Raw genomic sequence first — 57456 nt, forward strand, 5'->3', positions numbered from 1 at the left:
CGCAGGCCAGGACCACCCGGCAGAAGAGCCGTGAGCGGGCGTACGCGGGGGCGCGCAGCTGGAGGGAGCGCTCGGCGTGCTGCGCGGCCGCCCGGTACTGCTGGAGGTCGCGGTGGCAGTGGCCGAACTCGTCCGCAAGCTGCGCGTCGTCGAAGAACCGCGCCCAGTGCGGCACGTCGTCGCCCGGCCGGGCCGCCTCCATCGCCCGTTCCGCCCGCACCAGCGAGGCCGTGCACGCCCGGATCTCGCCGAGCACCCCGTGCCCGCGCGCCTCCACGGAGTGCAGCAGCGCCTGCACCACCGGCGGCGCCGAGGAGCCGACGCCCTGCTGGGCGACCCGCGCCAGCTGCACCGCCTCCCGGCCGTGGCCGAGGTAGACGGCCTGGCGGCTCATCGTGACCAGCACATACGACCCGTACGCCCGGTCGCCCGCCGCCTGCGCGAGCCGCAGCGCCTGGACGAAGTACCGCTGCGCCAGACCGTGCGCCGCGATGTCGTACGAGGTCCAGCCCGCGAGGCGGGTGAGGTCGGCAGCCGCCGCGAAGAGCCTGCGGCCGATGTTCTCGCCGTAGCTGCCACGCAGCATCGGCTCGGCCTCGTGCTCCAGATAGCGCACCAGGGCCTGGCGCGCGTGGCCGCCGCCGTAGGCGTGGTCCAGGGTGCGGAAGAGCTCCCCGACCGAGCGAAGGGCCGCGATGTCGCCGCTGGTCACCCGCTGTCCGGGGCCCCGGTCCGAGGTGCGCTGCCGGGGCACGCCCGGGCGGCCCTGGCTGGGGATGCGCGGCCCGGCGGCGGCCGCCTCGCCCGAGAAGCGCGGGGACGGGTCGCCGTGGCCGACACGTTCGTCGGCCCGCCCGATCAACCAGTCCCTGCTGGGCACCACCAGCCCGGCCGGGGTGAACGCGATCTTGCGAAGTTCGATGTGGCTCCCTGAGTCCTTGCGCCACAGACCGCTGACGATGTCGACGGCCTCCTCCGGGGTCGCCGCGAACTCCAGACCGGCGTACACCGGCGCGCAAGCGTCGAGCCCCAGGTCCTGTGCCGAGAGTCTGCGCCCCAGGCGCCGGGTGAACACCTCGGCGATCAGCGCGGGCGTGGTGCCGCGTGGCTGCTGCCCGCGCAGCCACCTGGTCACCGACGTCTTGTCGTACCGCAGATCCAGTCCGTGCTCCAGGCCGAGCTGGTCCACACGGCGCGCGAGGCCCGCGTTGGAGAACCCGGCCTCCGCGATGAGCGCGGCGAGCTGGCGGTTGGGCGTGCGCTGCGCGGGTCGTTCCGTCATCAGCTGTGCGATCTCCTGCCTTCCGGGCCAAGCGGGCAGCCCTCATGGAACGGGGGGAATTTAGCGGTCAATACCGCCCTGACCGCCGCCTTCGCCCCGCATTCATCCGATCGTGTGAGGAGGTGCCGTTTCTGCCCGCCGCACGCTGCCGTCGAACGCGGTCGTACAGTGGCTGAGGCGCATGTATGCACTGGGTGAGGAGCCGGGCGTGAACGAGCTGCGATTTGTCCGACTGGGTTTCGGCGACGACGCGGTCGAGTACCAGGAGGCCTGGGACGAGCAGCGGCGGGTGCACGCGGCCCGGTTCGCCGACGAGATCCCGGACACCTGCCTGCTCCTGGAGCACCCGCCGGTCTACACGGCGGGCCGGCGCACGGACCCCAGCGAGCGCCCCCTGGACGGCACTCCGGTCGTGGACGTGGACCGGGGCGGCAAGATCACCTGGCACGGCCCGGGCCAGCTGGTCGGCTACCCGATCCAGAAGCTGCCGCGCCCGGTGGACGTGGTCGCGCACGTGCGCCGCCTGGAGGAGGCGCTGATCCGCACCGCCGCCGACTTCGGCCTGGAGACCACCCGGGTCGAGGGCCGCAGCGGGGTGTGGGTGCTCGGCGACCCGGTGGAGCAGCGCCCCAAGCCCGCCGGGCTCTCCCTCGACTTCGACCCCCGGCTCACCGACGACGAGTTCGACCCGCGTCTGAACGGCCCGGAGTACGCGCCCTCCAACGCGGGCCAGCGCCGCGAGGACCGCAAGCTCGCCGCGATCGGCATCCGCGTCGCCAAGGGCGTGACCATGCACGGCTTCGCGCTGAACGTGAACCCGGACAACACCTGGTTCGACAGGATCGTGCCGTGCGGCATCCGCGACGCGGGTGTGACCTCGCTCTCGTACGAACTGGGCCGCGAGATCACGATCGCCGACGTCCTGCCGGTCGTCGAGAAGCACCTCAAGGACATCCTGGAACACGCGGAACTGGCGCCCAGGGAGATCGAGCGCGCTACCGCCTAGTACGCCCCGGGCGCCCCCGGTACGGGAATGCGCCCCCTTGGCCGTGGGTTGGCCAGACGTAATGCCACGCAAATAACGGGCGTACCCTGGTGTCCGCCGAAGAATCGAAGTCATAGGGAGCACGTCGTGTCCGCAGTCGCACCCGACGGACGCAAGATGCTGCGCCTGGAGGTCCGGAACAGCCAGACCCCCATCGAGCGCAAGCCCGAGTGGATCAAGACCCGGGCGAAGATGGGCCCCGAGTACACCAAGATGCAGGCCCTGGTGAAGAGCGAGGGGCTGCACACGGTCTGCCAGGAGGCGGGCTGTCCCAACATCTTCGAGTGCTGGGAGGACCGCGAGGCGACCTTCCTCATCGGCGGCGACCAGTGCACCCGGCGCTGCGACTTCTGCCAGATCGACACGGGCAAGCCCGAGGCGCTCGACCGTGACGAGCCCCGCCGTGTGGGCGAGTCCGTGGTCACCATGGACCTGAACTACGCCACGATCACCGGCGTCGCCCGCGACGACCTGGCGGACGGCGGAGCCTGGCTGTACGCGGAGACCGTGCGCCAGATCCACGCGCAGACGGCGGACCGCGCCGACGGCCGCACCAAGGTCGAACTGCTCGCCCCCGACTTCAACGCGGTGCCCGAGCAGCTGGCCGAGGTCTTCTCGTCCCGCCCCGAGGTCTTCGCGCACAACGTCGAGACGGTGCCCCGGATCTTCAAGCGGATCCGCCCCGGCTTCCGCTACGAGCGCTCGCTCGACGTCATCACCCAGGCCCGCGACTTCGGCCTGGTGACCAAGTCGAACCTGATCCTCGGCATGGGCGAGACCCGCGAGGAGGTCAGCGAGGCGCTCCAGCACCTGCACGACGCGGGCTGCGAGCTGATCACCATCACGCAGTACCTGCGGCCGTCGCTGCGCCACCACCCGGTGGAGCGCTGGGTGAAGCCGCAGGAGTTCGTGGAGCTCAAGGAGGAGGCCGACGAGATCGGCTTCTCCGGTGTGATGTCGGGCCCGCTGGTCCGCTCCTCGTACCGCGCGGGCCGGCTCTTCCAGCAGGCCATGGAGCGCCGGGGCGCGACGGCTTCGACGATCTCGACGGCTTCGACGGAGGGCACCGCCGTCGGCGTGTGACCGTCCGCGACCGATTCGCCCGCGCGCACCGCGTGTGAATTCACGCACAAGACACTACCGGCCAGTAGCGGCCGATTCGACGCGGCTCGTACACCCTTCGCAGGTAGGAGGTGTGTACGGGCCGCGTCAGCGTTTCACCGGGGCGCGTCAAGGTTTCATTGGTGTTTGACCGTTCGGACACGCCCTGGTAACACCAGTCAGTGACGCTGGATTCACGCACCGCGCACGCCCCCGAGCGTGAGCCCGCGCGCACGCCCCGTTCCGTTCCGTATCGGTTCCCGTCCTGGGGAGGACCTCATGATGCAGTCCGCGACGACCGTACGCGCCACCGCGCTCCCGTCCGTCACCGACGCACTGCGCGCCATGGAGACCTTCCTGATGGGCGCCGGCCAGCGCACGGCCCGCCGTAACGCCTGGACCGCGGTCCTGGAGGACCGCCGTCGGGCCAAGGACCGGACCGAGGCGCAGCATGTACTGGAGGCCGTGGCTAGCCGTCGGTCCTAGGCCACGTAAACTTCAGTTCATGGCGAGGAAGGAAAACGCAGACACTACTGCGAACCCCGGGCGACTGAAGCAGATCGCCCTGACCTACAAGATGACCCGCAAGGCCGACTCGAAGGTCGGTCTCGTCGTCGCGGCAGTGGGAATCGTCACCTTCGGTGTCTTCCTCGCGTTCGGGTTCTGGATCGGTCACCCCATCTACCTGGGCATTCTCGGCTTCCTGCTGGCCTTCCTCGCCATGGCGATCGTCTTCGGACGCCGTGCCGAGCGCGCTGCCTTCGGGCAGATGGAAGGACAGCCGGGGGCCGCGGCCGCGGTGCTCCAGAACATCGGCCGCGGCTGGACGACGACCCCGGCGGTGGCGATGAACCGCAGCCAGGACGTCGTGCACCGGGCGGTCGGCAAGGCCGGCATCGTGCTGGTGGCCGAGGGCAACCCGAACCGGGTGAAGTCGCTGCTGGCGGCCGAGAAGAAGAAGATGGCGCGGATCGTGGTGGACGTACCCGTCCACGACGTGATGGTCGGCGACGGAGAGGGCCAGGTGCCCTTGAAGAAGCTCCGCACCACGCTGCTGAAGCTCCCGCGCGTCCTGGCGGGGCCGCAGGTCACCGCGGCCAACGACCGGCTGCGCGCGATGGGCGACCTGATGAGCAACATGCCGCTTCCCAAGGGGCCGATGCCCAAGGGGATGCGGATGCCGCGCGGCGGGAAGGCGCGCTAAGCACTTACGTGCATGTACGGGAAAGGGCGGCCCGGACCGAGAGGTCCGGGCCGCCCTTTCCCGTGCGTACGCGTTCGGGCGCGGGCCGTGCGTGGCTGGTCGCGCCCACGCGGCGGAGCCGCACAATGTGACAGCCCCGCGCCCCTCTGGGGCGCCCCTTCCCGTACGTACGGGAACTAGATCCGGACCTGGATCGCGCGCGCCAGGCGGTCGTGGAGGCCTCGGCCGTCGCGGTCCCAGACCAGGGCCGGGATGGCGAGGCACAGCAGCACGCTGCGGAGCAGGGACCGGAAGAAGCCGAGGCGGCCGCCGCCCTCGGCGATCAGGCGCAGGCCCAGGATGCGCTTGCCGGGGGTGAAGCCGACCGTGCCGACGGTCAGGATGCTCATCACCAGGAAGACGACGAGCGCCCAGTTGTTGGTGAGGTGGAGGGTGCGGTGCGCGAGGAGCCCGTATGCGATCAGGGCGCTCACCGACCAGTCGATGAAGATGGCGCCGAAGCGCCGACCCAGGGGGGCGATGGCGCCCGGCCCCTCCTCCGGCAGACCGAGCTGCTCGCCCCGGTAACCGAAGTCGACGCCCATCTCCTCGGCCGCCGCGCGGGGCCCGGAGAGCCACGATCCGATTGCTTGCCTGTTGTCCACGCTTCCACGGTACCGGCCGGTGTTCGGGGCCCCGCCCCCGGGATGGCCGGGAGGGCCGCATTTATCCTATTTATACGGGTCTTGATGTGCCGCCTACCCCGGCCCCGGTTAACTTGGGCGAAACAAACGGGTCACGCTTGAGAAATCCCGCCTGCCTATGGTCAGGTCCAGCGTGTGCCACCGCACTGGCCGCACCACGAGCTACAACCCCGTCTCCCCCGGACGGGAGTAGGAGGAGTTGGATGTTCCAGAACGCCGACGACGCCAAGAAGTACATCGCGGACAACGACGTCAAGATGGTCGACGTCCGGTTCTGCGATCTTCCCGGCGTGATGCAGCACTTCACGATTCCGGCGACGGCGTTCGACCCGTCCGAGGAGCTCGCCTTCGACGGCTCGTCGATCCGTGGCTTCCAGGCCATCCACGAGTCCGACATGGCGCTGCGCGCCGACCTGTCGACCGCGCGCCTGGACCCCTTCCGCCGCGACAAGACGCTGAACATCAACTTCTTCATCCACGACCCGATCACGGGTGAGCAGTACAGCCGCGACCCGCGCAACATCGCCAAGAAGGCCGAGGCCTACCTCGCGTCGACCGGCATCGCGGACACCGCGTACTTCGGCCCCGAGGCCGAGTTCTACGTCTTCGACAGCGTGCGCTTCAGCACCGCCGCGAACGAGGGCTTCTACCACATCGACTCCGAGGCCGGCGCCTGGAACACCGGTGCGGTCGAGGACAACCGCGGCTACAAGGTCCGCTACAAGGGCGGCTACTTCCCGGCCCCGCCGGTCGACCACTTCGCCGACCTGCGTGCCGAGATCTCCCTGGAGCTGGAGAAGTCCGGCCTCCAGGTCGAGCGCCAGCACCACGAGGTGGGCACGGCCGGCCAGGCGGAGATCAACTACAAGTTCAACACGCTGCTGGCCGCGGCCGACGACCTGATGCTCTTCAAGTACATCGTGAAGAACGTCGCGTGGCGCAACGGCAAGACCGCGACCTTCATGCCGAAGCCGATCTTCGGCGACAACGGCTCGGGCATGCACGTGCACCAGTCCCTGTGGACCGCCGGCGAGCCGCTCTTCTACGACGAGCAGGGCTACGCGGGCCTGTCGGACACCGCCCGCTACTACATCGGCGGCATCCTCAAGCACGCCCCGTCGCTGCTCGCCTTCACCAACCCGACGGTGAACTCCTACCACCGCCTGGTCCCCGGCTTCGAGGCCCCGGTCAACCTGGTGTACTCGCAGCGCAACCGCTCCGCCGCGATGCGCATCCCGATCACGGGCTCGAACCCGAAGGCGAAGCGCGTCGAGTTCCGCGCCCCGGACCCGTCCTCGAACCCGTACCTGGCGTTCTCGGCCCTCCTCCTCGCGGGCCTCGACGGCATCAAGAACAAGATCGAGCCGGCCGAGCCGATCGACAAGGACCTCTACGAGCTCGCCCCCGAGGAGCACGCGGGCGTCCCCCAGGTCCCGACCTCCCTCCCGGCGGTACTGGAGGCCCTGGAGGCCGACAACGAGTACCTCCAGGCGGGCGGCGTCTTCACGTCCGACCTGATCGAGACGTGGATCGACTACAAGCGCACGGCGGAAATCGCCCCGATCCAGCTGCGCCCGCACCCGCACGAGTTCGAGCTTTACTTCGACATCTAAGCCGCGGATTCCGTACGAAGGCCGCCACCCCGCTCCGGGGTGGCGGCCTTCGCCGTGACGCCCCGGACGGGAAGCGAGCAGGCTACGCCGCAGGCGACTCGGGAATGCGCCAGATGATCCGGAACCGTTCGGCGTCGGGAAGTCCGAGCGGGCCCACCGGACTGATCTGTTTGATCAGGTAGCCGAAGACCATGTGATGCGCCTCCTCCGACACCTCGTCCCAGGTGTCGGGAGTCACGATCATCACCTCGCGCATCAGGCTCAGATCCGACTCGTTCTCCAGCATCTCCGCCCGGTCTTCCCGGTCCATCGCCTCGTCGGCACGCATGGCACGGATCGACTCCGCGAGGAGATTCGGCTCGCGGTCAAGGCGCCGCAGAATCTCCTGGCAGCCGTACTGGAAGGCCGCGTACGCCTCCATGGCCTCCCGGCCGGGATGGTGGTAGCCGTACGGCGCGCCCTCCTCCGCCCCGACGTAGTCACCCTTCAGCACGTGCAGCAGGACTCGCAGCGTGTGTTCGGCTCCCTGCTCCTCCATCTGCTTCACCATCAGCCGGACCCAGTCGTCCTCCGACACCAGCGGCTCGTGCGGAACGGCCAGCGACGGGTGGATCTCGATGGCGTTGAACGGGTTGAGTATCGCCCCCATGACCAGTTCCGGCGTCCACTTGCCGTCCTCACCTCCCCAGCCGCCGTTGACGAGCTCCTGGAACGACTTCAGCGCGCCGGACTCCCCTTCACCGATCGCGCGCCACAGCGGCAGGAACCTGGCTGCCTCGGACTCCTCGTCCCGGGGCGGGCTGCACTGCCCGGCCAGGACCAAAACGATGTCGTGGACGGTTTCCCAGCGCGGCACCCGTATCCCGTTGACGGCGGAGCGAACACTCTCATGGCTGGCCGCCGACAGCCGGTCCTCGCGGCTGCGGATGAGCGTGCTCACCTTCCGGAAGCTCAACCGGCCTGCCGCGCGGTGCAGTTCCTGCATCGCTTCGACCAACTCCCCGTGCGGGCCAACGGGTTTGGGCGGGACGCCGGAAGTGGACAACAGGATTCCTCCATCCTCGGGGTGTCAAGTTCCGCCAACACGGTAGAAGCCGCAGGCCACGGGCGAGTCAGTATTCGTCAAGTTCGCCGGTCCGCCCGCCAAACCGTGACTCGCGGCCGACCGGCGAGGTGAGCATGGAGAAGGCGCCGACAGAGCGCCCTCGTCCAAGGAGTTGCCGCGCATGCACATCCCCGCCTACGCCCACGACACGATCCGCGCCGCCGCGCTGCCCAGCATGCCCACGTCTCGGCAAGTGGGCGGCTTGGATTGCTGTCTGTGCGACAAGCCGTTCGGTGAGGAGCTCGCTGCCATACCGCTCGGTCCGACACCGACGTCCGGGCTGTTCGGCTGCCGCCCCTGTCTGACCCGCTTGATCACCCGGGCACGGCGGGCCCGCGATACCGCGCTGGCCCACGACGCCGAGCGGGCCCGAGCGGAGTCCGCGGCCTGGATGCCGCTACGTGAACGGCATCTCGCCCGGCTCGACAGCGTGCGGCAGGCCGCCGAGGCCGTGGCCGGGCTGGCCCGGGGCGGCGATGCGGAGGCACTGCGCGTCGCCTGGCTGCTGGTCTCGCTGGAGTCCGCGTACGCCTGGGTCCCCGACACGCCGGACCCACCCGCTTCTTTGGATCGTGAGGACTCGGAGCTGAAGGACGAGGCCTTCCGGCTCGACCTGGCCATGATCACGGCGCGGGAGGCGGTGGCGGAGCGGCTCGCCTACCACCTGATCAACGAGGCGCAGCCCGAGGAACCGGAGATGTGCGAGGAGTTCGAGTGCCCGGAAGGCTGCTCGGGCCGCCACGACTCCTCGGACATCGACTGCGGGCCGGACGCCGTCTTCGAGGATCTGGCACAGCACGGAATCACCGTGGAGAAGCCGGAGCCCGAACCTCCTTCCCCGCGACTCGCGTCCCTCTTGGGGAGGACCGAGGCGGAGGAGAAGCGTCCCCCACTGCCGGACATCGAGGAGCACGCCCTTGCTGTCCTGGCCCACTTCGGCGTCGACGCGGACGACACGGACGTGCTGGTGAGCGCGGCGGCGGTCGGCCTGGTAGCCGACGCCTGGCGCGAGGGGCCACTGGACGTGATCCACGCGGCCGACGATGGGCCGACCGACGGGGAGATCTTCGCGCAGAGCGTCGATCTGTACCGAAGGGCCCGCGCGGCGCTGATGGCCGCGCGGGACGACGGGCCCGGGGTGTTGCTCGCGTTCGTCACCGTAGCCTCGGACGTGGACCTTCCGTGGGCCGGTGGCTCGCGCTTCGCGCTGCGGACGGTGCCCGAATCCGTGGCCGAGTTCGTACAGCAGGTCAACGACCGGGTCTGGTTCACCGCGGAAGTGATGCGTGAACAGGGATGGCATGCGGGGCTGCTGCATAGAGCGGCTTCGGCCGCGATGAAGGCTCCCGACCACTTCGGTATGCCGGGCTGGCCCGGCGCCATCGCCTCGGTCATGGAGCGTCTCGCCGCCCTGGACCGGTCGGGCGCACCCGAGGCGCTGACAGACCTCGCGGCGGTGGAGGCCGCGCTGCTCGAAGCGCCCGACCGGCTGGGGGCAGACGCCCTCGACTGGATTTGCCGCCAGGCATGAGCGGCAGACCTTTGTCAGAGACCGGGCACTCGCAATGGGGTCGCGCCCCGGCCAAGCAGTGGGCGGAGGCCGCGCTGTGAAGTGGGACGAAGTAACCCTCGTCATCCTCGCCGCGTTCGGTTGCGTCACACTACTGCTGACGCAGATCAGCGAGGTGCTGTCGCGGCTGCCACAGATCATCCGGGCGTGGCGGCAACTGCGGCACGAACTGAGCGGTGGCACCGAACCCGGCTTTCGGGATCACCCGGCAGGAGTGACAAACCCGGACACACCTTCGGTCGACCCCAGCAGCAGGGCCCGCACGACCGGAGAGCCCGAAGCAGGGCGGGACGAGGCCTGATCCGGTCAACAGCCTGCCGTGGTCTGCCGCCTTCACCCGACCCGTTTCCGCGCCAGTAGCTGAATCCCCGTCGACGTGTGCCCGTTCATCGTCGTCACCGTGATGTGGCGGGTCAGAGGGGGGTCGAAGGCAGGAGCGAGGAGAGTTGTGAACCAGGGTTCCGGGTGGTGGCGGCATGTGGCGCCGTCGGTCGTCTCGAAGACTCCGTACGGGGACGAGGGGCCGTGGGTCGCCGCGTACTCGTCGTAGCGGGCGCGGTTGCGGGGGTCCGACTGGAGGACGTAGTCGCTGATGTAGAGCGTGCCACCGGGCTTCAGTACGCGGGCCAGTTCGGCGATCAGGGCGTGCTGCGCAGCGTCGTCGGGGACACAGGTCAGGACCGCGAAGAGGAGGACCATGTCGGCGCTCTCGGCGGGGAGCGGCAGCGTCGGTGGGGCGTCGAGGGTGACGAAGCGCAGGGCCGGGTGGCGGGTGCGCGCTTCCGCGATCATGCCGGGAGATGTGTCCGCGCCCGTCAGGTTCGTGAAGCCCCGCTGAGTGAGGTCGGCCATCGTACGGCCGTATCCGCAGCCGTAGTCGAGGACCGCCGTCTGCCGGTCCACGTCCGCCAGCCAGGGCGCGTACAAGGGGTGCGTGAAGACCTTCTGGCCCGCCGCCGCGTCCCAGTACCCCGTCTGGGTGTCCCGGTCCGCGGGCGGAGGAGTGGAAGAGGGGGAGGAGGTCGTCGGCATGTGCTTCTCCTTGGGCGTTGTCCTTGCGAACTCGACCTTCCCCACCCCTTCTTGGCAAGATCGGGCGCTCTCCGGTCAGATTACGTCCTGATCGAATCCGATCGTGTCCCATCACGCCCGAGAGGAACCCCCTTGCGCCCCCGCCCCGCGCTCCGCACCGCCGCCCTGGCCGCCGTCGTCCTCGCGTCCGCCCTCACCGCCCAAGCCGGCACAGCCGCCGCCGACGCCCCCGCCCCCCTCAAGACCGAGGCCGTCTTCAACAACCCCACCGGGACCGCCGCCGAGCAGCAGGCCGTAGTCGCGCGGCAGGTGGAGCTCGTCGCGGGGGCGCCGGCCGGGGCGCGGATACGGCTGGCCATGTTCTATGCCGACGACCCGGCCCTGCCCGACGCGCTGATCGCCGCCCATCAGCGGGGCGTCGACGTGCAGGCGGTCTTCGACGAGAAGGCCGTGGGCATGGCCCCGTACAAGAGCCTGCTGGCCGAGCTCGGTGGGGACACGGCCAAGGGGTCGTGGGTGATGAGCTGCGGGGCCGGGCGCGGGTGTGTCGGTACGCGGGCGCTCGGGACCGTCGACGCCATCAACCACAACAAGTTCCTGCTGCTCTCGCAGACCGGCTCCACCCCGAACGTCGTCGTCCAGTCCTCCGCCAATCTGCACGTCGGACGGGACGGGACCAAGGGGTGGAACAACGCCTTGGTCCTCACCGGCAACGACGGGATCTACCACGCCTATGACGGGTATTTCGACGATCTGCGAGCCCGGCGCGCCAACAACGACTACTACAGCAGCGGTCGGCCCCCCGTCGCCTCCGGCAACGCCAAGGCACACTTCTATCCGCGTGCCGAGAGCAACGGCTCGCCCTACAACGACCCGTCCGAGGACACCGTCGCCACGGTGCTCGACAACGTGCAGTGCTTCGGCAACTCCAAGTACGGCACGACCGACAACCACCGCACCCGCATCCGGGTCGGCATGACCATCTTCAGCCGCCCCTACCTCGCCGACCGGCTCGCCGAGCTCGACGCGCAGGGGTGCTACGTCGAGGTGTCCGAGACGTACAACCCGGACAGCGCGCTGGAGAAGCAGTCCCTTGAGACGCTGCTCAAGAAGACCTCCAGTGTGTACGGCGGGGTCATCACCAAGTACTACTGTCAGGCCGACTCCACCTGGATCCACGACAAGTACCTGTTGGTGGAGGGCAATTACTACGGCTCCCCCGACCGCAAGGTCCTGTGGACCGGCAGTCACAACTGGAGTGGGAACTCGCTGCGGCAGAGCGACGAGACCATGCTCCAGCTGGAGGACAGTGCCGTGTTCGACGCGTACGTGGCCAACTTCAACCAGCTGCGCGCCGCGACCACGCACCAGCCCGCCAACGGGGCCCCGGCGACCTGCTGAGCTCATGGACGGGGTGCCGCGCCCCCGGTCTGTGAAGGGGCGCGGCACTCGCTCGTCAGCGGCCGGAGCGGATCAGCGCCCGGACCATCCGGCACGTCGTGTCGGACGGCGGGTGCACTCCGATCAGCTCCGCCGTGCTCCGTATCTTGCGGTCGGGCGCGTGCTCCGGCTGGTACACACCCGTGTCGAGCAGCGCGATGGCCAGGCGCATCGCCTTGAGGCGCCTGTTGTGCGTCTCGTACCACGCACGCGGACGCCCGGCGGGAAGCGGCACCTTTTTCAGGGACGTCAGGGACATCAGGGACAGCTGTTGCGGGACACGCGAAGTCAGTACGGCAGCGGCCATGGGCATCCTCCTGGGCAGTCGGGAACCCTCACGAACTGCCTCAATTTTACTGCCCACCACTGACAATCGCCGCTGACAACCGTCGCTGGCCGTACGGTCTTTGAGCAGGTCACAGCCGTATCGGCGGTACCTTGTCCCCCATGGAGATCTGGATCAACCCCGCCTGTTCCAAGTGCCGCAGCGCCGTCGAACTGCTCGATGCGGAGGGCGCTTCGTATACCGTCCGCCGCTACCTCGAAGACGTACCGTCCGAGGACGAGATCCGGGCCGTGCTGGAGCGGCTCGGCCTCGAACCGTGGGACATCACGCGCACCCAGGAGGCCGACGCGAAGGAGCTCGGGCTCAAGGAGTGGCCGCGCGAGGCCGGCTCGCGCGACCGCTGGATCGCGGCGCTCGCCGCGCACCCCAAGCTGATCCAGCGGCCGATCATCACGGCGGAGGACGGTACGGCCGTGGTGGGCCGCACCGAGGAGGCGGTACGGGACGCGCTCTCCCGGTGAGGCCCGGGAGCCCGCCCCCTTAGCGAACCCGCTAGCGAACCCGCTCGTCCGTCCCCGCCACCTTCCGCGCGGTGACGTTCAGACGGTTCCACGTGTTGATCGTGAAGATCAGCGCGAGCAGCCCGCCGAGCTCCTGCTCGCTGAACTCCTCGGCCGCCTCCTCGAACACCTCGTCGCTCACCTCGCCGTCCGCGATCAGCGTCACCGCCTCGGTGAGGGCGAGCGCCGCGCGCTCCTGCGAGGTGAAGAAGTGCGCCGCCTCGCGCCACACGCCCACCATGTGCAGACGCTCCGGGTTCTCGCCCGCCTTGTGCGCGTCGCTGACGTGCATGTGGAGGCAGTACGCGCAGTTGTTGATCTGCGAGGCCCGTATCTGCACCAGCTCCACGAGGGCGGGGTCGAGGTGCTCGGTGGCCGCGATGTTCATGGCGATGATCGCCTTGAACGCCTTCGGGTTGGCCTTGGCGAAGTCGATCCGTACGGGGCTCTGGGCGGCGGCCAGGGCGATGGTCTCGTTGATGTCGGTCGTCTTCGGGGCGATCTGCGTCGTCGTCATGATCATTAATCTACGGGGCCGGGCGACCGGCCCACAGGTGCATTTCCGGGGCGGAAGGGTGGGTCAATTTCCGGGCCTCCGAGCACGACCCCGAGCCGACCCGAGCACGCCCCCGAGCCCGCCCCGCCCCGTTCCGTTGTCATACTTTCGGGCGAAACAATTGGTACTCAACGGGGAGGATCCCCCCGGAAACCCTCGCCTACCGTGGAGGCTTCCCCCACGCACCCCGCAGGGAGTCCCCATGCAGCAGAACTGGCTGTTCGGCGGCGTGTACGGGACCGTGCTGAGCAGCGCGCTGCTCGCGGCGCTGCACAGCGAGGGCACGCCGTACACCCCGTACTACAACGCCGCCTGGATCCTGGTGACCGCAGGCACCGCCGCGCTCGCCCACGCCTACGCGCACCACATGTCGTCCCACCGGCAGAACGGCGGCAGCCAACGCTGGCGACGCCTCGCCGTCACCCTCGCCGACGAGTGGCCGGTGATCATCGCCTGTATGCCCACCGTGCTGCTGCTCGTCGTCTCCGGGCTCGCGGGCTGGGCGGAGAGCGACGTCACCACCGCCGGGCTGCTCCTCAACACGGCGCTGCTGTTCGGCTGGGGCACGTTCGCCGCGCTGCGGGAGGGCTACCGGCGCCGGTCCGCCGCGTTCATCGGGGGCGCGGACGCGGCGATCGGGCTGCTCATCGCGGGGGCCAACGCCGTCATCAAATGACCCGGCCGGGCACCGGCTACCGCTCCCCTTTCCCCAGCTCCCCCTTCCCCAGCTGCCGCTCCGCCTCCGCCAGCACCTCCGTCACCCGCGCCCCGAACGCCGCGTCGCACGGATGCGGCGCCCCGCCGCGTACGGCACGCACCAGCGCGTCCAGGGCCGCCGCGAACGCCCCGGCCGCCCCGCCCGGGTCCGGCATCGCCACCACGCCGGGCTCGCCCAGGAACTCCACGCCCACGCCCGCCGCGGCCTCGGGCGCCGTGAAGCCGAGCGTCACCGTGGCGGAGGCGCCCGAGGCATGGCGCAGGATCAGATGGACCGTGTCGCCGGGGCCGGGCGCGGCCGTCACCGCCGTCACCTCGCCGAGCACCGGCACCAGGACCGACAGGGCGTGCGGGCCGACGTCCCAGAGCGCGCCCTTCTCCCGGCGCCAGGGCGAGGCGGCGTACGGGCTGGGGGCGGCGCCGGGGGTGAACAGCGTTCCGAGCCAGTGTGCGCGGCCGGTGAACCAGCCGTCGAGCGCGGCCCGGCTCTCGATCCAGCCGGCCGGGCCCGGGTCGAAGCGCAGGGTGAAGAAGACCACCGAGGCGACTCCCGCCCGCTCCGCCGCGTCCGCGACCTCGCGCGCGTGGCCGGTGTCCGTGGCGACCGGCTTGTCGAGCAGCAGATGGCACCCGGCCGCCGCCGCCCGTACCGCGAGCGGCGCCTGGACGTCCGGGGGAAGGGCGAAGGCGACCGCGTCGCAGGCCGCGAAGAGCTCGTCCACGTCCCCGTACACGGGGACGGAGTGCTCGGTGGCGAGCGCGGCCGCCGCCTCGGGGCGGCGCCCCCACACCCCGGCGAACTCGACGTCCGGGTGTGCGGCGAGCGCGGGCGCGTGCGCGGCGACGGCCCACGGGCCGGTGCCGAGGAGTCCGATCCGGAGGGGTGCGGGGCGGGCTGCGGTGCCGGATGCGTTGGTCATACGGACAAGTGTGCTCAGCACGGCGAACAAAATCGGCGCGATGAAAGAAACCTGAGTAACACCGGGTTCACAAATGGGCAACGGACGGGAAATCCCGGGATGTGAGGCTGCCCGCAACAGCCGCGGCGCCCCGCACGGCGCCCCACCGGCTTCCGCACCACCAGCAGCTCCCGCAAAGGATGGCTTCCGTGACGTTCAAGGCTGAGTACATCTGGATCGACGGCACCGAGCCGACGGCCAAGCTCCGCTCGAAGACCAAGATCATCGCGGGTGTGCCCGACAGCGCCGAGCTGCCGGTGTGGGGCTTCGACGGCTCCTCCACCAACCAGGCCGAGGGCCACGCCTCCGACCGGGTGCTGAAGCCGGTCTTCTCCTGTCCGGACCCGATCCGCGGCGGTGACAACGTCCTCGTCCTGTGCGAGGTCTTCGACATCGACGGCACCCCGCACGAGTCCAACACCCGCGCGCTGCTGCGTCCCCTCGCCGAGCGGTTCGCCGCGCAGGAGCCGATCTTCGGCATCGAGCAGGAGTACACGTTCTTCGACGGCGCCCGTCCGCTGGGCTTCCCGGTCGGCGGCTTCCCGGCCGCGCAGGGCGGCTACTACTGCGGTGTCGGCGCCGACGAGATCTTCGGCCGCGAGATCGTCGAGAAGCACCTCGACCACTGCCTCGCCGCGGGTCTGAGCATCTCCGGCATCAACGCCGAGGTCATGCCCGGCCAGTGGGAGTTCCAGGTCGGCCCGGTCGGCCCCCTGGAGGTCTCCGACCAGCTGTGGATCGCGCGCTGGCTGCTCTACCGCACGGCCGAGGACTTCAACGTCTCGGCCACGCTCGACCCGAAGCCGGTGAAGGGCGACTGGAACGGCGCGGGCGCGCACACCAACTTCTCCACCAAGGCGATGCGCGAGGGTTACGACGCGATCATCACCGCGTGCGAGTCGCTCGGCGAGGGCTCCAAGCCGATGGACCACGTCAAGCACTACGGCGCGGGCATCGACGACCGTCTCACCGGCCTGCACGAGACCGCCCCGTGGAACGAGTACTCGTACGGTGTCTCCAACCGCGGCGCCTCGGTCCGCATCCCGTGGCAGGTCGAGGTGGACAAGAAGGGCTACATCGAGGACCGCCGCCCGAACGCGAACGTCGACCCGTACGTCGTGACCCGGCTGATCGTCGAGACCTGCTGCACCGGTCTGGAGAAGGCCGGCCAGGTCTGAGCCGTCAGGTCCGGAGCCGGACCCGGCTCGCAGGAACCGTCCCCGAGGGCGCCCACCGCACACGCGGGTGGGCGCCCTCCGGGCATTGTGGCAGGGCGAGTTCCGGTCACCGTGTGCCAAGGTTCCGTATCAGCCTGTGGGAGGGCGCTGCTCAGCGGCGGGAGGATCTGGTTGAATGGGCACATGGCCAGCTACCCGAACCCCGCGACAGGTCGCAGCGACCTGGAGCCGTTCTGGCCGTCTCGTCAGGATCACGACTTCGACCGGGTGTGTTGCCGCGCGATGAACGCGCCGGCCCTCTAAAGCCTCCCTGACCCGAAGGCCTTCGGCCCGCGCGCAACGACGTACGTCCCCTGCCGACGACTCCGCGCGAAAGAGCTGACCTCTCATGGCGAACGCCCATACCTTCTCCGCCTCCGCTGCGACCGCCGCCCACCCCGGTCCCGTGCCCCTGGGACGCCATCGACTCCGTGCCGTCGACCGCGACGAGGTGGCCGTCACCGGCACCGTCGCCGACTTCCTTCCGCCGGGCGCCACTTGGCTGCCCGCGCCCCAGCACACCCTGCCCGCGCTGCCCGGCCGCCCGCCGATGGTCGGCTATCTGGTGCTCGTCCCGGCCGACCAGCAGCCGCTGCTCGCCGCCGCGCCCGAGCCGGTGGCCCAGGAGCCCGGCGCGGACGCGGCGACCGGCGGCGACGCGCTCGTGCGCATCGACACGGTCCGCCGCACCGCCGAGGTCGACGGGCGTGTGCTCGACCTCACGTACCTCGAATTCGAGCTGCTCGCCCATCTGGTGGCGCACCCTCAGCGGGTGCACACCCGCGACCAGTTGGTGACCACGGTGTGGGGGTACGGCCACGTCGGCGACGGCCGCACCGTGGACGTCCACGTCGCCCGGCTGCGCCGCAAGCTGGGCACCCAGCACCGCCACGCGATCCAGACGGTGCGGCGGGTCGGGTACAAGTACACGCCCTGATCCGCCCGTACGCGCTCACCGGGCTGCCCCCGGCACGGACCTCCGTGCCGGGGGCGCCCCCTTTTCCGGGCAAACTAGGAGGTCAGGGGGTGGTGGTAGGTACACCCCCGGCTGGGGGGACCGGCCCCGTGACCGCGCCCGGCGGTGCGGCGAGACTGGGGACCCGGAAGAGCGATGCGAGGAAGAGGACGACGATGATCGTGACAAAGGCACGGGACGCCCTGGTGGCGGCCCGGCGCGGGTCGGTGCTCTCGGCGTCCGGCGTCGTCGTCTCCATCACACTGTTCACCTGGACCGTGGTGTCCATCGCGCTGATACCCGTCGGCATCGGCGTACTGACCACCCCGCACGTCCTGACGCTGGTGCGCGCCCACGCCAACCGGCGCCGGGTGTGGGCGAAGGAGTGGGCGGGCGTGACCATCCCCGTGCCCTACCGCCCGCTCCCCCGCGATGTGCGGTCCGGGGTGACCGGGATGGTCGAGCGGTGCGGGCTGCTGCTGAAGGACCCGGCGACCTGGCGCGACCTCCAGTGGATGTTCACCGACATGACGGCGGGCTTCCTCATCGCGATCCTGGCGCCCGTGCTGCCGCTCTACTTCGTGTACGGGATCGTGCTCGCCGCGGGCGTCTGGGAGCCGATCGACCGGGCGGGCGGCGGCGAGTGGTTCACCTTCCTCCACATCACCTCGCAGTCCACCGCCAACATGGCCGTCGCCCTCGGCGCCGCCTACGCCCTCCTCGGCGTCTTCGTGAACCCGGCCCTGATCCGCGCCCACTTCCGGCTCGCCGCGCTCTCCCTGGCGCCGACCCGGGAGCAGGAGCTCGCGCTGCGGGTGGAGCGCCTCACCGAGACCCGGCACGACGCCGTGGACACCTCGGCCGCCGAACTGCGCCGCATCGAGCGCGACCTGCACGACGGGGCGCAGGCCCGGCTCGTCGCCATGGGCATGAGCCTGGGCACCGTGGAGGCGCTGATCGAGAAGGACCCCGCGCAGGCCAAGGCGCTGCTCGCCAAGGCGCGCGAGTCGTCCGCCGAGGCGCTCACCGAACTGCGCGACCTGGTCCGGGGCATCCACCCGCCGGTCCTCGCCGAGCGGGGCCTCGGCGACGCGGTGCGCGCCCTGGCGCTGCGCCTGCCGGTGCCGGTCGAGGTCGACGTGGAGCTGCCGGCCGGGCGCGCCGAGGCACCGGTCGAGTCGGCCGCGTACTTCGCGGTCAGCGAGGTCCTCACCAACGCGGTCAAGCACGCCGAGGCCGACCGGATCTGGCTCGACCTCTCGTACGCGAGCGGGGCACTGCGCATCTCGGTCACCGACAACGGGCGCGGCGGGGCACGGGTGGGCGGCGGCTCGGGGCTGAGCGGCCTGGAGCGGCGACTGGGTACATTCGACGGCGTCCTGGCCGTCAGCAGTCCCGTGGGCGGCCCCACCATGGTGACCATGGAGATTCCTTGCGCGTTGTCCTAGCCGAAGATCTCTTCCTGCTCCGCGACGGGCTCGTACGGCTCCTTGAGGCGTACGACTTCGAGATAGTCGCGGCGGTCGAGAGCGGGCCCGAACTGACCAGGGCGCTGGCCGAGTCGGACCCCGAGGTGGCGATCGTCGACGTACGGCTGCCGCCCACGCACACCGACGAGGGCCTCCAGTGCGCGCTGGCCGCCCGGCGGGCCCGGCCGGGGCTGCCGGTGCTCGTCCTGTCCCAGCACGTGGAGCAGCTGTACGCGCGCGAGCTGCTCGCCGACGGGAACGGCGGGGTCGGCTACCTCCTCAAGGACCGGGTCTTCGACGCCGAGCAGTTCGTGGACGCGGTGCGCCGGGTGGCGGGCGGGGGCACCGCGATGGATCCTCAGGTGATCTCGCAGCTCCTGACGCGCAAGTCCCGGGACGAGCCGCTGGGCGGCCTCACCCCGCGCGAGCGGGAGGTCATGGAGCTGATGGCGCAGGGCCGCTCCAACGCGGCGATCGCCAAGGAGCTCACCGTCACCGAGCGCGCCATCGCCAAGCACACCTCCAACATCTTCGCGAAGCTGAGCCTGCCGGTCTCGGACGACGACAACCGGCGGGTGCTGGCCGTGCTGGCTTATCTGGAGCGAGGGTGACCGCTTCGGGGGTGGGGATTCTGCTCGGCTGCGGATCGTGGTGGGCTGGTCGCGCAGTTCCCCGCGCCCCTCAGGGGGTGGCGGTGGGCCGGGGCTGGGAGGGACTGCCACTGACGGGCCCACCCCCCTCCACGCGCGGGTGGCGCGGGAACGGGTCCCCGGCGGGTTAGCCTGGCCGGAATGAACCGCATGAGCACGCCCTGGGGCGCGTACGACCTGACCCGCTTTCCCGAGGACCCGCGCGATCAGCTGCGGGCCTGGGACGCCGCCGACGAGTATCTGCTGCGGCACCTGGAGGACACGGACCTCTCGGGGGCCGTGGTGGCTCTCGGTGACCGGTGGGGCGCCCTGACGACCGCCCTCGCGGCCCGGGGGGCGGGCTCGCTCACGCAGATCAGCGAGTCCTTCCTCGGCCAGGAGGCGACCCGGGCGAACCTGGCGCGGGCGGGGGTGTCCGAGGACTCCGTCACGCTGCTCTCCACCCACGACGAGCCGCCCGCCCGGGTGGACGTGCTGATCGTCCGCGTACCGAAGAGCCTGGCTCTCCTGGAGGACCAGCTGCACCGGCTCGCGCCGGGCGTGCACGCGGACACCGTGGTCGTCGGCACCGGCATGGTGAAGGACATCCACACCTCCACGCTGAACCTGTTCGAGCGGCTCCTCGGCCCGACGAAGACCTCGCTGGCCGAGAAGAAGGCCCGGCTGATCTTCTGCGAGCCGGACCCGAGGCTGGCCCGGCCGGTGAACCCGTGGCCGCTGACGTACTCCCTGGAGATGGGCATCGGCCCGGCCTCCGGGCTCGCCGTCACCAACTACGCGGGCGTGTTCTGCGCCGACCGCCTCGACATGGGCACCCGTTTCCTGCTCCAGCACCTGCCCGCCCGCTCCGGCCCGGACCGGGTCGTCGACCTCGGCTGCGGCAACGGCATCGTGGGCACGGCGGCGGCGCTCGCCAACCCCGGGGCGACGGTGGTGTTCACGGACGAGTCGCACCAGGCGATCGCCTCGGCGCGGGCGACGTTCCGGCTGTGCACGGGCGCGGCCCGGGAGGCCGACGCCGAGTTCCGGCTCGGCGACGGGCTGAGCGGGTTCCCGCCGGGCACGGCCGACCTGGTGCTCAACAACCCGCCGTTCCACACCCATCAGGCCACCACGGACCGCACCTCCACGCGGATGTTCACGGACGCGCGCGAAGCGCTGCGGCCGGGCGGCGAGTTGTGGGTTGTGGGCAACCGCCACCTGGGCTACCACCTCAAGCTCCAGCGGCTCTTCGGCAACAGCGAACTCGTCGCCAGCGACCCGAAGTTCGTGGTGCTGCGCGCGGTCAAGCGCTGAACGTCCGATCGGGGCGACCGGTGTTTCTGGAGATACCTACGAAATAGCCGGGGCGTTGAACGCCCCGTGTGCCCCATGCGTATGGAACGACGCGCTGCTTCAAGCGAAGGAGTTCCATGGGACGCTCAATACGAAAACGGCCGACCTTCCCCCGGCGGATGACGATGGCCGCCGCGGCACTGTTCATCGGCGGGGGCGGCCTTGTCGCGGTGAATGTGTACGCCTCGGCCAGCGACGACCCGGGGAAGGCCCAAGTACGGGCCGCCCCGGTGCGGAATGTGTCGACGATCGACTGCCCGGACGTGTCCAACAGCCTGCCGGACGTGCCGGATTCGGCCCGCCCCGAGGTGGACCGCGAGCTGGCCGCCATTGATACGCAGATCACCGACGCATACGAGAAGTTCGCCTCCGACAAAGACCGCGTCGACCGAGATCCCGGATACGGCCAGCAGGTCGTACTGGATCCGCTGAAGGAAAAGCGGACGGCCTCGCTCGACCGGATCGCCGGCGCCGTCGGCCGTGGCGGCGGACAGCAGCCGCAGGGAATGCAGGGGCTCGCCCCGTGCACCCTGCGCGCGGACGACAGCGGCGGAGGCGGCCAAGGAGCCGCCCAGGCGGCCGGGCAGGCCCAGGGCCAGGATCAGTGGCAGAACCAGAGCGGCCAGGGCCAGAACCAAGGCCAAGGCCAAGGGCAGCAAGGTCAGGGACAAGGCCAGGGCCAGGGCGCCGGTGGGCAGGCTCAGGGCGTCGGGAACGGGCCCGCGAAGAGCGACTTCGTCGACATCCGGTCCGTACAGCCGAACGTGCGGACCCCCCGCACCCAGCGCAACGGCTCGACCGGTCTCTTCACCAGTAGTTGCGGCGTCAACCAGAATGCGAAGCGGAATCCGGACAACGTCATCGTCGCGCCCGGTGTGAGCAATGGTGCCCACCATATGCACGACTATGTCGGAAACCAGGCGAACGACGCCTTCGCCAGCGACGCCGATCTGGCCAATGGCGGTACGAGCTGCCGAAATCAGGGCGACAAGTCCACGTATTACTGGCCCGTCATCCGTCTGCAGAACGGCCAGAACGAGAACGACGCCAACGCGGACGGCGGCGGCAAGGACAAGAACGTCGGAAAGATCCAGACGCCCGCCCAGGTCACCATCAAGTTCGCCGGAAATCCGGTCAGCAAGGTCACCGCGATGCCGCGCTTTCTGCGGATCATCACCGGCGACGCGAAGGCGTTCACCAACGGCAACGCGAATGCGAACGCGTCCTGGAGCTGCACCGGATTCGAGAACCGCCAGCTCAAGGACAAATACCCGATCTGCCCCCAGGGCAGCAAAGTAGTCCGCACCTTCAATTTCCAGAGCTGCTGGGACGGGAAGAACACGGACAGCGCGAACCACCGGACGCACGTCGCCTTCGCGGGCAAGAGCGGTGCGTGCCCGCGCGGCTTCAAGGCGATCCCGCAGCTCCAGCAGCGGATCGTGTACGCCGTGCCGCCGGGCCCCGGGTTCGCCGTCGACTCGTTCCCCGAGCAGCTCCACAAGCCCGTCACCGATCACGGTGACTTCATCAACGTCTTCAGCGATCAGCTGATGAGGAAGGCGGTGACCTGCATCAACACGGGGCGCAGCTGCGCCTGACCGACAGGGCGCGCACGCGCCTGGAAACCCGCTCCCCCTGATTGGCTCCCCCGGGTCACCCCACCCGGGGGAGCATCCCCTGCGCGGTCAGCTCATGTGGTGGTGTCCGGAATGGTTGGTCCCGGTCTCGACACTGCCACCGAGCCGGCCGCGCAGCGCGTTGACCACGTTCTCGTCGCCGACGGCGACCCACTTGCGGCCCACCAGATAGGCGCCGCCGTAGTCCTTGGCGCCGTTGATCCACTCCCGCTGGCCGCGGTCGGTGGCGAAGGTCGCCAGGACGTAGCGGCCGTCCTTGGTGTCGCAGTTGGCCTGTCGCAGCTCGGCCGCGTTGGTGGAGATCTTCGGCTTGCAGGCGGCCTGGGCCGCGATCTGTTCGAGGGTTCCGCCGGCCGTCTTCGGCGCGTCGTGGCCGTGCCCTCCGCAGCCCGCGGCTAGGGTCACGACCGCGGCCGCCAGGGCCGCTCGTACAAGAGTGCGCATGCCTCCATCGTGCCCTCAATCACCCCCTCCCCGTGGGCATTTGGCCATTTCAGTGGCCCCATTGCCCGGCACCCGCCGCGCCGTTAACGTGCGCTCCGCACGCGCCTGTTGTCACCCCAACAACACGAGGAGCGCCGAGCCCATGACCGAGCTGTCGAGTCCCCCGACCCCCTCCAGACGTACGGTGCTGGGCACCGCGGGAGCCATCGGCGCCGGGGCCGCGGTCGGGGCGGCGCCCCCCGCGCACGCGGCTCCGGCGACCTCCGCAGTTGCACAGTCGCTTGACGCCGGGCCCGCCAGGGACGCCCTCGTCCGGCTCCTGCCCGAGCACGCCGACCGGATCCGGCTGAGCCCGCTGCCCGACGGCGGCCCCGACCGCTTCCGGGTCACTGGTTCGGGCGGGCGCGTCGAGATCGCCGCCACCGGCCCGGCCACCGCCCTGACCGGTCTGCACTGGTATCTCAAGTACACCTGCAAGGCCCATCTGACCTGGGCGGGAAGCCAACTGGACCTGCCGCGCCGGCTGCCCGCGCCCGCCCGGCCGGTGGAGCGCGCCGCCACCGTCCCGCACCGGTTCGTCTTCAACGACACCCACGACGGCTACACCGGCCCGTACGCCGACTGGCCGCGCTGGGAGCGGCTGATCGACGTCCTGGCGCTGCACGGCTGCAACGAAGTGCTGGTGACGCCAGGTCAGGAAGCCGTCTACCACCGGCTGTTGCTGGATTTCGGGTACACCGACGAGGAGGCCCGGGCCTGGCTGCCCGCGCCCTCGCACCAGCCGTGGTGGCTGCTCCAGAACATGAGCGGGTACGGCGGCCCCCTCTCCCCCGCGCTGATCGACCGGCGCGCGGAGCTGGGCGCGCGGATCACTGCCCGGCTGCGCGAGCTGGGGATGCGGCCGGTGCTCCCGGGCTATTTCGGGACCGTCCCGGACGGGTTCCCCGTGCGCAATCCGGGCGCCCGGGTCGTCCCCCAGGGCAGCTGGAACGGGCTGCGGCGCCCCGACTGGCTCGACCCGCGCACCGAGGTGTTCCCGCAGGTCGCGGCCGCCTTCTACCGCCACCAGGAGGAGCTGTTCGGCGAGGCGCGGCACTTCAAGATGGACCTGCTGCACGAGGGTGGCACCCCGGGCGACGTGCCGGTGGCCGAGGCCGCCCGCGCCGTCGAGAAGGCCCTGCACACCGCCCGGCCCGGGGCCACCTGGGTGATACTCGGCTGGCAGACCAACCCCCGCCCGGACGTCCTGGACGCCGTCGACAAGTCGCGGATCCTGATCGTCGACGGCCTCTCCGACCTCGCCACGGTCACCGACCGCGAGAAGGACTGGGGCGGCGCGCCGTACGCGTTCGGCACCATCCCCAACTTCGGCGGCCGCACCACCCTCGGCGCCAACACCCACCGCTGGACCGGGAAGTTCGCCCAGTGGCGCGACAGGCCGGGCAGCACCCTGGCCGGCACCGCGTACATGCCGGAGTCCGCCGAGCGCGACCCCGCCGCCTTCGAGCTGTTCAGCGAGCTCGCCTGGCGGACGGAGCCGGTGGAGCGGGAGGACTGGTTCCGTACGTACGCGGACGTGCGCTACGGGCACGAGGACGGCCACGCGCGCGAGGCGTTCGCCGCGCTCGCCGCCACCGCCTACCGGCTGACCACCGCCGACGGGCGGCCCGTCGACTCGCTCTTCACCCGGCGGCCCTCGATCACCGCCTCCGTCACCACCGCCTTCGAGTCGGCCCGCTTCGACCGCGCCTTCGCCGAACTCCTCGCCGTACGGCCCTCGCTGCGCGGCTCGGAAGCCTACGCGTACGACCTCACCGATGTCGCCCGCCAAGCGCTCGCCGACCGCTCGCGGCTGCTGCTTCCGCAACTGCGGACCGCCTACCAGGGCGAGGACCGGGCCGCCTTCGGGGTGCTGAGCGCGCTGTGGCTGAAGCTGATGCGGCTGGCCGACGAGATGTCCGGCTGCCACCGGGCGTTCCTGCTCGGCCCGTGGCTTCAGGACGCCAAGCGGTTCGCGACGAGCCCGCAGGAGGCGGTCCGGCTGGAGTGGACGGCGCGGACGCTGATCACCACCTGGGCGGGCCGGTCGGCGGCCGACAACCTCAGCAACTACGCGGACCGCGACTGGCAGGGTCTGCTGACGGACCTTCACTTCCCCCAGTGGCAGGCCTACTTGGACGAGCTGGCCGACGCCCTGGCGGCCGGGCGGGCGCCCAGGGCCTTCGACTGGTACGTGGGCGAGGAGGCGTGGACGCGGGAGTCGGGCACGTATCCGGTACGGGCGACCGGCGACCCGTACGGGACGGCGCGGCGTGTCCACGACGCGCTCGCGAGCGCCCCGTACCAGGGGGCCGTGAGCGTCGCCGCCGACCCCGTGAGCTTCACGCCCGGCTCCACCGGCACGGTCACGGCGGCGCTGCGCAACCTCAACGGGCTGCGGGCGACCGGCCGCGTCGACTTCGCGCTCACCGGGCTCGACGCCGAGCCGGAGGGCGCCACGCAGCTGCGCCGGATCCCGGCGGCGGGCGAGGGGGCGGTGCGCTGGCGGGTCACCGCGCCCGCCGAGCCGCTGACCGCGCCGCTGCGGGCCATGCCGTACGAGCTGACCACCCGGTACGGGCCGGACGGCGAGGACCGGGTGGCCGTCGTCCAGCGGTCCGCCGTCTATCTGGCGGCGCCGCTGAGCTCCGAGTGGCGGACGTTCACCAGCAACGACGCGGTCTTCGGTGAGCTGGACGGGCGGCTCGCGGTCAACGGCGGCGGCCTGGACCTGTGGAAGGGCATCGCACAGTTCGGCACGGCGTACCGGGAAGGGGCCCTGCGGGAGGGCGCGGTGGTGACTCTGAGCGTCGACTCCCTGGAAAACACCGGCAGTTGGGCACGCGGCGGGATCGTCGCGCGCAACGGCCTCGCGGTGCCGGGGTCGGCCGGCTTCCTGAATCTGGCGGCGACTCCGGGCCAGGGCGTGGTGCTCTCCTACGACGCGGACGGCGACGGGCTCCTCGACACCTACCGGCGGATCACGGGGGTGGCGGCGCCGGTGCTGCTGCGGCTGAGCCGCGGCCCGGCCGGGTCGTTCACCGGCGCCTGCTCGACGGACGCCGGGGCGAGCTGGCGGACGGTCGCCACGGTGACGGTGCCGGGCACGGCGGCCGTCCAGGACGCCGGTCTGTTCATGAGCGCGGCCAATGGGGGCAGTGGGGCGCGGGGGACGGCGGAGTTCGGGGGGTGGGTGGTGGCGTAGGGGGCGTTGTTACGTTTCGGGGCGGATGGGGGCACACATGGACGCGTCCAGGCCGTGTTCCCCGCCCCCTCTCCCCCCGTAGGAGTGCGTCCGCCCATGACCGCGATCCCCGCCACCAGCGTCGCCAACCTCCGCGATCTCGGCGGTACGCCGCTCGCCGGGGGCCGTACGGTCCGGCCCGGCCTGGTCTTCCGGGCCGGGGCGCTCGACCGGTTCGATCCGGACCGGGACCCGGCGGTGGCCGGGCTCGGGCTGCGTACGGTCGTCGACCTCCGTACGGACGCCGAGCGGGCCGAGCGGCCCGACCGGCTGCCGGACGGGGCGCGGCTCGTCGTCGCGGACGCGCTGGCGGACACGGTGAGCGAGTCCGGGGCGCCGGCGGCCGCGCAGCTGCGGCACGTGCTGGCCGACCCCGCCGCGGCCGAGCAGCACCTCGGCGGGGGCCGGGCGCAGGTGGTGTTCGGGGACCTGTACCGGGGCCTGGTGTCGTCGCCGTCGGCCCGTGCCGCGTACCGGACGCTGCTGCTCGAACTGGCGGCCGAGGACGCGGGTCCTGTGCTCTTCCACTGCACGGCGGGCAAGGACCGTACGGGGTGGGGGGCGACGGTGCTGCTGTCCCTGCTGGGGGCGTCGCCGGAGGTGGTGGAGCGGGAGTACCTGTCGGTCAACGGGGCGGTGCGGCAGGCGTTCGCGCCGCTGATCGAGGGGTTCACGGCGCAGGGGGGCGATCCGGAGATCGCGCTCGCGGTGATCGGGGTGGTGCCGGAGTATCTGGCGGCGGGGCTGGGGGAGGTTTCGGCCCGTTACGGGTCGATGGAGGTGTATGTGCGGGAGGGGTTGGGGGTGGGGGAGGGGGTGGTACGGCAGCTGCGCACCCGCTTGGTGGATCCCCCCACCCCGCCCGTTCCCTAAACCCTCCGGGGGTGGGTGGGGGTGGAGGCGGGTTTCCCGGGGGCTACGCCCCCAGACCCCCGGGCGGGGCCTGCGGCCCCTGCACCCCGGACCCTGTTCGTCTGCGGGTTGTCTGTGGCTGGTCGCGCAGTTCCCCGCGCCCCTAACCCCTCAGGGGCGCGGGGAACTGCGCGAGCAACCCAGCACGGTCCGCGGACAAACACCGACCCCAAAAAGGGCACGGGGGAACTGCGCCGCCGGCCACAGACGGGCCGCGGACGAACCCCGGGCCGACGCCACGGTGACCATCCCACCATTCGCTCGTTTTGCTGAACGTGGCCCCGCCCCAGGACATCCTCAGCCGTCCCACCCCCATCGGCATCGAGCAGGCCGAAGCCGCTCTCGTCGAGCACTATCCCCGGCTGACCCGGCTCGCCTATCTCGTGTTGCCGCCCTCGCTCGGGCGCAACCGGCGGGTGCTGACCGCGCACGCGCTGGTGCAGCGGTCGCTGCCCAGGAAGCACGGGGGTGCGGAGGCCGCGATTCCGGCGCCGCGGCGCGGGGATCCGGGGTACGGGTTCGTGCGGCGGCAGGTCGTGCGGCAGGCGCTGGAGGCCGGGTTGCCGTTGCGGCGGCGGGCCTGGCCCAAGCGGGCACAGCTGCCGCCGGTGCTGCCGCAGGTGTGGGGGCTGCGAGTGTTCCCCCGCTCCGGCGGCGCCGATGAACTCGCCCTGGACCAGCGGCTCTCCGCGCTCAGCGGGCCCGCGAGAGCCGCCTTCGTACTGCGCGGCCTGGACCGGCTCAGCGACGCCGAGGTGCGCAGAGAGCTCGCTGCCCTGGGGGTCGAGGACCCCGACGGCGCCGTCGCGGAGGCGGGGGACCCGGGGGACGGCGCCGCGCTGCTCGAAGCCGCCGAGTTCGACCCCTGCTCCCTCCAGGCCCGGCCCACCGATCTGATGCGCCGCCGCCAGCACCTGCGCGCCGCCCTCGTCGCCGCCGCCGCGCTCGCGGTCTGCGGCACGCTCCTGGGGCTCCCGGGCGACGGCTGGGGTCCGGACGGGGCGGCCGCACCCCCGTACGCCCGCAATCCCGCGGCCGAGGCCGCCCTCGACCCGGCGCGGGTCGTCCGGGTGGAGGGTGCCGTGTGGCGCACCTCGGCCCGTACCGACTTCTCCGTCTGGCCCGCCCGGGGCTCCCTGACCGGCGACTCCGCGCTGCTGCGGCGCGCGCTCGCCGTCTGGGCGCGGCCGGGCCGTTCCGTGCACGTCTCGGCCACGCCGGGGACGCCGTCGGGGCCGCCGATGGGCGCGCCCCAACTGCTGTACGCGGGCCAGGTCGACCGGGTGTCGGTCGTGCTGTTCTACGACGGCCTGCGGGTCGCCCGGTACGCGGAGCCGGTGGACAGCACCTCCGGCGCCGCGCTCGACTTCGCGCGTGTGGACGGCGCCGACGCCGCCTCCGCCGGGGCGCTCGTGCTCGGCCGCACCGACGGCAACGTCCGGTATCTGACCGCTCCCTGGGTGCGCGAGGCGGCCGTGCGGGACCTGCTCGACCCGTCCGTCGCGCCCCGCCCGCTCCCCCGCGACCGGGACGGCGTGACCGCCCCGTTGGTCTCGCCCGCCCAGGCCCGCGACTGCACCTCCTGGGACGTGCTCCAGCTGCGCGAGGACCGCGAAGGCTCGGCCGGGCGGCTGCTGACCGACCTCGGGGAGCTCGCGCCCGCCCGGCTCACCTGGGGGCCGCCGGACGCGCCCAGGGACGTCACCGGCACCGCCGCCCGCGAGGCCTGGGCCCGTACCGCGTGTCTGCTGCCGACCGTGCGCTCGCGCGGCGTGCGGGCCGTGAACGCGTGGCAGTTCGCCAGGCAGCAGCTGCCCGAGGCCAATGGCACGGCCGCCTGGCTGTGCACCCGGGCCGACACCTGGTCCGGCACGGACAGCCGGGTGCTCGCCCAGTTCCAGGCGCCGGGCGCCGGGAAGGCCACGGCGGGCGCGGTGGCCGCGCGCGCCGAGAACAGCGCCGTCTGCGGCACGCACGAGCCGCACGTGCTGGCCGGGGTGCTGTGGAAGTCCCGGGGCGGGCACTGGTACGTGCTGGCGGCCGGCAGCGAGGACCTGGCCCGGGTGGCCGTCTCCGGCGGCGTCGACGCCTCCGAGCGCGGCCATCTGCTCGCCGTGCGCACCCAGGAGGGCGCCCGGGCGCAGCTCGACGGCCGCCTCGCGGACGGGACCCGGGTCGCCGCCCTGCGCTGAACCCGTGGACCCCGGTGACCGGTTCCGTACGAACAACTCCTCGCACAACCCTGTTGCCAGACGCCTACCCGTCAGTACATTGACGCCATGTCTAATACGCCGCAGCCCGCTCCGGTGGTCTCGGAGCACATAGAGCTCAAGGCCCGGAACGTCTCGTTCGAGTGGGAGAAGACGCCGCTCCACTGGATCCCGGGCGACCCGTTCACCGGCCACACGATCAATGTGCTGCACCTGCTGCTCCCGGCGGGCGAGCGCTGGTTCGTGCACGTGTACAAGCAGGTGCTGCCGTACATCCGCGACGAGCGGCTGCGCGAGGACGTCATCGGGTTCATCGGGCAGGAGGCCATGCACTCGGCCGCCCACGACGACGTGCTCCCCCACCTCAAGACGCTCGGCCTGGACCCCACCCCGTACACCGCGCAGGTCGACTGGCTCTTCGAGAAGCTGCTCGGCGACCGGACGCTGCCGCCGGGGCGGGCGCGCGAGTGGTGGCTGATGGAGCGGGTCGCCACGATCGCGGCGATCGAGCACTACACCGCGTTCCTGGGCGACTGGATCCTCAACGCCGACTCCCTGGACAAGCGCGGCGCCGACGCGGTGATGCTGGACCTGCTGCGCTGGCACGGCGCCGAGGAGGTCGAGCACCGGTCGGTCGCCTTCGACCTGTTCATGCACGTGGACGGCAGTTACCGGCGGCGGGCCCGGACCTGGGCGACCGCGTTCACCGCGCTCGTCTTCCTCTGGCAGCGCGGCGCCCGGTTCTTCATGGAGAACGACCCCTCGCTCCTTGACGGCAAGGCGACCTTCCGGGACTTCCTGCGCGCCGGACGGCAGGGCACACTGCCCACCGCCGGCGCGATGGCGCGCTCGATCCCGCGCTATCTCAGCCGTACATACCACCCTTCGCAGGAGGGCTCGACCGCGCAGGCCGTGGCCTATCTGGCGAGTTCGCCCGGCGCCAACGGAGGCCGCTGACATGCCGCGTACGAGGTCCGTGGTCCTGGCGGCGGGGGCGGCGCTGCTCGTGCGGCGGGCGGTGCGCCGCCGTATCGCCGCGTCCCCGCTGTGGCCGATGCCCGCGCTGGAGACGCCCGTGTCGGGTCAGGGCGGGCGGCGGGCGCCGTCGCTGCGGCTCACCGTCGCCGAACGGGCCGTCCCCGCCGAGGGCGTGGCGCTGCTGCGGCTGGAATCCCCGGCGGGCACGCCGCTGCCCGAGTGGCGGCCGGGCGCCCATCTCGACCTGGTGCTGCCGTCCGGGCTCATCCGCCAGTACTCGCTCTGCGGCGACCCGGCCGACCGCGCCACGTACACCGTCGCCACCCGGCTGATCGAGGACGGGCGGGGCGGCTCGCGCGAGGTGCACGAGCAGCTGCGGGAGGGCGCCGAGCTGGTCGTGCGCGGGCCGCGCAACCGCTTCCCGCTGGACCGGGCGCCGTCGTACGCGTTCGTCGCCGGCGGCATCGGCATCACCCCGGTTCTGCCCATGCTGAGGGCGGTCGAGGCGGCGGGTGCCGAGTGGCGGCTGCTGTACGGCGGGCGGTCGAGGGCCACCATGCCGTTCCTGGACGAGATCGAGAAGCTGGGGGCACCGGGCGGGCGCGTCACGGTGGTCGCCGAGGACGAGGCGGGGCTGCCGGACGCGGCCGCGTTCCTGGCGGGTTCGGGCGAGGGCGCGGCGGTGTACTGCTGCGGGCCCGAGCCGCTGATGGACGCGGTGGCGGCGGCCCTGCCCGAGGGGCGGACGCTGCACCTGGAGCGGTTCACGCCCGGCGCGAGCACCGCGCAGCTCGGCACCTTCGAGGTCGAACTGCGCCGCACGGGCCGCACGCTCACGGTCCCGGCGGGCCGCTCGGTGCTCGCCACGGTCCGCGACGAGCTGCCGAACCTCTCGTACTCGTGCGAGCAGGGCTTCTGCGGAACCTGTCAACAGCGCGTCCTGGAAGGGGAGATCGACCACCAGGACGAACTGCTCACGGACGCGGAGCGGCAGGACTCGATACTGATCTGCGTATCGCGCTGCCTCGGACGGAAACTCGTGCTCGACCTGTAGGTACTCTGTTCGCATGACGACCGGGGTGCGGCGCAGGATGGGCGTCGAGGAGCGCAGGCGGCAGCTGATCGGGGTCGCGCTGGAGCTGTTCGGCCACCGCTCCCCCGACGACGTCTCCATAGACGAGATAGCGTCGGCGGCCGGGATATCGCGGCCGCTCGTCTACCACTACTTCCCCGGCAAGCAGAGCCTGTACGAGGCGGCGCTGCGGCTGGCCGCCGACGAGTTGGCGGGCCGGTTCGTGGAGCCGCAGGAGGGGCCGCTGGGGGCTCGGCTGCTGCGGGTGATGGGCCGCTTCTTCGACTTCGTCGAGGGCCACGGGCCGGGCTTCGCCGCGCTGATGCGGGGCGGGCCCGCGGCCTCGGCGGGCGGCTCGACCACCGCCAACGCCATGATCGACGAGGTCCGGCACGCGGCGTACCTCCAGATCCTCGCCCACCTCGGCGTCCAGGACCCGCCCGCGCGCCTGGAGTTGGTGGTGCGCTCCTGGGTCTCCCTCGCCGAGTCGACGGCCCTGATCTGGCTGGACGGGCGCCGGATCCCGCGCGCCGAGCTGGAGTTGCAGCTGGTCCACGACTTCGCGGCGCTGGCGGCGGTGAGCGCGGCGTACGACGACGAGATGGCGGCGGTGGTGCTGCGGATGCTCGCGGACGAGCCCGCGGACGGCCCGTTCGGGGACCTGCTGGCAAGGCTGACGGCCTTGGCGCCCACCGAGGGCACCTCCTGAGGGGCGCCCCGCAGGGGCGCTTTTGAGGGGCGCGGGGAACTGCGCGACCAGCCCCCACCGGCCCGCAGACGAACGAGCCCCCACGTCCCCGTACCTTGATCACATGACGACACCCACGGAGACGCTCTCCTTCCGCCTCGCCTCCGAAGAGGACCTGCCCACCCTGGTTGCCCTCTACGACGGCGCCGCGCGCTGGATGCAGGGCACCGGCATCGACCAGTGGCAGCCCGGCGAGAAGGACGCGGAGCACTTCCAGCGGCGGATGGCGGAAGGTGAGGTCTGGCTCGCCCTGACCGCCGACGGCCGCGCGGCCGGGGCGTACGAGCTGTGGTGGCGGGACGAGCCCGCCTGGGGCGTGCGGCCACCGGAGGCGGGCTATGTGCACCGGCTGATGACCGACCGCACGCTCGCGCCCGCCGGAACCGGCCTGGCCCTGCTCGCCCACGCCGAGCAGCGCATCGCGACGGCCGGGCGCGCCCTGTCCCGCCTGGACTTCAAGGCCTCCAGCCCCGGCCTTCGCGCCTACTACGAGCGGGCCGGGTACGCGGTGGCCGGGGAGCAGCCGTTCAAGGAGGGCGTCGGCAGCAACTACGCGGTCGTGCTGATGGAGAAGCGGCTCGGCTGAACCGCCTCACGCCAGACCGGTGAGCCGCAGGGCCAGCAGTGCCACGTCGTCCTCGCGGCTGCCGAACGCGCTCAGCAGCGTGTCGCACAGGGCGCCCGTGCCGCGCGCGGCGTTCGCGGCCGCGAGCTGGCGCAGCCGCTCCATGGAGAGCGCGAGGTCGGTGCCGCGCGTCTCGATGAGGCCGTCCGTCACCATCAACAGGACGTCGCCGGAGGCGAGTTGGTGGCGGTACGGGTCCGGGTGGTCGAGGCCGAGGCCGAGCAGCGGGCCGTGGACGTCGAGGTAGTCCGTCTCGCCCCCGCGGGGGACGACCAGCGGCGGTATGTGGCCCGCGTTGGCGATCCGGGCGCGGCCGACCAGCGGGTCGATGAGGGCGAGGCAGAGGGTGGCGGTGGCCTCCGGGTGGTAGAGCTGGAGCATCCGGTCGAGGCGGCGCACCAGGACGGCCGGGTCGCGCTCGTCCGTCGCGTACGCCCGTAGCGCGTGGCGCAGTTCGACCATGACGGTGGCCGCGTCGAGCGAGTGGCCGACGACGTCGCCGACCCCGACGAGGAGTCCGTCGGGGGTGGGCAGCGCGGTGTAGAAGTCGCCGCCGATCTCGGCGCGGGTGGAGGCGGGCACATAGCGCACGGCGACGTCGGCGCCGGGCAGCCGGGGCTGGTGCTGGGGCAGGAAGCTGCGCTGGAGGGTGAGCGCGATGTGCCGCTCCTCGGCGGCGCTGCGCAGCGACTCGGCGGCCAGCGCGGTGGCCTCGGCGAGGTGGGCGAGCAGGGCGCGGGTGTGCGGGTTCCCGGTGGCGTGGACGGGGGTGACCAGACAGACCGGCGGCTGGTCGGCGTGGCTGCGGGCCAGCATCAGCCGGGCGTCGCCGTCCTCCTCGCCGGTCGGCAGCACGCCGGAGGGCCACAGCGGCGCGGGTGCGATCCGCGACCGTACGCCGGTGCAGCCCGCCATGGCCCGCTGGAGCAGCGGGCCGACCGCGGCGGTGGTGGCGGGCGGCTCGCCCCGCGCCGGGCCGCCCGCGTGGAGCGTGCCGTCGGCGCCGAAGACGTAGACGGCGGCCCGGCAGCGGATCAGGGCGGTGACCGCGGCGGCGGCCGTGTCGGCGAGCTCCTGGGGGCAACTCGCCCCGTACAGCGCGGTGGTGGCGGTGGCCAGGCGGGCGAGGCGGCCCGCGCGGGCGTCGGCGTCGTGGCGGAAGCGGGCGCCGCGCAGGGCGGCCCGGACGACGGCCTGGATCTCCTCGGGCTCGACGGGCACGGCGAGGTAGGCCTCGGCTCCCGCGTCCAGGCCCCGGGTGCGGTCGCGCGGGGAGGTGGCCGCGGCCGAGAAGTGCACCACGGGCATGGTGGCGATCTCGGGGTGCGCCTTGATGCGGCGGCACAGTTCGAAGCCGTCCATGTCGGGCAGGCCCACGTCGACCAGGGCCGCGTCGGGCAGGGCGCCGTTCCTGACCCGGGTGTCGAGCTCGACCAGGGCCGCGGCCGCGGTGGCCAGCGGCACCACCCGGTGGCCCGCGCGCCGCAGGACCGCGCCCATGGCGTAGCGGTTGGCGTCGATGTCGTCGACGACCAGCACGGTGGTGTGGGACGGGTTCACGGCGCATCCCCCGTGGGGCCGTCGGGCCCCGGTGGGCGTGGTACGGATCGGGCGGCGGGTACGTCCACACCGTAGCGCGCGGGCCGCCCGCACAGGCCCCGGGTCAACTTCCCTGTGCGAAATCACCCTTGAGGGCATAGCTGAGCCCCTGGTCGAGCCCGGCGCGCGCCCCCCGGCGGAAGGCGCTGTCGTACGCCTGGTCCCCGAGAGTGGCCCTGGCCCGGCGCTCGCACTCCTCGCGCACGGCGGCCAGTCTGGGCGCGCCCATCTGGGCCTTGCCGACGGTACGCCAGTACTCCTGCCCGATGCCGAGGACCAGGGCGCCCTCCTCGCCGTCGCCCCGGGCGGCGAGCGCGCCGGCGAGCAGGTCGAGGCCGATGGCGATGCCGAAGCTGTCGTGGAGCAGTTGTTTGCCGGCCAGCATGGCGCGGACGTGCTCGGCGGCCTCGGTGGCGCGGCCGAGCGCCAGCGCGGTGACGGCGAGCATGTAGTCGGCGTACGCCCGCATCCAGCGCTCCCCCCGGCTCGCGCACTGGTCGCGCAGCCAGGTCGCCTCGGCGGCGGCCTCGCGGTAGCGGCCCAGGTTGTTGAGGGCGTAGACGCGGGCGAGCACACACAGGGCGAGGCCGGGCGAGAAGTCCTCGTCGGCCGCGTCGATGGCCGGGGTGCACACGTCGAGGGCGCCCTCGGCGTCGCCCGGCATCAGGATGGCGCCGCCCAGCAAGTAGGCGGCGCGCAGCCGCGATTCGGGGTCGGCGGCGGTCGTGGAACACCGGCGGGCGTGGTGCAGCGCGGTCGCGTTGTCGCCCTGGAGGAAGGCGGTCATGCCGAGCGCCCACTCGGCGCGGTCGCGGCGCGGGCCGGGCTCCGGGTCGAGGGCGAGGGCGCGCTCCAGGAAGCCGCGGCCCTCGCGCAGGTGCCCGCAGCAGAACCAGAAGAACCAGAGCGAGGAGGCCATGTCGAGCGCGGCGCCGGGGTCGGTGGCCAGGAGGTGATCGAGGGCGGTGCGCAGATCGGCGTGCCCGGCGGCCAGCCGCTCGTACCACTCGACCTGGTCGGGGCCCAGCCAGTCGGCCTCGGCGGCGCGGGCCAGGCGGCGGCAGCGCTCGGCGTGGCGCCGGGCCACGGCCGCCTCCTCGCCGAGCTCGCCGAGCCACTGGCGGCCGTACTCGCGGATGGTGTCGAGCATCCGGTAACCGGCCCGGCCGCAGTGCGTCTTGGCCCGTACGACGGACTTGGCGACCAGGCCCGCGAGCGCGGGTCCGACGGCTTCGGGGGCGAGCGGGCCGCCCGCGGCGACGTCCTGGGCGGCTTCGAGGTCGAAGCCCCCGGCGAACACCGAGAGCCGGGCCCACAGCAGCCGCTCCAGCGGGGCGCACAGCTCGTGGCTCCAGCCGATGGTGGTGCGCATGGTCTGGTGGCGGGGCAGCCGGGCGGACCGGGGGTCGGAGAGGACCTCGAAGCGCGAGTCGAGGCGTTCGGCGAGCTGCTCGACGCTCCACAACCGCAGCCGGGCGCCCGCGAGTTCTATGGCGAGCGGGATGCCGTCGAGTCTGCGGCAGACGGCCGCGGCGGCCTCGGCGCGGGCCGGGGTCTCGAAGGACTTCAGCGACAGGTGCGGGACGGCGTCGACGGCACGCTGTTTGAAGAGGGTGAGCGCGGCGCCCTCGGGCGGCAGCGGGGCGAGGGAGAAGACACGTTCCTCCGGGCGGCCCAGGGACTGCCGGCTGGTGGCCAGGACGGTGAGCCCCGGCGAGGTCTGCAGCAGCTCCCCGATGAGGTGGCCGCAGGCGGAGACCAGGTGCTCGCAGGTGTCCAGGACCAGGAGCAGCTGTTTGTCGGCGAGCCAGCCGCACAGCGCCTCGGCGGCGGTGCGGGTGGTCTGGTCGGTGACGCCCAGGTGGTCGGCGACGGTGGCGGCGAGCAGTTCGGGGTCGTACAGGGGGGACAGCTCGACCCACCACACCCCGTCGGGACAGAAGGCGCGGCGCTCGCGTGCGGCGCGCAGGGCGAGCCGGGACTTGCCCACGCCGCCCGGGCCGGTGACCGTGACGAGCCGGTGGCCCCGCAACAGGCCGTCCAGGGTGGCCAGTTCCACCGATCGGCCGACGAAGCTCGTGGTCTCCGCTGGAAGATTCCCCAACACGGGCACAGTCTGGACCAGAAAACGGCCTGGTCCAGACACGATCACACTGTTCAACCAGAAACAGTCACAAAGAAGCCATGAGCGGTCAGATCAACGCCTTTTATGCGCGTACGGAGAACACCGATGAAACGCCGACCGCTCACTCTCGTACGCGCGCGGTGGATCCCCGCACCACCAGCTCCGGCTGGAACACGAACTCCGTGCGCTGCACCGGGTTCCCCCGGATCTCTTCGAGCAGCGCGCCCACCGCGGCCGCCGCCATCGCCCGCACGGGCTGGCGGACGGTGGTGAGCGGCGGGTCGGTGAACGCGATCAGCCGCGAGTCGTCGAAGCCCACCACCGACACCTCGGCGGGCACCGCGAGCCCGCGCTCGCGCGCCGCGCGGACCGCCCCGAGCGCCATCATGTCGCTGGCGCACACCACGCCCGTACAGCCCTGGTCGAGCAGCGCGCCCGCCGCCACCTGGCCGCCCTCGACGCTGAAGAGGGTGTGCCCGATGTACGCGGCGGCCTCCTCGGCGCGCAGCCCGAACCGCTCCCCCAGCGCGGCCGCGAACCCCTCGGCCTTGCGCCGCGAGGGCACATATCTGAGCGGCCCGGCCGCGAGGCCGATCCGGGTGTGGCCGAGGTCCGCGAGATGGCCCACCGCCATCGCCATCGCCGCATGGTCGTCGGGCGAGACGAAGGGCGCGCGGATGCGCTCGTTGTACCCGTTGACCAGCACGAACGGCACCCGGCGCTCGGTCAGCGCCAGATAGCGGGCGGGGTCGGCGGCGGTGTCGGCGTGCAGCCCCGACAGGAACACGATGCCGTTGACCCCGCGCTCCTCCAGCTGCTCGACCAGCTCGTCCTCGGTCGCCCCGCCGGGCAGCTGGGTGCAGAGCACCGGGGTGTACCCGTGCCCGGCGAGCACCTGCTCCACGGCCTGGGCGAAGGCGGGGAAGATGGGGTTGGTGAGCTCCGGGGTGACCAGGCCGACGAGTCCGGCGCTGCGGTGGCGCAACTGGGCGGGCCGCTCCCAGCCGAGGACGTCCAGGGCCGCGAGCACCCGCTGCCGGGTGGCGTCGGCGACGCCCGGACGCCCGTTGAGCACCCGGCTGACGGTGGCCTCGCTGACGGCCGCCTGGGCGGCGATGTCGGCGAGGCGCGGCCCGGCGTCGGTCACACCGCCCACCACACGGTGGTGTCGGCTTCGAGCACGAACTCGCCGCTGTCGAGGGCGACTTCACCACTGACGCTGGAGAGGACGGGCTTGCCGGGCGCGGGCATGCGCACGGCCTCCCCGGTGAGGTTGACCGTACAGACGAACCCCTCGCGGGCGAAGGCGAGGACGCCTTCGGGCGCGTCCAGCCAGCGGACCGCGTCGCCCGGGCCGAGGCCGGGGTGCTCGCGGCGGGCGGCGAGGGCGGCGCGGTAGAGCTCCAGGGTGGAGTCCGGGTCGCCGGTCTGCGCCTCGACGGAGAGCGCCCCCCACGACGCGGGCTGGGGCAGCCAGCTGCCGCCGCTGCCGAAGCCGTACGAGGGGCCTACGGCGGTCCACGGGATGGGCACCCGGCAGCCGTCGCGGAACCCGTCCTGGCCCTCGGCGCGGAAGAACGACGGGTCCTGACGCACCTCATCGGGCAGATCGGTGACGTCCGGGAGGCCGAGCTCCTCGCCCTGGTAGATGTACGCGGACCCGGGCAGCGCCAGCATCAGCAGCGTCGCGGCGCGCGCCCGCCGCAGCCCGAGCTCGCGGTCGCCCGGGGTGCGCAGCTGGGTGCCGAGGCCGGGCGGGTTGGCGAAGCGGGTGGCGTGCCGGGTCACGTCGTGGTTGGAGAGCACCCAGGTCGCGGGCGCGCCGACCGGGCGCATGGCGGCGAGCGAGACGTCGATGACGTCACGGAGCTCGCTGGCGTCCCAAGGGGCGCCCAGATACTGGAAGTTGAAGGCTTGATGCAGCTCGTCGGGGCGTACGTAATGGGCCGTGCGCTCCACGGTGGGCGTCCACGCCTCGGCGACGGCGATGCGCTCGCCGGGGTACTCGTCGAGGATGAGGCGCCAGGAGCGGTAGATCTCGTGGACACCGTCCTGGTCGAAGAACGGCATGACATCGTTGCCCAGCAGCTTGAGCTGGTCGCTGCCGCCGATGTCCGGCAGCCCGGCGGCCTTCACGAGCCCGTGGGCGACGTCGACGCGGAACCCGTCGACGCCCATGTCCAGCCAGAACCGCAGGATCGAGCGGAACTCGTCGGCGACGGCCGGGTTCTCCCAGTTGAAGTCGGGCTGCTCCGGGGCGAACAGATGCAGATACCACTCGCCGTCGGCGGTACGGGTCCAGGCGGGCCCGCCGAAGATGGACTCCCAGTCGTTGGGCGGCAGTTCGCCGTCGTCGCCGCGCCCCGGCCGGAAGTGGTACCGGCTCCGCAGCGGCGAGTCCGGGCCCTCGCGCAGGGCGCGCTTGAACCACTCGTGCTGGTCGGAGGAGTGGTTGGGGACGAGGTCGACGATGATGCGAAGCCCGAGGTCGTGGGCGTCCCTGATCAGGGCGTCGGCGTCGTGCAGGGTGCCGAACATCGGGTCGATGGCGCGGTAGTCGGCGACGTCGTAGCCGGCGTCGGCCTGCGGGGAGGCGTAGAAGGGGGAGAGCCAGACGGCGTCGACGCCGAGGTCGCGGAGGTACGGGAGCTTGTGGCGTACGCCGTCGAGGTCCCCCATCCCGTCGCCGTTGGCATCGGCGAAGCTGCGCGGATAGACCTGGTAGATCACGGCGTCCTGCCACCAGTTGGTACGCGGCCCGGCGTGGCCGGGGGTGGTGGCGGGGGCGGTGAGGTGCGGGGTCATTTTGTCCCTGGGTCGGTGTGGGTGGTGGGTGTCGTGTACGGGTGGGCGGCGCCTGCGGGGGTGGGTGGGGGCTGAGGCGGCTCTCCCGGGGCTACGCCCCCGGACCCCGTTCGTCTGCGGGTCGCCTGTGGCTGGTCGCGCAGTTCCCCGCGCCCCTCAGGGGGTTGGGGTCACCGGGGTTGCCACAGGATCGCCCCGCAGGGGCGCTCTCAGGGGCGCGGGGAACTGCGCGACCAGCCCCCACCGGCCCGCAGACAAACCCCGGGCAAAAAGGGCGGCGTCACCCCTTCGTCGCCCCCGCCGTCATTCCCGCGACCAAGTGCTTCTGCGCGAACAGGAAGAACACCGCCGCCGGCACCGCGATCAGCACGGACGCCGCCGTCATCGGCCCCCAGTTCGCCGTGTACTGCGTCACGAACGTCTGCAGCCCGCCCGCCAGCGTCAGGTTCTCGTCGCCCACCATGAACGCCGACGAGTACGCGACCTCGCCCCACGCCGTGATGAAGGAGTAGAACGCCGTCACCGCGAGGCCCGGCTTCGCCAGCGGCAGGATCAGGCGCCAGAACGTGCCGAACGGGTTCAGCCCGTCCACCCGTCCCGACTCGTCGATCTCCACCGGGATCCCGTCGAAGAAGCCCTTCATCATCCAGGCGCAGAACGGGACGGCGATCGTCAGATACGTGATGATCAGGCCCACCGGCTGGTTCAGCAGCCCCAGTTGGCCCATCAGGTTGTACAGCGGGACGATCAGGATCGCCATGGGGAACATCTGGGTGATCAGCAGCGTCCACATCAGCGGGCGCATGCCGGGGAACTTGAAGCGGCTCACCGCGTAGCCCGTGGTCGCGGAGATGAACACGCCGAGCAGCGTCGTCACCCCGGCGATCAGCGCCGAGTTCCCGAACCAGGTGAAGAAGCTCGTCTTGTCCACCAGGTAGCGGTAGTTGTCGAGCGTCGTGTCCTTGAAGAAGTCCGTGGTGATCGCGTACTTCGCCGGCTTCAGCGACGTCAGCAGCACCCACAGGACGGGGAAGACGGCGATCACCGACGCCCCGATGAGTGTGGCGTGCAGGCCGACCGAGGCCAACGGCGACCGCTTACCGCGTTGCGACGACATCGTCACCACACCTCTCCCTGCTTGCGAAGCGACCGCCGGTACACAAGCGCGAAGATCATCAGTACCGCCAGGATCAGTACGCCCCACGTCGCCGACCCCGCGAAGTCCCGCGGGCTCTCCACGAAGGCCTGCCGGAACGCCTGGGTCACCAGGATCTCCGTCGAGTCGCCCGGACCGCCCCGCGTGAGCAGGAAGATCACCGGGAACATGTTGAACGTCCAGATCGTGGAGAGCAGGATCACCGTCGACGAAACGGACCGCAGGCCCGGGATCGTGATGTAGACGAAGCGCTTCCAGGGGCCGGCCCCGTCCATCTCCGCCGCCTCGTACAGCTCGCCCGGGATCGACTGCAGGCCGCCCAGGATCGCCACCATCATGAACGGCACGCCGAGCCAGACGTTGACCGCGATGACCGAGAACTTCGCCCAGGTCGGGTCGTCCAGCCACGGCACCGCCGAGATGCCGCCGCCGTCCAGGACCTTGTTCAGGAGGCCGTTGTCACGGTTGAAGAGGAAGCGCCAGGCGAACACCGAGACGAAGCCCGGCACCGCCCACGGCAGGATCAGCATCATCCGGTACGCCGCCCGGCCGCGGAACTCCCGGTTGAGCATGTTCGCCAGCACCAGGCCGAGCAGGAACGTGGAGGCGACACAGCACACCGTCCACACCACGGTCCACCACAGCCGCTGCATGAACACGGGGTCGTTCAGCACGTCGACGTAGTTGTCCAACCCGACGAACTTGTACGTCGCGTCGATGTGGTTGGCGCCGATCGTGCGGCCGACGTTGCGTTCGTTGGCGTCGGTCAGCGACAAGTAGATGCCGCGGCCGAGGGGCCATCCGATGATCACGCCGAGGACGATCACCACGGGGGCGACCATCGTCCAGGCGTACCAGTGCGTCGAGAGCGCCCGCCGGAGCCGGCCGGGGCGCTCGCCGGTCGCGCGGCCCCGGCCGCGGGCGCCCTCGCCCGCGGCCTTCGCCGTCGACTGGCCGGTGTGGACAGTCATGTCAGTCAGTACCCGTCTCCCGCTGCCCGTCCGTTACTTCCAGTCCTTGAGGATCTTGTGGAAGGCGGTGGCGGAGGCCTTGGCCGCGTCCTCGGGCGAGGAGGCGCCGGTCACGGCCTTGGTGAACTGGAGCTTCAGCGGCTCGAACAGGGCGCCGTTCTCCGGGATCCAGGCGCGCTCGACGGCCTTGTCGACGGCCGGCTTGAAGAACTGGACCATCTCGTTGGACTTGACGTCCGGCTGGTCGTACGCGGCGGTCCGGGTCGGCAGCAGGCTGAGCGCCTTGGTGGTCTGCACCTGGACGGTCTGCGAGGTCAGGTAGTCGACGAAGGCGTGCGAGGCGTCGCGGTTCTTGGAGCCCGCGTAGACCGCGAGGTCGTGGCCGCCCTGCGGGGCGCCCTGGGCGGCCGAGCCGGCCGGGACCGTGGCGATGCCGAGGTTCGCCTTGTCCTTGAACTCGTCGCCGGCGTAGGCGTCGGCCACGGCCCAGGGGCCGTTGACCATCATGGCGACCTTGCCCGACTTGAAGGCGGTCTCCATGTTGTTCCAGCCGTCGGTCGCGTTGGTGATCGCGGCGCCGGAGGTGACCAGGTCGCGGGCGGCCTTGAAGGCCTTGACCCCGGCCGGGGAGTCGACGGTGACCTTCTTGTTCTTGGCGTCGACGAGGTCGCCGCCCTCGCCGTAGATGAACGGCAGGAACCAGTACGAGTCGTCGCCGCGCAGGTACAGGCCGGTCTTGCCGGTCTTGGACTTGATGGCCGCGGCGGCCGTCTTCACCTCTTCGAGGGACTTCGGCGGCTCCACGCCCGCGTCCTTGAGCATCTTCTTGTTGTAGAAGAGGCCGAGGGTGTCGATGACCTGCGGGACCGCGTACATCTGGCCGTCGTACCTGCCGCTGGCCGCGGCCTGCTTGAGGAAGGCGGAGTCCACTTCCTTGGCCTTGGCGTCCGGGACCTTGTCCAGGTAGCCGAGGGAGGCGAAGTCGGCGACCCAGCCGACGTCGGCGCGGATGACGTCCGGCGCGTCGGAGCCGCTGCTGAACGCGTTCTTGATCTTGTTCTGCGCGTCGCCGTACGGCACGTTGACGTACTTGACGGTGACCTTGGGGTGCTGCGCGTGGAAGTCCTCGGCGATCTTCTTGAACGTCGCCTTCTCGGTGTCGTTCGAGGTGTCCCACCAGGTGACGGTGCCGGAGAGCTCGCCCGAGCTCTTCTTGTCACCGCTGTCACTGCTGTCACTGCCGCCGCAAGCCGTCGCCGCGAGTGCCAGGGTCGCGACCAGCGCGGTGGCCGCTATGCCACGTCGCATGTGAACTCCTTCAACGGGTGCCGCGCCATCACGGCGCCGGATCGCCAGGAACGTAACAAGGATGAAAGAAGACCGAAAGACCTTGCGAAGAATTTCTGCAAGGCCGGTCGATCGTTACATCCGCGTGTCCACACGGTTGCCGATGCGCGCCTTGTCAGGAGGCCCTTCCGTACCCCATGGGCACGTCCGGGAGGTCGGCGCAGCCTTTGCAAGGCTTCCGCAAGACCTTGCAGGACTGTTACCTTCGGGATGCAGCGGCGTTGATCCCGTAGTCACCGAACGCAGAACATCGCGCAGGCCACTGGAGAGGGACCCGTTTATGACGCAGGAGCTCACCACGACCACCGCCGTCGCGGGCAGCGGGCAGGGCCGGAACCCCGGGAGCACCCCCTGGTGGCGCGACGCCGTCATCTACCAGGTGTACGTCCGCTCCTTCGCGGACGGCGACGGCGACGGCATCGGTGACCTGCCCGGCATCCGGGCCCGCCTGCCGCACCTCGCCGAGCTGGGCGCGGACGCCGTCTGGCTCACCCCCTTCTACGCCTCCCCGCAGGCCGACGGCGGCTACGACGTGGCGGACTACCGGGCCGTCGACCCCCTCTTCGGGAACCTCCAGGACGCCGACGACCTGGTCCGCGAGGCCCATCGGCTCGGTCTGCGGGTGATCGTCGACATCGTCCCCAACCACACCTCCGACCAGCACAGCTGGTTCCGCGCGGCGCTCGCCGGCGGCCCCGAGCGCGACCGCTACCACTTCCACCCGGGCAAGCGGGCCGCCGTGCCCGCCCAGGGCGGCGCCGCGCCGCCCAACGACTGGGAGTCGGTCTTCGGCGGCCCGGCCTGGACCCGTACCGAGGACGGCGACTGGTATCTGCACCTGTTCGCCCCGGAGCAGCCCGACCTCAACTGGGAACACCCCGAGGTGCGGGCCGAGTTCGAGTCGGTGCTGCGCTTCTGGCTCGACCTCGGCGTCGACGGCTTCCGCGTCGACGTGGCCCACGGCATGGTCAAGGCGGCCGGACTGCCCGACATCGGCGCCCGGGAGCAGGCCAAGCTGATCGGCGCCCAGGAGCTGCCGTTCTTCGACCAGGACGGCGTCCACGAGATCCACCGCACCTGGCGGCGGCTGCTCGACTCCTACGAGGGGGAGCGCATCGCGGTGGCCGAGGCCTGGGCGCCCTCGCCCGAGCGGCTCGCCCTGTACGTACGCCCGGACGAGCTGCACCAGGCCTTCAACTTCCAGTTCCTGAACTGCCCGTGGGACGCGGCCGGGATGCGCGCGGTCGTCGACGCCTCGCTCGCCGCGACCCGCTCGGTCGGCGCGCCCACCACCTGGGTGCTCTCCAACCACGACGTGGTGCGCCACCCGACCCGCTACGGCGGCGGCGAGCAGGGCCTGCGCCGGGCCAGGGCAGCGGCCCTGCTGATGCTGGCGCTGCCCGGCTCCGCGTACATCTACCAGGGCGAGGAGCTCGGCCTGCCCGAGGTGACCGACCTGCCCGACGAGGTGCGCCAGGATCCGTCGTTCTTCCGCGCCGAGGGCCAGGACGGGTTCCGCGACGGCTGCCGGGTGCCCATCCCGTGGACCGCCGAAGGCCCCTCGTACGGCTTCGGCAGCGCCGGCAGCTGGCTGCCCCAGCCCGGCTCCTGGCGCGGTCTGTCCGTCGAGGCGCAGACCGGGGACCCGCGCTCGACCCTGGAGCTCTACCGCTCGGCCCTCGCCCTGCGCCGCGAACTGCCGGGGCTCGGGGACGGGGAGATGGAGTGGCTCCAGGCGCCCGAGGACGTGCTGGCGTTCGCGCGGCCGGGGTTCGTGTGCACGGTCAACACGGGCGCCGGGGCGGCCCAACTTCCGGTGCCCGGACGGCCGCTGCTTTCGACCTCGGCGCTGGAGTTCACCGGCGGTAACGTCACGATCCCCGCCGAATCAGCGGTCTGGTGGGCAATCTGACGTGCGACCGGTACAGTCCAATCCCGTGACCGCACGGCTTGCCGACATCGCAGCCCAGGCGGGGGTCAGCGAAGCCACAGTCAGCCGCGTGCTCAACGGCAAGCCCGGTGTGGCCGCGGGCACCCGTGAATCCGTGCTTGCCGCACTCGACGTCCTCGGCTACGAGCGGCCGGTGCGGCTGCGCAGGCGCAGCGCCGGTCTGGTCGGTCTGATAACGCCGGAGCTGGAGAACCCGATCTTCCCGGCGCTCGCCCAGGTCATCGGCCAGTCCCTCACCCGCCAGGGGTACACCCCGGTGCTTGCCACCCAGACGCCCGGCGGCTCCACCGAGGACGAGCTCACCGAGATGCTGGTCGACCGGGGCGTCTCGGGCATCATCTTCGTCTCCGGGCTGCACGCCGACACCACGGCCGACATGGACCGCTACGAGCAGCTGCGCGCCCAGGGCGTTCCGTACGTGCTGGTGGACGGCTTCTCGCCGAAGGTGCAGGCGCCCTTCATCTCCCCCGACGACCGGGCGGCGATGCGGCTCGCGGTCACCCACCTCGCAGCCCTCGGCCACACCCGTATCGGGCTCGCCGTGGGGCCCAAGCGGTTCGTGCCGGTGCTGCGCAAGATCGAGGGGTTCACGGCCGCGATGGAGGACTCGCTGGGGCTGACCCCGGCCGAGGCCGAGGCGCTGGTCCAGCACTCGCTGTACACGCTTGAGGGCGGCCAGGCCGCGACCACCGCGCTGATCGCGGCGGGGTGCACGGCGGTGGTGTGCGCCAGCGACATGATGGCGCTGGGCGCGATCCGGGCGGCCCGCCAGGCCGGGCTCGACGTGCCGAAGGACATCTCGGTGGTCGGCTTCGACGACTCCCCGCTCATAGCGTTCACCGACCCCCCGCTGACCACGATCCGCAAGCCGGTGACGGCCATGGGGCAGGCGGCGGTCCGCGCCCTCCTGGAGGAGATCGGCGGCACCCCGGCCCCGCACAGCGAGTTCGTGTTCATGCCAGAGCTGGTAGTACGCGGATCAACCGCTTCTGGACCGGCTCCCAAGTAGCTCTCCAGTGGGACGGCCGCCCGGTTCGGCATAAAATCGGGAGAAGAGTCGGCCTCTCCTCCGTGAGGAGTCCTCCACTGGGAGTAGGAATCCGGACCGAACCCGACCGGAGGACGATCTGCGGGGCACAGGTCCATCTGGCAGACTCTCTCGCTATGGGTGAAATGACCGTGAAGACTCTGGAAGGTACGGCGGACACCCCGTCGGCCGCCGCGTCGGCTGCGCCCACACCCGTCTCCGAAGAGCACGTCACGCAAGCGCCGACGCCGCCGGTCCCGGCCCCGCCCCCCACGCTGCTCCAGCGGCTGCGCACCCCGCGCCGCCCCCGGATCTGGTTCGAAGTCCTCCTGATCGCGGTGAGTTACTGGATGTACTCACTGATCCGCAACGCCGTCCCCGAACAGAAGTCGCAGGCGCTGGACAACGCCGACTGGATCTGGTCGGTCGAGCAGCACCTCGGCATCGCGGTGGAGCAGTCCGTCAACCACACCGTCAACTCGGTGACATGGCTGATCACCGGGATGAACTACTACTACGCCACACTCCACTTCATCGTCACGATCGGTGTCCTGGTGTGGCTCTTCCGCAGCCACCCCGGCCGTTACGCGGCGTCCCGGCTGATCCTCTTCGCGACCACCGGCGTGGCCCTGGTGGGCTACTACTTCTACCCGCTGGCGCCGCCCCGCCTGATGAACGGCGGAGACTTCGTCGACACCGTCCTGGTCCACCAGACCTGGGGCTCGATGGCCTCGGGCGACCTGAAGAACATGTCGAACCAGTACGCGGCGATGCCGTCCATGCACATCGGCTGGTCGCTGTGGTGCGGCCTGACGATCTTCGCACTCGCCAAGGCGCCGTGGGCGCGGATCCTCGGCCTGCTCTACCCGGCGGCGACCCTGGTCGTCATCGTCTCGACGGCCAACCACTTCTGGCTGGACGCGGTGGGCGGCATCCTCTGCCTGGCCTTCGGCTTCCTGGTCTCGTACGCCTGGTACGGGAAGCTGCCGCACCGCCTGGCGAGGCGGGTCGAGAACACGCCACGCGTCCGCGCGGCCACTGGCACGGCACGCGCGTAGCCGTTCCTCGCCTGCCCACCCCCGCCCCGCGACGGCTAGGCTCGGATCCGACCTTGATCCGGCGCGGAGCCGGGCGCGGTGGCAGTGGGAGGCGGCGGGATGACGGCGGTGCCGGGGCGCAGGAGCAGCACCTTCACACGGCTGCTGCGGTTCGGGTTCACCGATCCGTCGGCGGCCGAGCGGCTGCTCGACACCCCGGAGCTCGCCTCCGTACGGACCGATCCGGTGCTCCTTGACGCGCTGGGGGCGACCGCCGACCCCGATCTGGCGCTCGCCGGTCTGGTACGGATCGTGGAGGCGCAGGACCCTGCCGAGCGGCAGGCGCTGCTCGACACCCTGATCACCGCCAAGCCGCTGCGGGACCGCCTCCTCGGGGTCCTGGGGGCCTCCGAGGCGCTCGGTGACCATCTGGCCCGGCATCCGCACGACTGGCACGCCCTCGTCACCTACGAGGCCGTGGACCTGCATCCGGGGGTCGCGGAGTTCGAGCGGGGCCTGGCGCGGGCCCAGGACCCGGTGTCGCTGCGGGTCGCCTACCGCAGCTGCCTGCTGGCCATAGCGGCGCGTGATGTGTGCGGGACGACCGATGTGGCCGAGACGGCCGCCGAGCTCGCGGACCTGGCCACCGCCACCCTGCGGGCGGCGCTCGCCATCGCCCGGACCGCGGCCCCCGAGGACGCCGCGATATGCCGGCTCGCGGTGATCGCGATGGGCAAGTGCGGCGGCCACGAGCTGAACTACGTCTCCGACGTCGACGTGATCTTCGTCGGGGAGCCCGCGGACGGCGCCGACGAGCGCAAGGCGCTCCAGGCCGCCACCCGGCTCGCCTCGCACCTGATGCGGATCTGCTCGGAGACCACCGTCGAGGGCACCATCTGGCCCGTCGACGCCAATCTGCGCCCCGAGGGCCGCAACGGCCCGCTGGTGCGCACGCTCTCCTCGCACCTCGCGTACTACCAGCGGTGGGCGAAGACCTGGGAGTTCCAGGCGCTGCTCAAGGCGCGGGCGGTGGCCGGGGACCCGGAGCTGGGGGCCTCGTACATCGAGGCGGTGTCGCCGCTGGTGTGGCAGGCCGCCGAGCGCGACAACTTCGTCGGCGACGTGCAGAAGATGCGCCGCCGGGTCGTCGACAACATCCCGGCCGCCCAGGTCGACCGCGAGCTGAAGCTGGGGCCCGGCGGGCTGCGGGACGTCGAGTTCGCCGTACAGCTGCTCCAGCTGGTGCACGGGCGCGGTGACGCCACCCTGCACAGCGGCACCACCCTGGACGCGCTCGGCGCGCTCGCGGCGGGCGGGTACGTGGGGCGCGCGGACGCCGCCCAGCTCGACGACGCGTACCGCTTCCTGCGCGCGATGGAGCACCGCATCCAGCTGTACCGGCTGCGCCGCACCCATCTGGTGCCCGAGGACGAGGCCGATCTGCGGCGCCTGGGCCGCTCGCTCGGCCTGCGCACCGAGCCGGTCAGCACGCTCAACCGGGAGTGGAAGAAGCACGCCTCCGTGGTGCGGCGGCTGCACGAGAAGCTCTTCTACCGGCCGCTGCTCGACGCCGTCGCCCAGCTCTCCCCCGGCGAGACCCGGCTCAGCCCGCGCGCGGCCGGACAGCGCCTGGAGGCGCTCGGGTACGCGGACCCGGCCGCGGCCCTGAGACATCTGGAGGCGCTCTCCTCGGGCGTGACCCGCAAGGCCGCCATCCAGCGCACCCTGCTGCCGGTCCTCCTGGGCTGGTTCGCCGACTCGGCCGACCCGGACGCGGGCCTGCTCGGCTTCCGCAAGGTCTCCGACGCGCTCGGCAAGACCCCCTGGTATCTGCGGCTGCTGCGCGACGAGGGCGCGGCGGCGGAGAACCTCGCCCGGGTGCTCTCGGCCGGCCGCCTCGCCCCGGACCTGCTGCTGCGCGCCCCGGAGGCGGTGTCGATCCTGGGTGATCCGGAGGGTCTCAAGCCGCGTGTCCGCGAGCCGCTGGAGCAGGAGGTGCTGGCCGCGGTGGGCCGCGCCGAGAGCGCCGAGGGCGCGGTCGCGGCGGCCCGCGGCGTACGGCGCAGAGAGCTGTTCCGCACCGCGGCGGCCGATCTGATCGGCTCGTACGGCACGGAGGAGAGACCCGCCGAGGAGGACCCGGGGGCGCTGGTCGACCGGGTCGGGAACGCGGTGACGGACCTGAACGCGGCGACCCTCGCGGGCGCGCTGCGGGCCGCCGTGCGGGCGGAGTGGGGCGAGATCCTGCCCACCCGGTTCGCGGTCATCGGCATGGGCCGCTTCGGCGGGCACGAGCTGAGCTACGGCTCGGACGCGGACGTCCTGTTCGTCCACGAGCCACGCGAGTTCGTCGACGAGCAGGAGGCCACGCGGACCGCCAACCGGGTCGTCGCCGAGATGCGCCGACTGCTCCAACTCCCCACGGCCGACCCGCCGTTGCTGATCGACGCGGATCTCCGCCCGGAGGGCAAGAGCGGCCCGATGGTGCGCACCCTGGCGTCCTACGCCGCGTACTACCGCCGCTGGTCCCTGGTGTGGGAGAGCCAGGCGCTGCTGCGCGCCGAGCCGATGGCGGGCGACGCGGAGCTGGGGCGGCGGTTCATCGAGCTGATCGACCCGCTGCGCTACCCGGCCGAGGGGCTCGGGGAGGACGCGGTGCGCGAGATCAGGCGCCTCAAGGCCCGGATGGAGTCGGAGCGGATGCCGCGCGGCGCCGACCCCACGCTCCACACCAAGCTGGGGCGCGGCGGCCTCTCGGACGTCGAGTGGACGGTCCAGCTGCTCCAGATGCAGAACGGCTGGGCCGAGCCGGGCCTGCGCACCACCCGCACCCGAGACGCGCTCTCCGCCGCCCACGCGGCGGGCCTGATCTCCACCGAGGACGCGGTGATACTGGACGACGCCTGGGTCCTGGCGACGCGGGTTCGCAACGGGGTGATGCTGGTGCGCGGCCGCGCGGGCGACACGTTCCCGTCCGACGGGCGCGAGCTGGCGGCGGTCGGCCGGTACCTGGGGTACGAGCCCGGTCATGTCGGGGACATGCTGGACGACTACCGGCGGGTTACGAGGCGGGCTCGGGCTGTGGTGGAACGCCTCTTCTACGGGGCATAACCCTTTCGAGCGCGTCTGCGGCTGAGTGGTGGGTTGCTCGCGCAGTTCCCCGCGCCCCTGACAGCGGATGCCGCGCAGCGGCATTCAAGGGGCGCGGGGAACTGCGCGGCCAGCCCACCACAACCCGCAGACAAACAACCCCCATCCGTTCCCATGACCTTCACCTGCAAGGATCTTCCGGTCTCCACACCCCACCCCTAACCTCTCGGTGCACCGCCCCCCACATTCCCCCTCACCGGAGGTACCGCCGTGTCCGGCTGGTCCATACCCCGCCGCCGTACCCGCACCGCCCTCTTCTCCGCCGTCGGCCTCGTGGCCGCGTCCGCCGGCCTGTGGGCCGGGCTCGGCGGCACGTCCGCCGCCTCGACGACGGCGACGGTGCCCACCCCCGACCACACGGTGGTCGTGGTCTTCGAGAACCACGCGTACAACCAGGTCATCGGCAGCTCCAGCGCCCCGTACATCAACTCGCTCAAGACGGGCGGCGCGAACCTCACCCAGTCGTTCGGTGTCACGCACCCGAGCCAGCCCAACTACCTCCAGCTCTTCTCGGGCAGCAACCAGGGCGTCACGGACGACAGCTGCTATACCCCCGGCTTCAGCTCCGCGGCCAACCTGGGCTCCGAGCTGATCGCCGCGGGCAAGACCTGGGGCAGCTACAACGAGACCCTGCCCAGCCAGGGCTCCACCACGTGCAGCAGCGGCAAGTACGCCCGCAAGCACAACCCCTGGTTCGCCTTCAGCAACGTGCCGACCTCCACGGCCAAGACGATGACCCAGTTCCCCACCGACTTCACCACGCTGCCGCAGGTCTCCTTCGTCGTGCCGAACCTGTGCAGCGACATGCACGACTGCTCGGTCTCGACCGGTGACACCTGGCTGAAGAACAACCTGAAGGCGTACGCGGACTGGGCCAAGACCCACAACAGCCTGCTCGTCGTCACCTTCGACGAGGACAACCGGCTCGCGGGCAACAAGATCGCGACCGTCCTCTACGGCCAGCAGGTCATCCCGGGTTCGTCGTCCTCGACGACGTACAACCACTACAACGTCCTGCGCACGATCGAGGACATGTACGGCACCACGCACGCCGGACAGGCCGCCAACGCCTCGGACATCACGGGCATCTGGACCTCCTGACGTGTACGTAGCAGACAGCCGCAGCACTCCCGCGGCCCCCGCCGCCCGGCTCACCACCGGGCGGCGGTCCGCCGTGGCCCCGACCGTCCTCGCACTGGGCGCGGTCAGCCTGATCACCGACGTCTCCTCGGAGATGGTCACCGCCGTCCTGCCGCTCTACCTGGTCACCGGCCTGGGCCTGTCGCCGCTCGGCTTCGGCCTGCTCGACGGCGTCTACAACGGCTTCAGCGCGCTCGTCCGCCTGATCGGCGGGCATCTGGCCGACCGGGGCGGGCGCCACAAGGCCGTCGCGGTCTTCGGCTACGGCCTGTCGGCGGTGTGCAAACCCCTGCTCCTGGTGGCGAGTTCGCTGCCGCTGATCGGCGCGGTGCTCGCGGCCGACCGGACGGGCAAGGGGCTGCGCACGGCGCCGCGCGACGCGATGATCTCGCTGGCCTCGGCGCCCGAGGCGCGCGGGCGGGCGTTCGGCGTGCACCGCGCGATGGACACGGCGGGCGCGCTGCTCGGGCCGCTGGTCGCGTTTCTGATTCTCCGTCAAGCAGTGGACGGGTACGACGCCGTGTTCACGGTGAGCTTCTGCGTGGCGGCGGTCGGCGTCCTCGTCCTGGTGCTGTTCGTCCCCGCGCGCACCGCCCCCGAACGGGCCCCGGACGCGCCGCGCGCCTCACTGAAGGCGGCCCTCGCCCTGCTCGGCGAGCGCGAGGTGCGCCGACTCGCCCTCTGCGCCCTGCTGTTGGGCCTGGCCACGGTCAGCGACTCCTTCGTCTACCTCCTGCTCCAGCGGCGCCTGGACGTGCCCGACCGCTGGTTCGCGCTGCTGCCGCTGGGGACGGCGGCCGCGTTCCTGCTGCTTGCCGTCCCGCTGGGCCGCCTCGCCGACCGGGTGGGCCGCTGGCAGGTCTTCCTCGGCGGCCACGCGGCCCTGCTGTGCGCGTACGCCCTGCTGCTGCCGGGCTGGCGCGGCGCGGCGCTCCCGTACGTCGTCCTCGCCCTGCACGGCCTGTTCTACGCGGCGACCGACGGCGTCCTGATGGCCGCGGCGGCGGGCGCCGTCCCTGCCGAACTCCGCTCCAGCGGACTCGCGTTGATCCAGACCGGCCAGGCGTCGGCCCGCTTCGTCTGCTCGATCGCGTTCGGCGCGGCGTGGACCGCGTGGGGCGACCGCACGGCCCTGGCCACGGCGGCCGCGGCGCTGGCGGTGTGCGCGGCCGGAGCGGTGCTCCTGCGCCCGGCGGACACGGCCCGGATCGAGGGAAGGCCCGTATGACCCTCCGCGGCAAACTGATCGTCCTCGTGACGGCCCTGGTCGTCCTCGCGGGCGTGGCCACCGCTTCCGTGCTGCACGCGGCGGGCCGCGAGGACCGCAAGAACCGGGTGCAGGCGGGCGGCCCGCCGGTGCGGGGCGGCCAGGTCTCGCTCGCCCCGGACTCCGACCGCCGGATCGTCTTCCGCAACATGGCCTGGGGCCCGCACCGCGACGAGCTCGCCACGGTCCCGGCCGCCGATCCCTCGGGGCCGCGCACCGCCTCCGGGGTCAAGTGCCTGCGCTTCTACGCGGCCGCCGGAACCGGGGTGTGCCTGCGGGCCGAGCGGGGCGCGGTGCAGGACGGCTACCGGGCGGTGATCCTGGACGCGCGGCTGAAGGAGCGCGCCCACTACAGCCTGCCGGGCATCCCGACCCGGGCGCGGGTCTCCCCGTCCGGCCGGCTGGCCGCCTGGACGGTCTTCGTGGGCGGCGACTCGTACGCGGGCACCAACTTCTCCACCCGCACGGCGATCCTGGACACCCGCACGGGCCGGCTGACCAAGACCCTGGAGGACTTCTCGATCGAGCGCGACGGGCACCCGTACCGCGCCTCCGACGTGAACTTCTGGGGCGTCACCTTCGCCGACGACGAACATTTCTACGCGACGATGGCGACGGGCAAGAAGACGTATCTGGTCCGCGGCGACCTCACCGCCCGCAAGGTGACGACACTCCGCACCAACCTGGAATGCCCGTCCCTCTCCCCCGACGGCACCCGCCTCGCCTTCAAGAAGCGCGTCCCCGGCCTCCCGGCGGACGCGCCCTGGCGCCTGTACGTCCTGGACCTCGCCACGATGCGCGAGACGGCCCTGGCCGAGCCGCGCAGCGTGGACGACCAGCTGGTCTGGCAGGACGACAGGACGGTGACGTACTCCCTGCCGGGCGACTTCGGGGCCGATCTGTACACGCTCCCGGCGGACGGCACAGGGAGCCCGCACCGGCTGCTGACCGCGGGGCTGGCTCCGGCGTATCTGGGCTGATCAGCCGGGCGGGCCCGGCGCGGGCCTGCGCACCTCCCGGACGAAGGGCTCGACGCCGCGCTCGCGCAGGGCGGCGAGCCAGGCGTCACGGGCGGCGGCGACATCGGGGGCGGCGGGGGCGTCCGGGCCGTTGCGCACCGCCGTCAACAGCAGCGCGACCGCCGCGACCAGGATCGCCGCCATGGTGATCGCGCCGAACACCCAGCCCGTACTGGTGAGGGTGCGGACGAACGCGCTGTCGCCGCTGACGAGCCGCAGCCCGTATCCGAAGCCGAGGAAGCCGACCGCGGCGGTTCCGGCGAGGACGGGGGCGAGGACCATGGCCACGGCGACGGGACCGGCACCTGCCTCCGCGTCCTCGTCACCGGTCTCGGCGACCTCCGCCGAGACCGGGCGCACGCTGACGGCGCGGCTCACCTCGCGCTGGCGGACGTACTCCAGATACTCGGGCGCGGCGGCGGCGTTGATGAGGCTCGCCGCGTTGACCGCCATGGTGCGCACCTGTTCGGGGGTGAGCGGCTCGTCCGGCCCGGTGGACTGTGCCCGCAGGACGTCGTCGACAAGACGCTCGTAGGCGGGCCGGTCCTCGGCGAGGAGGTGCGGGGCGTGCGGGTGCGCCTCGGTGGGCGTCTCCCCGAAGGGCCGGTTCCTGGCCAGTGAGGCGATGACCTGCTTCATGAACGTGTCAGTTCCGCTCACCGGTCGCTCCCTCCACTTCCGGGGGTGCGGCGGGCTCGGCCACAGGCTCCGGCTCCGGCTCGGGCTCCGGCCCCAACGGCTCGTCCGCCGACTGGACTTCGGCCAGCCTGCGCCCGGCCAGCTGCTCAAGGACCTTCGGGGCCGCGATGCCCACCGCCATCACCCCCACCGGGCCGCCCGCCTGCCCGGACGCGCCGAAGCCGGCCGCCAGGCCGACCCCCAGCGCGAGGCGCAGGCCCAGCGCCGTGAGGTAGGGGCCGAGCGGCAGTTCGCCGCGCACGCGCCACGGCAGGTTCCGCACCCGGGCGATGTCGCCGCGCAGTTGGTGGGCCTCCAGGGCACCGGCCCCGAGCAGCCCCCAGACGCACGCCATCCATACGGACACAGGGCCCAGGATGGCAGGGGCGCCGGGGGCGCGGGAAGGGCGCGGCGGTCAGCCCCTGTGCAAGCGGTACGACTCCCGCTCCATCTCCCGGACCTCGACCATGACATGCAGCTGGCGGCCCTCCGGGGCCGTCGCCTGCTTGAGGGCGATGTCGCGGACCGTCTCGGCGAGCTTCTCCCGGGCCTCCTGGGTGCGGCCGGTGAGGATCGACAGCTGGATGAAGAGGGCGTCGATGCTCTCGTCGCCCTCGCCGAAGTACGACTCCTCTATCCGCCGGAAGCGGGTCTTGAAGGCCACGGCCGGGGCGTCGACGATGCCCGGCGCGGCGGCGTGCACCTCGCGCGCGAAGGCCTGGCGGTCGAAGGTCTCGGCGAGACCTTCCGAGTACTCGACATGGACGAACGGCATGCTCAATCCTCTGATCGCACGGCGGGACCGGCTGGCTCCCAGCAGCCGCAACCGGCCGCGGCCTGGCGGTATTCCCCCGGCCACCGGTCCCGTACGTACCTCAGGACGGCTGGACCAGCCCGATGACGTTGCCGTCGGCGTCCTTCACCGACGCCGTCAGCCGGCCGCCGCCGACGTCCTGGACGTCCTGGATCGACTCCGCGCCCGCGTCGAGCAGCGTCTTCACGGTCTTCTTGATGTCGTCGACGTGCCAGTACGGGACCGGCCCCGTCATCCCCTTGCCGTGGCCGTTGGGGTCGAGGCCCACTTCCTGGCCCGCCGCGTCGAACTGCACGTAGTACGGCTCGTCCATCACGGGATCGGCGCCGAGGAGCCCGCCGAACAGGGCCTTCGCCCGGGCGATGTCCTTGACGGGATAGATGATCGTCTTGAGGCCTTGGGTCATGGGGGTGCTCCTCGCAGTGCATGGCGCGGGGCGGCTTCCGACCGCCCCTGCCATGACATACCCCGGCGGACCGACCCGCCCGCCGGGCTCACCCGAATGCCCCTGCCGCCCCTACTGCCCCTACAGAACCGGCAGGTTCTTCCGCAGCTCGAAGGCGGTGACCTCGGAGCGGTACTCCTCCCACTCCTGCTTCTTGTTGCGCAGGAAGAAGTCGAAGACGTGCTCGCCGAGCGTCTCGGCGACCAGTTCGCTGCGCTCCATCAGCGAGATCGCCTCGCCGAGGTTCTGCGGCAGCGGCTCGATGCCCATCGCGCGGCGCTCGGAGTCCGAGAGCGCCCAGACGTCGTCGTCGGCGCCCGCCGGGAGCTCGTAGCCCTCCTCGATGCCCTTGAGGCCGGACGCGAGGAGCAGGGAGTACGCCAGGTACGGGTTGCAGCCGGAGTCCAGGGAGCGGACCTCGACGCGGGAGGAGCCGGTCTTGCCGGGCTTGTACATCGGGACGCGGATCAGCGCGGAGCGGTTGTTGTGGCCCCAGCAGATGTACGAGGGGGCCTCGCCGCCCGCGCCCGCCGTCCGCTCCGAGCCGCCCCAGATGCGCTTGTAGGAGTTGACCCACTGGTTGGTGACGGCCGAGATCTCGGCGGCGTGCTTGAGCAGGCCCGCGATGAAGGAGCGGCCGACCTTGGAGAGCTGGTACTCGGCGCCCGACTCGTAGAACGCGTTCCGGTCGCCCTCGAAGAGGGAGAGGTGGGTGTGCATACCGGAGCCGGGGAACTCCGAGAACGGCTTCGGCATGAACGTCGCCTGGACGCCCTGCTCAAGCGCCACCTGCTTCATGACCAGGCGGAACGTCATGATGTTGTCGGCCGTGGAGAGGGCGTCGGCGTAGCGCAGGTCGATCTCCTGCTGGCCCGGCGCGCCCTCGTGGTGGCTGAACTCGACCGAGATGCCCATCGACTCCAGCATGGTGATCGCCTGGCGGCGGAAGTCCATGCCGACGTTCTGCGGGGTGTGGTCGAAGTAGCCGGAGTTGTCGGCGGGCACCGGGCGGGTGCCGTCCAGCGGCTTGTCCTTCAGCAGGAAGAACTCGATCTCGGGGTGGGTGTAGAAGGTGAAGCCCAGGTCCGAGGTCTTGGCGAGGATGCGCTTGAGGACGAAGCGCGGGTCCGCGAAGGACGGGGAGCCGTCGGGCATCAGGATGTCGCAGAACATCCGCGCGGTGCCCGGGGCCTCCGCGCGCCACGGCAGGATCTGGAACGTGCTCGGGTCCGGCTTGGCGATCATGTCGGACTCGTACACCCGGGCGAAGCCCTCGATGGCCGATCCGTCGAAGCCGATGCCCTCGTCGAACGCCTGCTCCAGTTCGGCAGGAGCCACCGCGACCGACTTCAGGAAGCCGAGCACATCGGTGAACCACAAACGCACAAACCGGATGTCACGCTCTTCGAGAGTGCGGAGCACGAACTCCTGCTGCTTGTCCATAGCCACATCCTTGCAGTTCAGACGGTCTGTGCACCACCGCCCGGGCATGAGGGGGAAACATCAGTATCAGGGCCCGGGATTACCGCCACATTACGCACCCTCTATGACCTGCGGCACGTCACCTCCCCACAGTCGCACCGGGTGCCGCCCGGGGCGAGGCCGTGGGGGATACTCGCTCCTCGTCGCATGCAGAAACGTCCCCGCAACGGTCGATTACGGCCACCGGGCTCGGACCCGAGTACTGCCAACGAGTACGGCTATGGAGAACCGCAGGATGACCGGCACCCAGATGGAGCCCCCGGATACCGTCGCCGCCCCGCCCGCGCGGGAGCCGGCCGTCCGCCGCTGGCGGGCCTGGCTCCTGGACGGCCTGTCCGAGAACTCCGCGCGCCACCCCGGACCGCACGGCACCCCGCCGCAGGAGCACAAGGGCCACACGTGGTGGCGGGTGATGTGTCTGACGGGTGTGGACTACTTCTCCACCCTCGGCTACCAGCCCGGCATCGCGGCCCTCGCGGCCGGACTGCTCTCGCCGATGGCCACCCTCGTCCTGATCGCGCTGACCCTGCTCGGCGCGCTGCCGGTCTACCGGCGCGTCGCCAAGGAGTCCCCCAACGGCGAGGGCTCCATCGCCATGCTGGAGCGGCTGCTGCCCTGGTGGGCGGGGAAGATCTTCGTCCTGGTGCTGCTCGGCTTCGCGGCCACCGACTTCATGATCACGATCACCCTGTCGGCGGCCGACGCCTCGGCCCACGTGGTGGAGAACCCCTTCGCCCCGAACTGGCTGCACGGCT

At 71.7% G+C, this 57456-nt stretch carries 51 protein-coding genes (2 of these 51 running past the window's edge); 31 read left to right on the plus strand and 20 right to left on the minus strand.

Going from position 1 to position 57456, the window contains the following annotated elements; translation table 11 throughout:
- Positions 1-1282 carry the 5' portion of a regulator gene (locus OG965_RS13745; RefSeq protein ID WP_371652335.1) on the minus strand. 185 nt of this gene lie to the left of the window's left edge, so only the first 1282 of its 1467 coding nucleotides appear in the window; the start codon lies at positions 1280-1282; its stop codon lies off the left edge, out of view.
- A 208-nt stretch (positions 1283-1490) separates the two neighbouring features.
- On the opposite strand from OG965_RS13745, the gene lipB reads away from it, so the two are divergent.
- The 4 genes from lipB to OG965_RS13765 all read left to right on the plus strand — a co-directional run bounded on the left by lipB (position 1491) and on the right by OG965_RS13765 (position 4632).
- On the plus strand, positions 1491-2288 hold the full coding sequence (gene lipB / locus OG965_RS13750) for a lipoyl(octanoyl) transferase LipB (protein ID WP_371652336.1): 798 nt from the start codon (positions 1491-1493) through the stop codon (positions 2286-2288).
- Between the two features lie 126 nt (positions 2289-2414).
- On the plus strand, positions 2415-3410 hold the full coding sequence (gene lipA / locus OG965_RS13755) for a lipoyl synthase (RefSeq protein WP_371652337.1): 996 nt from the start codon (positions 2415-2417) through the stop codon (positions 3408-3410).
- Between the two features lie 300 nt (positions 3411-3710).
- Entirely contained in the window at positions 3711-3914 is a 204-nt protein-coding gene (locus OG965_RS13760) for a hypothetical protein (protein WP_371656936.1), read from the plus strand.
- Positions 3915-3933: 19 nt separating this feature from the next.
- A complete protein-coding gene (locus OG965_RS13765) occupies positions 3934-4632 on the plus strand; it encodes a DUF4191 domain-containing protein (protein ID WP_371652338.1) in 699 nt (232 codons plus the stop codon).
- 176 nt (positions 4633-4808) lie between these two features.
- Here the strand turns inward: OG965_RS13765 and OG965_RS13770 are convergent, their stop codons facing one another.
- Positions 4809-5276, minus strand: a complete 468-nt coding sequence (locus tag OG965_RS13770) for an RDD family protein (protein ID WP_371652339.1) — start codon at positions 5274-5276, stop codon at positions 4809-4811.
- A gap of 242 nt (positions 5277-5518) precedes the next feature.
- Here OG965_RS13770 and glnA point away from each other — a divergent pair, with 242 nt between their 5' ends.
- Positions 5519-6928: a type I glutamate--ammonia ligase gene (glnA, locus tag OG965_RS13775; protein WP_371652340.1), complete on the plus strand. Its 1410-nt coding sequence runs from the start codon at positions 5519-5521 to the stop codon at positions 6926-6928.
- A gap of 82 nt (positions 6929-7010) precedes the next feature.
- Here the strand turns inward: glnA and OG965_RS13780 are convergent, their stop codons facing one another.
- The gene (locus OG965_RS13780) at positions 7011-7868 is read right to left on the minus strand and encodes a hypothetical protein (RefSeq protein WP_371652341.1); all 858 of its coding nucleotides are present in this window, start codon (positions 7866-7868) and stop codon (positions 7011-7013) included.
- A gap of 286 nt (positions 7869-8154) precedes the next feature.
- Here OG965_RS13780 and OG965_RS13785 point away from each other — a divergent pair, with 286 nt between their 5' ends.
- The gene (locus tag OG965_RS13785; protein ID WP_371652342.1) at positions 8155-9564 is read left to right on the plus strand and encodes a hypothetical protein; all 1410 of its coding nucleotides are present in this window, start codon (positions 8155-8157) and stop codon (positions 9562-9564) included.
- Positions 9565-9640: 76 nt separating this feature from the next.
- Positions 9641-9904 carry a hypothetical protein gene (locus tag OG965_RS13790; protein WP_371652343.1) on the plus strand — a complete coding sequence of 88 codons (264 nt, stop codon included), beginning with the start codon at positions 9641-9643 and terminating at the stop codon, positions 9902-9904.
- 32 nt (positions 9905-9936) lie between these two features.
- On the opposite strand, the gene OG965_RS13795 is transcribed toward OG965_RS13790, so the two are convergent.
- A complete protein-coding gene (locus OG965_RS13795; RefSeq protein ID WP_371652344.1) occupies positions 9937-10635 on the minus strand; it encodes a class I SAM-dependent methyltransferase in 699 nt (232 codons plus the stop codon).
- A gap of 132 nt (positions 10636-10767) precedes the next feature.
- Here OG965_RS13795 and OG965_RS13800 point away from each other — a divergent pair, with 132 nt between their 5' ends.
- Positions 10768-12036 (plus strand): phosphatidylserine/phosphatidylglycerophosphate/cardiolipin synthase family protein, encoded by a 1269-nt coding sequence (locus OG965_RS13800; protein ID WP_371652345.1) that lies wholly within the window; start codon positions 10768-10770, stop codon positions 12034-12036.
- Positions 12037-12091: 55 nt separating this feature from the next.
- Here OG965_RS13800 and OG965_RS13805 read toward each other — a convergent pair whose 3' ends face one another.
- Entirely contained in the window at positions 12092-12388 is a 297-nt protein-coding gene (locus OG965_RS13805) for a hypothetical protein (protein WP_371652346.1), read from the minus strand.
- Positions 12389-12522: 134 nt separating this feature from the next.
- Between OG965_RS13805 and OG965_RS13810 the strand changes: the two genes are divergently transcribed.
- A complete protein-coding gene (locus OG965_RS13810) occupies positions 12523-12882 on the plus strand; it encodes an arsenate reductase family protein (RefSeq protein WP_371652347.1) in 360 nt (119 codons plus the stop codon).
- A gap of 31 nt (positions 12883-12913) precedes the next feature.
- On the opposite strand, the gene OG965_RS13815 is transcribed toward OG965_RS13810, so the two are convergent.
- On the minus strand, positions 12914-13438 hold the full coding sequence (locus OG965_RS13815; protein ID WP_371652348.1) for a carboxymuconolactone decarboxylase family protein: 525 nt from the start codon (positions 13436-13438) through the stop codon (positions 12914-12916).
- A 241-nt stretch (positions 13439-13679) separates the two neighbouring features.
- On the opposite strand from OG965_RS13815, the gene OG965_RS13820 reads away from it, so the two are divergent.
- Positions 13680-14153, plus strand: coding sequence for a hypothetical protein (locus tag OG965_RS13820; RefSeq protein ID WP_371652349.1), 474 nt, complete (start codon positions 13680-13682; stop codon positions 14151-14153).
- A gap of 16 nt (positions 14154-14169) precedes the next feature.
- On the opposite strand, the gene OG965_RS13825 is transcribed toward OG965_RS13820, so the two are convergent.
- Positions 14170-15114: a Gfo/Idh/MocA family protein gene (locus tag OG965_RS13825; protein WP_371652350.1), complete on the minus strand. Its 945-nt coding sequence runs from the start codon at positions 15112-15114 to the stop codon at positions 14170-14172.
- A 188-nt stretch (positions 15115-15302) separates the two neighbouring features.
- Between OG965_RS13825 and glnII the strand changes: the two genes are divergently transcribed.
- The 6 genes from glnII to OG965_RS13855 all read left to right on the plus strand — a co-directional run bounded on the left by glnII (position 15303) and on the right by OG965_RS13855 (position 22377).
- On the plus strand, positions 15303-16331 hold the full coding sequence (glnII, locus tag OG965_RS13830; protein ID WP_371652351.1) for a glutamine synthetase: 1029 nt from the start codon (positions 15303-15305) through the stop codon (positions 16329-16331).
- Positions 16332-16719: 388 nt separating this feature from the next.
- Positions 16720-17307 (plus strand): winged helix-turn-helix domain-containing protein, encoded by a 588-nt coding sequence (locus OG965_RS13835; protein WP_371652352.1) that lies wholly within the window; start codon positions 16720-16722, stop codon positions 17305-17307.
- A gap of 194 nt (positions 17308-17501) precedes the next feature.
- Positions 17502-18773 (plus strand): sensor histidine kinase, encoded by a 1272-nt coding sequence (locus tag OG965_RS13840; protein ID WP_371652353.1) that lies wholly within the window; start codon positions 17502-17504, stop codon positions 18771-18773.
- Complete coding sequence (locus tag OG965_RS13845; protein ID WP_371652354.1) at positions 18758-19405, plus strand: LuxR C-terminal-related transcriptional regulator; 648 nt, start codon at positions 18758-18760, stop codon at positions 19403-19405. Before OG965_RS13840 ends, OG965_RS13845 begins: the two co-directional genes overlap by 16 nt.
- Before the next feature lie 189 nt (positions 19406-19594).
- Positions 19595-20740 carry a methyltransferase gene (locus tag OG965_RS13850; protein WP_371656937.1) on the plus strand — a complete coding sequence of 382 codons (1146 nt, stop codon included), beginning with the start codon at positions 19595-19597 and terminating at the stop codon, positions 20738-20740.
- Positions 20741-20856: 116 nt separating this feature from the next.
- The gene (locus OG965_RS13855; RefSeq protein ID WP_371652355.1) at positions 20857-22377 is read left to right on the plus strand and encodes a DUF1996 domain-containing protein; all 1521 of its coding nucleotides are present in this window, start codon (positions 20857-20859) and stop codon (positions 22375-22377) included.
- A gap of 87 nt (positions 22378-22464) precedes the next feature.
- Here the strand turns inward: OG965_RS13855 and OG965_RS13860 are convergent, their stop codons facing one another.
- On the minus strand, positions 22465-22860 hold the full coding sequence (locus OG965_RS13860) for a hypothetical protein (protein WP_371652356.1): 396 nt from the start codon (positions 22858-22860) through the stop codon (positions 22465-22467).
- Between the two features lie 142 nt (positions 22861-23002).
- Between OG965_RS13860 and OG965_RS13865 the strand changes: the two genes are divergently transcribed.
- The 7 genes from OG965_RS13865 (at position 23003) to OG965_RS13895 (ending at position 32649) form a co-directional block, all read left to right on the plus strand.
- Entirely contained in the window at positions 23003-26104 is a 3102-nt protein-coding gene (locus OG965_RS13865; RefSeq protein ID WP_371652357.1) for an alpha-N-acetylglucosaminidase TIM-barrel domain-containing protein, read from the plus strand.
- Positions 26105-26200: 96 nt separating this feature from the next.
- Positions 26201-27016 carry a tyrosine-protein phosphatase gene (locus OG965_RS13870; protein ID WP_371652358.1) on the plus strand — a complete coding sequence of 272 codons (816 nt, stop codon included), beginning with the start codon at positions 26201-26203 and terminating at the stop codon, positions 27014-27016.
- A gap of 305 nt (positions 27017-27321) precedes the next feature.
- The gene (locus OG965_RS13875) at positions 27322-29247 is read left to right on the plus strand and encodes a hypothetical protein (protein WP_371652359.1); all 1926 of its coding nucleotides are present in this window, start codon (positions 27322-27324) and stop codon (positions 29245-29247) included.
- 87 nt (positions 29248-29334) lie between these two features.
- Positions 29335-30222, plus strand: a complete 888-nt coding sequence (locus OG965_RS13880; RefSeq protein WP_371652360.1) for a metal-dependent hydrolase — start codon at positions 29335-29337, stop codon at positions 30220-30222.
- Between the two features lies 1 nt (position 30223).
- On the plus strand, positions 30224-31297 hold the full coding sequence (locus tag OG965_RS13885; protein WP_371652361.1) for a 2Fe-2S iron-sulfur cluster-binding protein: 1074 nt from the start codon (positions 30224-30226) through the stop codon (positions 31295-31297).
- A 13-nt stretch (positions 31298-31310) separates the two neighbouring features.
- Positions 31311-32024, plus strand: coding sequence for a TetR/AcrR family transcriptional regulator (locus OG965_RS13890; RefSeq protein WP_371652362.1), 714 nt, complete (start codon positions 31311-31313; stop codon positions 32022-32024).
- 103 nt (positions 32025-32127) lie between these two features.
- On the plus strand, positions 32128-32649 hold the full coding sequence (locus OG965_RS13895; protein ID WP_371652363.1) for a GNAT family N-acetyltransferase: 522 nt from the start codon (positions 32128-32130) through the stop codon (positions 32647-32649).
- A 6-nt stretch (positions 32650-32655) separates the two neighbouring features.
- On the opposite strand, the gene OG965_RS13900 is transcribed toward OG965_RS13895, so the two are convergent.
- The 7 genes from OG965_RS13900 to OG965_RS13930 all read right to left on the minus strand — a co-directional run bounded on the left by OG965_RS13900 (position 32656) and on the right by OG965_RS13930 (position 42652).
- Positions 32656-34248 carry a SpoIIE family protein phosphatase gene (locus OG965_RS13900; RefSeq protein WP_371652364.1) on the minus strand — a complete coding sequence of 531 codons (1593 nt, stop codon included), beginning with the start codon at positions 34246-34248 and terminating at the stop codon, positions 32656-32658.
- Between the two features lie 103 nt (positions 34249-34351).
- Positions 34352-36394 (minus strand): NB-ARC domain-containing protein, encoded by a 2043-nt coding sequence (locus OG965_RS13905; protein WP_371652365.1) that lies wholly within the window; start codon positions 36392-36394, stop codon positions 34352-34354.
- 139 nt (positions 36395-36533) lie between these two features.
- A complete protein-coding gene (locus OG965_RS13910; RefSeq protein ID WP_371652366.1) occupies positions 36534-37571 on the minus strand; it encodes a LacI family DNA-binding transcriptional regulator in 1038 nt (345 codons plus the stop codon).
- Positions 37556-39217, minus strand: a complete 1662-nt coding sequence (locus OG965_RS13915; RefSeq protein WP_371652367.1) for an alpha-amylase family glycosyl hydrolase — start codon at positions 39215-39217, stop codon at positions 37556-37558. Before OG965_RS13915 ends, OG965_RS13910 begins: the two co-directional genes overlap by 16 nt.
- A gap of 280 nt (positions 39218-39497) precedes the next feature.
- Positions 39498-40334 (minus strand): sugar ABC transporter permease, encoded by an 837-nt coding sequence (locus OG965_RS13920; protein WP_180357155.1) that lies wholly within the window; start codon positions 40332-40334, stop codon positions 39498-39500.
- 2 nt (positions 40335-40336) lie between these two features.
- The gene (locus tag OG965_RS13925; protein WP_371652368.1) at positions 40337-41344 is read right to left on the minus strand and encodes a carbohydrate ABC transporter permease; all 1008 of its coding nucleotides are present in this window, start codon (positions 41342-41344) and stop codon (positions 40337-40339) included.
- 33 nt (positions 41345-41377) lie between these two features.
- Entirely contained in the window at positions 41378-42652 is a 1275-nt protein-coding gene (locus tag OG965_RS13930; protein ID WP_371652369.1) for an extracellular solute-binding protein, read from the minus strand.
- Positions 42653-42971: 319 nt separating this feature from the next.
- Here OG965_RS13930 and OG965_RS13935 point away from each other — a divergent pair, with 319 nt between their 5' ends.
- From OG965_RS13935 to OG965_RS13965, 7 genes are all read left to right on the plus strand, one after another.
- Positions 42972-44603 carry a glycoside hydrolase family 13 protein gene (locus OG965_RS13935; protein WP_371652370.1) on the plus strand — a complete coding sequence of 544 codons (1632 nt, stop codon included), beginning with the start codon at positions 42972-42974 and terminating at the stop codon, positions 44601-44603.
- A gap of 25 nt (positions 44604-44628) precedes the next feature.
- Entirely contained in the window at positions 44629-45651 is a 1023-nt protein-coding gene (locus OG965_RS13940; RefSeq protein WP_067160863.1) for a LacI family DNA-binding transcriptional regulator, read from the plus strand.
- A 155-nt stretch (positions 45652-45806) separates the two neighbouring features.
- Entirely contained in the window at positions 45807-46727 is a 921-nt protein-coding gene (locus OG965_RS13945; RefSeq protein WP_371652371.1) for a phosphatase PAP2 family protein, read from the plus strand.
- Positions 46728-46826: 99 nt separating this feature from the next.
- Complete coding sequence (locus OG965_RS13950; RefSeq protein ID WP_371652372.1) at positions 46827-49817, plus strand: bifunctional [glutamine synthetase] adenylyltransferase/[glutamine synthetase]-adenylyl-L-tyrosine phosphorylase; 2991 nt, start codon at positions 46827-46829, stop codon at positions 49815-49817.
- A gap of 249 nt (positions 49818-50066) precedes the next feature.
- A complete protein-coding gene (locus OG965_RS13955) occupies positions 50067-50957 on the plus strand; it encodes an alkaline phosphatase family protein (RefSeq protein ID WP_371652373.1) in 891 nt (296 codons plus the stop codon).
- Between the two features lies 1 nt (position 50958).
- Positions 50959-52224, plus strand: a complete 1266-nt coding sequence (locus OG965_RS13960; protein ID WP_371652374.1) for an MFS transporter — start codon at positions 50959-50961, stop codon at positions 52222-52224.
- Positions 52221-53243, plus strand: a complete 1023-nt coding sequence (locus OG965_RS13965) for a TolB family protein (protein WP_371652375.1) — start codon at positions 52221-52223, stop codon at positions 53241-53243. The genes OG965_RS13960 and OG965_RS13965 overlap by 4 nt, the downstream gene beginning before the upstream one ends.
- Here the strand turns inward: OG965_RS13965 and OG965_RS13970 are convergent, their stop codons facing one another.
- The 5 genes from OG965_RS13970 to OG965_RS13990 all read right to left on the minus strand — a co-directional run bounded on the left by OG965_RS13970 (position 53244) and on the right by OG965_RS13990 (position 56662).
- Positions 53244-53942, minus strand: a complete 699-nt coding sequence (locus OG965_RS13970; protein ID WP_371652376.1) for a hypothetical protein — start codon at positions 53940-53942, stop codon at positions 53244-53246.
- A complete protein-coding gene (locus tag OG965_RS13975) occupies positions 53929-54327 on the minus strand; it encodes a hypothetical protein (protein WP_371652377.1) in 399 nt (132 codons plus the stop codon). The genes OG965_RS13970 and OG965_RS13975 overlap by 14 nt, the downstream gene beginning before the upstream one ends.
- Positions 54328-54375: 48 nt before the next feature.
- Entirely contained in the window at positions 54376-54735 is a 360-nt protein-coding gene (locus OG965_RS13980; RefSeq protein ID WP_371652378.1) for a 5-carboxymethyl-2-hydroxymuconate Delta-isomerase, read from the minus strand.
- 100 nt (positions 54736-54835) lie between these two features.
- Positions 54836-55180, minus strand: coding sequence for a VOC family protein (locus OG965_RS13985; RefSeq protein ID WP_371652379.1), 345 nt, complete (start codon positions 55178-55180; stop codon positions 54836-54838).
- A 120-nt stretch (positions 55181-55300) separates the two neighbouring features.
- A complete protein-coding gene (locus tag OG965_RS13990; RefSeq protein ID WP_371652380.1) occupies positions 55301-56662 on the minus strand; it encodes a glutamine synthetase family protein in 1362 nt (453 codons plus the stop codon).
- Positions 56663-56936: 274 nt separating this feature from the next.
- Here OG965_RS13990 and OG965_RS13995 point away from each other — a divergent pair, with 274 nt between their 5' ends.
- Positions 56937-57456 carry the start of an amino acid transporter gene (locus OG965_RS13995; RefSeq protein WP_371652381.1) on the plus strand. It continues 1469 nt past the right edge of the window, so 520 of the gene's 1989 nt are visible here — the first part of the coding sequence; its start codon is at positions 56937-56939; its stop codon lies off the right edge, out of view.

Source organism: Streptomyces sp. NBC_00224, assembly GCF_041435195.1.
Lineage (GTDB): Bacteria > Actinomycetota > Actinomycetes > Streptomycetales > Streptomycetaceae > Streptomyces.

Excerpts from the sequence above, each read along its gene's own strand:
- OG965_RS13895 (WP_371652363.1), top strand. The coding sequence starts at position 32,128 with ATGACGACACCCACGGAGACGCTCTCCTTCCGCCTCGCCTCCGAAGAG.
- OG965_RS13850 (WP_371656937.1), top strand. The coding sequence starts at position 19,595 with ATGAGCACGCCCTGGGGCGCGTACGACCTGACCCGCTTTCCCGAGGAC.
- OG965_RS13980 (WP_371652378.1), bottom strand. The coding sequence starts at position 54,735 with ATGCCGTTCGTCCATGTCGAGTACTCGGAAGGTCTCGCCGAGACCTTC.
- OG965_RS13760 (WP_371656936.1), top strand. The coding sequence starts at position 3,711 with ATGCAGTCCGCGACGACCGTACGCGCCACCGCGCTCCCGTCCGTCACC.
- glnA (WP_371652340.1), top strand. The coding sequence starts at position 5,519 with ATGTTCCAGAACGCCGACGACGCCAAGAAGTACATCGCGGACAACGAC.
- OG965_RS13945 (WP_371652371.1), top strand. The coding sequence starts at position 45,807 with ATGGGTGAAATGACCGTGAAGACTCTGGAAGGTACGGCGGACACCCCG.
- OG965_RS13985 (WP_371652379.1), bottom strand. The coding sequence starts at position 55,180 with ATGACCCAAGGCCTCAAGACGATCATCTATCCCGTCAAGGACATCGCC.
- OG965_RS13765 (WP_371652338.1), top strand. The coding sequence starts at position 3,934 with ATGGCGAGGAAGGAAAACGCAGACACTACTGCGAACCCCGGGCGACTG.
- OG965_RS13840 (WP_371652353.1), top strand. The coding sequence starts at position 17,502 with ATGATCGTGACAAAGGCACGGGACGCCCTGGTGGCGGCCCGGCGCGGG.
- OG965_RS13860 (WP_371652356.1), bottom strand. The coding sequence starts at position 22,860 with ATGCGCACTCTTGTACGAGCGGCCCTGGCGGCCGCGGTCGTGACCCTA.
- OG965_RS13835 (WP_371652352.1), top strand. The coding sequence starts at position 16,720 with ATGGCGAACGCCCATACCTTCTCCGCCTCCGCTGCGACCGCCGCCCAC.
- OG965_RS13865 (WP_371652357.1), top strand. The coding sequence starts at position 23,003 with ATGACCGAGCTGTCGAGTCCCCCGACCCCCTCCAGACGTACGGTGCTG.
- OG965_RS13880 (WP_371652360.1), top strand. The coding sequence starts at position 29,335 with ATGTCTAATACGCCGCAGCCCGCTCCGGTGGTCTCGGAGCACATAGAG.
- OG965_RS13950 (WP_371652372.1), top strand. The coding sequence starts at position 46,827 with ATGACGGCGGTGCCGGGGCGCAGGAGCAGCACCTTCACACGGCTGCTG.
- OG965_RS13885 (WP_371652361.1), top strand. The coding sequence starts at position 30,224 with ATGCCGCGTACGAGGTCCGTGGTCCTGGCGGCGGGGGCGGCGCTGCTC.
- OG965_RS13785 (WP_371652342.1), top strand. The coding sequence starts at position 8,155 with ATGCACATCCCCGCCTACGCCCACGACACGATCCGCGCCGCCGCGCTG.
- OG965_RS13920 (WP_180357155.1), bottom strand. The coding sequence starts at position 40,334 with ATGTCGTCGCAACGCGGTAAGCGGTCGCCGTTGGCCTCGGTCGGCCTG.
- OG965_RS13810 (WP_371652347.1), top strand. The coding sequence starts at position 12,523 with ATGGAGATCTGGATCAACCCCGCCTGTTCCAAGTGCCGCAGCGCCGTC.
- OG965_RS13930 (WP_371652369.1), bottom strand. The coding sequence starts at position 42,652 with ATGCGACGTGGCATAGCGGCCACCGCGCTGGTCGCGACCCTGGCACTC.
- OG965_RS13925 (WP_371652368.1), bottom strand. The coding sequence starts at position 41,344 with ATGACTGTCCACACCGGCCAGTCGACGGCGAAGGCCGCGGGCGAGGGC.
- OG965_RS13795 (WP_371652344.1), bottom strand. The coding sequence starts at position 10,635 with ATGCCGACGACCTCCTCCCCCTCTTCCACTCCTCCGCCCGCGGACCGG.
- OG965_RS13805 (WP_371652346.1), bottom strand. The coding sequence starts at position 12,388 with ATGCCCATGGCCGCTGCCGTACTGACTTCGCGTGTCCCGCAACAGCTG.
- OG965_RS13890 (WP_371652362.1), top strand. The coding sequence starts at position 31,311 with ATGACGACCGGGGTGCGGCGCAGGATGGGCGTCGAGGAGCGCAGGCGG.
- OG965_RS13935 (WP_371652370.1), top strand. The coding sequence starts at position 42,972 with ATGACGCAGGAGCTCACCACGACCACCGCCGTCGCGGGCAGCGGGCAG.
- OG965_RS13855 (WP_371652355.1), top strand. The coding sequence starts at position 20,857 with ATGGGACGCTCAATACGAAAACGGCCGACCTTCCCCCGGCGGATGACG.
- OG965_RS13815 (WP_371652348.1), bottom strand. The coding sequence starts at position 13,438 with ATGACGACGACGCAGATCGCCCCGAAGACGACCGACATCAACGAGACC.
- OG965_RS13915 (WP_371652367.1), bottom strand. The coding sequence starts at position 39,217 with ATGACCCCGCACCTCACCGCCCCCGCCACCACCCCCGGCCACGCCGGG.
- OG965_RS13825 (WP_371652350.1), bottom strand. The coding sequence starts at position 15,114 with ATGACCAACGCATCCGGCACCGCAGCCCGCCCCGCACCCCTCCGGATC.
- OG965_RS13965 (WP_371652375.1), top strand. The coding sequence starts at position 52,221 with ATGACCCTCCGCGGCAAACTGATCGTCCTCGTGACGGCCCTGGTCGTC.
- OG965_RS13990 (WP_371652380.1), bottom strand. The coding sequence starts at position 56,662 with ATGGACAAGCAGCAGGAGTTCGTGCTCCGCACTCTCGAAGAGCGTGAC.
- OG965_RS13820 (WP_371652349.1), top strand. The coding sequence starts at position 13,680 with ATGCAGCAGAACTGGCTGTTCGGCGGCGTGTACGGGACCGTGCTGAGC.
- OG965_RS13870 (WP_371652358.1), top strand. The coding sequence starts at position 26,201 with ATGACCGCGATCCCCGCCACCAGCGTCGCCAACCTCCGCGATCTCGGC.